General features: G+C 62.0%; 43 protein-coding genes and 6 tRNA genes (2 of these 49 cut by a window edge). 32 read left to right on the top strand and 17 right to left on the bottom strand.

Annotation, left to right across the window (positions count from 1 at the left end; translation table 11 throughout):
• On the top strand, positions 1-474 hold the 3' portion of the coding sequence (locus VVR12_RS03805) for a hypothetical protein (RefSeq protein ID WP_368549821.1). It extends 1,209 nt beyond the left edge of the window; the window shows 474 of its 1,683 coding nt (coding positions 1,210-1,683); its start codon lies off the left edge, out of view; its stop codon occupies positions 472-474.
• A gap of 76 nt (positions 475-550) precedes the next feature.
• Here the strand turns inward: VVR12_RS03805 and VVR12_RS03800 are convergent, their stop codons facing one another.
• The 4 genes from VVR12_RS03800 to VVR12_RS03785 form a co-directional block, all read right to left on the bottom strand.
• A complete protein-coding gene (locus tag VVR12_RS03800) occupies positions 551-964 on the bottom strand; it encodes a hypothetical protein (protein WP_368549820.1) in 414 nt (137 codons plus the stop codon).
• 178 nt (positions 965-1,142) lie between these two features.
• Entirely contained in the window at positions 1,143-2,867 is a 1,725-nt protein-coding gene (gene sucB / locus VVR12_RS03795; RefSeq protein ID WP_368549819.1) for a 2-oxoglutarate dehydrogenase, E2 component, dihydrolipoamide succinyltransferase, read from the bottom strand.
• Between the two features lie 101 nt (positions 2,868-2,968).
• Positions 2,969-4,339, bottom strand: coding sequence for a dihydrolipoyl dehydrogenase (gene lpdA / locus VVR12_RS03790; protein WP_368549818.1), 1,371 nt, complete (start codon positions 4,337-4,339; stop codon positions 2,969-2,971).
• 369 nt (positions 4,340-4,708) lie between these two features.
• Entirely contained in the window at positions 4,709-6,229 is a 1,521-nt protein-coding gene (locus VVR12_RS03785) for a leucyl aminopeptidase (RefSeq protein WP_368549817.1), read from the bottom strand.
• Between the two features lie 192 nt (positions 6,230-6,421).
• Here VVR12_RS03785 and VVR12_RS03780 point away from each other — a divergent pair, with 192 nt between their 5' ends.
• The 7 genes from VVR12_RS03780 to cydC all read left to right on the top strand — a co-directional run bounded on the left by VVR12_RS03780 (position 6,422) and on the right by cydC (position 19,813).
• Positions 6,422-7,360, top strand: coding sequence for a proteasome assembly chaperone family protein (locus VVR12_RS03780; protein ID WP_368549816.1), 939 nt, complete (start codon positions 6,422-6,424; stop codon positions 7,358-7,360).
• Between the two features lie 122 nt (positions 7,361-7,482).
• Positions 7,483-8,958, top strand: coding sequence for a hypothetical protein (locus VVR12_RS03775; protein WP_368549815.1), 1,476 nt, complete (start codon positions 7,483-7,485; stop codon positions 8,956-8,958).
• A 280-nt stretch (positions 8,959-9,238) separates the two neighbouring features.
• Complete coding sequence (locus VVR12_RS03770) at positions 9,239-10,639, top strand: RNA polymerase sigma factor (RefSeq protein ID WP_368549814.1); 1,401 nt, start codon at positions 9,239-9,241, stop codon at positions 10,637-10,639.
• Between the two features lie 205 nt (positions 10,640-10,844).
• Positions 10,845-12,950, top strand: a complete 2,106-nt coding sequence (locus VVR12_RS03765; RefSeq protein ID WP_368549812.1) for a type IIA DNA topoisomerase subunit B — start codon at positions 10,845-10,847, stop codon at positions 12,948-12,950.
• 438 nt (positions 12,951-13,388) lie between these two features.
• Positions 13,389-14,963 (top strand): cytochrome ubiquinol oxidase subunit I, encoded by a 1,575-nt coding sequence (locus VVR12_RS03760; protein ID WP_368549810.1) that lies wholly within the window; start codon positions 13,389-13,391, stop codon positions 14,961-14,963.
• A gap of 19 nt (positions 14,964-14,982) precedes the next feature.
• The gene (cydB, locus tag VVR12_RS03755; RefSeq protein ID WP_368549808.1) at positions 14,983-16,065 is read left to right on the top strand and encodes a cytochrome d ubiquinol oxidase subunit II; all 1,083 of its coding nucleotides are present in this window, start codon (positions 14,983-14,985) and stop codon (positions 16,063-16,065) included.
• A 124-nt stretch (positions 16,066-16,189) separates the two neighbouring features.
• Entirely contained in the window at positions 16,190-19,813 is a 3,624-nt protein-coding gene (gene cydC / locus VVR12_RS03750) for a thiol reductant ABC exporter subunit CydC (RefSeq protein ID WP_368549806.1), read from the top strand.
• Between the two features lie 123 nt (positions 19,814-19,936).
• Here cydC and VVR12_RS03745 read toward each other — a convergent pair whose 3' ends face one another.
• Positions 19,937-22,558 carry a DNA topoisomerase (ATP-hydrolyzing) subunit A gene (locus VVR12_RS03745; RefSeq protein WP_368549804.1) on the bottom strand — a complete coding sequence of 874 codons (2,622 nt, stop codon included), beginning with the start codon at positions 22,556-22,558 and terminating at the stop codon, positions 19,937-19,939.
• Positions 22,559-22,796: 238 nt separating this feature from the next.
• On the opposite strand from VVR12_RS03745, the gene VVR12_RS03740 reads away from it, so the two are divergent.
• The 3 genes from VVR12_RS03740 (at position 22,797) to VVR12_RS03730 (ending at position 27,417) form a co-directional block, all read left to right on the top strand.
• A complete protein-coding gene (locus VVR12_RS03740) occupies positions 22,797-25,514 on the top strand; it encodes a GNAT family N-acetyltransferase (protein ID WP_368549802.1) in 2,718 nt (905 codons plus the stop codon).
• A 78-nt stretch (positions 25,515-25,592) separates the two neighbouring features.
• Entirely contained in the window at positions 25,593-26,180 is a 588-nt protein-coding gene (locus tag VVR12_RS03735) for a DUF5998 family protein (RefSeq protein WP_368549800.1), read from the top strand.
• 4 nt (positions 26,181-26,184) lie between these two features.
• The gene (locus tag VVR12_RS03730; RefSeq protein ID WP_368549798.1) at positions 26,185-27,417 is read left to right on the top strand and encodes an alkaline phosphatase family protein; all 1,233 of its coding nucleotides are present in this window, start codon (positions 26,185-26,187) and stop codon (positions 27,415-27,417) included.
• Between the two features lie 27 nt (positions 27,418-27,444).
• Here VVR12_RS03730 and VVR12_RS03725 read toward each other — a convergent pair whose 3' ends face one another.
• From VVR12_RS03725 to sepH, 3 genes are all read right to left on the bottom strand, one after another.
• A complete protein-coding gene (locus VVR12_RS03725) occupies positions 27,445-28,542 on the bottom strand; it encodes a hypothetical protein (protein WP_368549796.1) in 1,098 nt (365 codons plus the stop codon).
• A gap of 151 nt (positions 28,543-28,693) precedes the next feature.
• Positions 28,694-29,314: a hypothetical protein gene (locus tag VVR12_RS03720; RefSeq protein ID WP_368549794.1), complete on the bottom strand. Its 621-nt coding sequence runs from the start codon at positions 29,312-29,314 to the stop codon at positions 28,694-28,696.
• 90 nt (positions 29,315-29,404) lie between these two features.
• Positions 29,405-30,814, bottom strand: coding sequence for a septation protein SepH (gene sepH, locus VVR12_RS03715; protein ID WP_368549792.1), 1,410 nt, complete (start codon positions 30,812-30,814; stop codon positions 29,405-29,407).
• A gap of 384 nt (positions 30,815-31,198) precedes the next feature.
• Here sepH and VVR12_RS03710 point away from each other — a divergent pair, with 384 nt between their 5' ends.
• Positions 31,199-31,498 carry a DUF4193 domain-containing protein gene (locus VVR12_RS03710; protein WP_368549791.1) on the top strand — a complete coding sequence of 100 codons (300 nt, stop codon included), beginning with the start codon at positions 31,199-31,201 and terminating at the stop codon, positions 31,496-31,498.
• Between the two features lie 73 nt (positions 31,499-31,571).
• On the opposite strand, the gene VVR12_RS03705 is transcribed toward VVR12_RS03710, so the two are convergent.
• Positions 31,572-32,069: a DUF3093 domain-containing protein gene (locus VVR12_RS03705; protein WP_368549789.1), complete on the bottom strand. Its 498-nt coding sequence runs from the start codon at positions 32,067-32,069 to the stop codon at positions 31,572-31,574.
• 133 nt (positions 32,070-32,202) lie between these two features.
• Between VVR12_RS03705 and dut the strand changes: the two genes are divergently transcribed.
• From dut to VVR12_RS03685, 4 genes are read left to right on the top strand one after another with little or no spacing between them, the layout of a single operon-like run.
• Positions 32,203-32,649 (top strand): dUTP diphosphatase, encoded by a 447-nt coding sequence (dut, locus tag VVR12_RS03700; protein WP_368549787.1) that lies wholly within the window; start codon positions 32,203-32,205, stop codon positions 32,647-32,649.
• Positions 32,650-32,686: 37 nt separating this feature from the next.
• Positions 32,687-33,478 carry a DUF3710 domain-containing protein gene (locus tag VVR12_RS03695; protein ID WP_368549785.1) on the top strand — a complete coding sequence of 264 codons (792 nt, stop codon included), beginning with the start codon at positions 32,687-32,689 and terminating at the stop codon, positions 33,476-33,478.
• A 3-nt stretch (positions 33,479-33,481) separates the two neighbouring features.
• Complete coding sequence (locus VVR12_RS03690; RefSeq protein ID WP_368549783.1) at positions 33,482-34,009, top strand: asparaginase; 528 nt, start codon at positions 33,482-33,484, stop codon at positions 34,007-34,009.
• A 60-nt stretch (positions 34,010-34,069) separates the two neighbouring features.
• A complete protein-coding gene (locus VVR12_RS03685) occupies positions 34,070-34,762 on the top strand; it encodes a DUF3159 domain-containing protein (protein WP_368549782.1) in 693 nt (230 codons plus the stop codon).
• Here the strand turns inward: VVR12_RS03685 and VVR12_RS03680 are convergent.
• Both VVR12_RS03680 and VVR12_RS03675 read right to left on the bottom strand, forming a co-directional pair.
• Positions 34,759-35,412, bottom strand: a complete 654-nt coding sequence (locus VVR12_RS03680; protein WP_368549781.1) for a TrkA family potassium uptake protein — start codon at positions 35,410-35,412, stop codon at positions 34,759-34,761. The two genes, VVR12_RS03685 and VVR12_RS03680, sit on opposite strands and share 4 nt — an antisense overlap.
• Before the next feature lie 2 nt (positions 35,413-35,414).
• Entirely contained in the window at positions 35,415-36,095 is a 681-nt protein-coding gene (locus VVR12_RS03675) for a TrkA family potassium uptake protein (protein WP_368549779.1), read from the bottom strand.
• 212 nt (positions 36,096-36,307) lie between these two features.
• Between VVR12_RS03675 and VVR12_RS03670 the strand changes: the two genes are divergently transcribed.
• The 3 genes from VVR12_RS03670 to acnA all read left to right on the top strand — a co-directional run bounded on the left by VVR12_RS03670 (position 36,308) and on the right by acnA (position 42,780).
• Positions 36,308-38,335, top strand: coding sequence for an APC family permease (locus VVR12_RS03670; protein WP_368549778.1), 2,028 nt, complete (start codon positions 36,308-36,310; stop codon positions 38,333-38,335).
• Entirely contained in the window at positions 38,328-39,770 is a 1,443-nt protein-coding gene (locus VVR12_RS03665) for a class I SAM-dependent RNA methyltransferase (protein WP_368549777.1), read from the top strand. Before VVR12_RS03670 ends, VVR12_RS03665 begins: the two co-directional genes overlap by 8 nt.
• A 199-nt stretch (positions 39,771-39,969) precedes the next feature.
• Positions 39,970-42,780 (top strand): aconitate hydratase AcnA, encoded by a 2,811-nt coding sequence (gene acnA / locus VVR12_RS03660; RefSeq protein WP_368549776.1) that lies wholly within the window; start codon positions 39,970-39,972, stop codon positions 42,778-42,780.
• A 69-nt stretch (positions 42,781-42,849) separates the two neighbouring features.
• On the opposite strand, the gene VVR12_RS03655 is transcribed toward acnA, so the two are convergent.
• Together VVR12_RS03655 and VVR12_RS03650 are read right to left on the bottom strand one after the other, a co-directional pair.
• The gene (locus tag VVR12_RS03655; RefSeq protein ID WP_368549775.1) at positions 42,850-44,385 is read right to left on the bottom strand and encodes an alanine/glycine:cation symporter family protein; all 1,536 of its coding nucleotides are present in this window, start codon (positions 44,383-44,385) and stop codon (positions 42,850-42,852) included.
• A gap of 208 nt (positions 44,386-44,593) precedes the next feature.
• The gene (locus VVR12_RS03650) at positions 44,594-45,247 is read right to left on the bottom strand and encodes a mismatch-specific DNA-glycosylase (protein ID WP_368549774.1); all 654 of its coding nucleotides are present in this window, start codon (positions 45,245-45,247) and stop codon (positions 44,594-44,596) included.
• Positions 45,248-45,289: 42 nt separating this feature from the next.
• Here VVR12_RS03650 and VVR12_RS03645 point away from each other — a divergent pair, with 42 nt between their 5' ends.
• Together VVR12_RS03645 and dxs are read left to right on the top strand one after the other, a co-directional pair.
• The gene (locus VVR12_RS03645) at positions 45,290-46,237 is read left to right on the top strand and encodes a site-specific DNA-methyltransferase (protein WP_368549772.1); all 948 of its coding nucleotides are present in this window, start codon (positions 45,290-45,292) and stop codon (positions 46,235-46,237) included.
• Between the two features lie 54 nt (positions 46,238-46,291).
• Positions 46,292-48,268, top strand: coding sequence for a 1-deoxy-D-xylulose-5-phosphate synthase (dxs, locus tag VVR12_RS03640; RefSeq protein ID WP_368549770.1), 1,977 nt, complete (start codon positions 46,292-46,294; stop codon positions 48,266-48,268).
• A 67-nt stretch (positions 48,269-48,335) separates the two neighbouring features.
• Here dxs and VVR12_RS03635 read toward each other — a convergent pair whose 3' ends face one another.
• From VVR12_RS03635 to msrB, 3 genes are all read right to left on the bottom strand, one after another.
• Complete coding sequence (locus tag VVR12_RS03635; protein ID WP_368549769.1) at positions 48,336-48,797, bottom strand: Rieske (2Fe-2S) protein; 462 nt, start codon at positions 48,795-48,797, stop codon at positions 48,336-48,338.
• Between the two features lie 24 nt (positions 48,798-48,821).
• Positions 48,822-50,087, bottom strand: a complete 1,266-nt coding sequence (locus VVR12_RS03630) for a ribonuclease D (RefSeq protein WP_368549768.1) — start codon at positions 50,085-50,087, stop codon at positions 48,822-48,824.
• 83 nt (positions 50,088-50,170) lie between these two features.
• The gene (gene msrB, locus VVR12_RS03625) at positions 50,171-50,596 is read right to left on the bottom strand and encodes a peptide-methionine (R)-S-oxide reductase MsrB (protein WP_368549767.1); all 426 of its coding nucleotides are present in this window, start codon (positions 50,594-50,596) and stop codon (positions 50,171-50,173) included.
• A gap of 82 nt (positions 50,597-50,678) precedes the next feature.
• Between msrB and VVR12_RS03620 the strand changes: the two genes are divergently transcribed.
• Positions 50,679-51,953, top strand: a complete 1,275-nt coding sequence (locus VVR12_RS03620; protein WP_368549764.1) for an alpha/beta hydrolase family protein — start codon at positions 50,679-50,681, stop codon at positions 51,951-51,953.
• Between the two features lie 11 nt (positions 51,954-51,964).
• Here VVR12_RS03620 and ybaK read toward each other — a convergent pair whose 3' ends face one another.
• Positions 51,965-52,465, bottom strand: a complete 501-nt coding sequence (gene ybaK / locus VVR12_RS03615) for a Cys-tRNA(Pro) deacylase (protein ID WP_368549762.1) — start codon at positions 52,463-52,465, stop codon at positions 51,965-51,967.
• A 136-nt stretch (positions 52,466-52,601) separates the two neighbouring features.
• Between ybaK and zapE the strand changes: the two genes are divergently transcribed.
• The 10 genes from zapE to def form a co-directional block, all read left to right on the top strand.
• A complete protein-coding gene (gene zapE / locus VVR12_RS03610; protein WP_368549760.1) occupies positions 52,602-53,672 on the top strand; it encodes a cell division protein ZapE in 1,071 nt (356 codons plus the stop codon).
• Positions 53,673-53,860: 188 nt separating this feature from the next.
• A tRNA-Gly gene (locus VVR12_RS03605) sits at positions 53,861-53,933 on the top strand.
• Between the two features lie 54 nt (positions 53,934-53,987).
• A tRNA-Cys gene (locus tag VVR12_RS03600) sits at positions 53,988-54,058 on the top strand.
• 25 nt (positions 54,059-54,083) lie between these two features.
• A tRNA-Val gene (locus VVR12_RS03595) sits at positions 54,084-54,155 on the top strand.
• Between the two features lie 131 nt (positions 54,156-54,286).
• A tRNA-Gly gene (locus VVR12_RS03590) sits at positions 54,287-54,362 on the top strand.
• Between the two features lie 207 nt (positions 54,363-54,569).
• On the top strand, positions 54,570-56,234 hold the full coding sequence (locus VVR12_RS03585; RefSeq protein WP_368549758.1) for an ABC-F family ATP-binding cassette domain-containing protein: 1,665 nt from the start codon (positions 54,570-54,572) through the stop codon (positions 56,232-56,234).
• A 49-nt stretch (positions 56,235-56,283) separates the two neighbouring features.
• Positions 56,284-56,356: transfer RNA gene (locus tag VVR12_RS03580), tRNA-Gly, on the top strand.
• Between the two features lies 1 nt (position 56,357).
• Positions 56,358-56,429, top strand: a tRNA-Val gene (locus tag VVR12_RS03575).
• 147 nt (positions 56,430-56,576) lie between these two features.
• Entirely contained in the window at positions 56,577-57,422 is an 846-nt protein-coding gene (locus tag VVR12_RS03570) for a cytochrome (protein ID WP_368549757.1), read from the top strand.
• A 114-nt stretch (positions 57,423-57,536) separates the two neighbouring features.
• A protein-coding gene (gene def / locus VVR12_RS03565) for a peptide deformylase (protein WP_368549756.1) crosses the window boundary here: on the top strand, positions 57,537-57,671 show its beginning. 504 nt of this gene lie beyond the right edge of the window; the window shows 135 of its 639 coding nt (coding positions 1-135); it begins with the start codon at positions 57,537-57,539; its stop codon lies beyond the right edge, outside the window.

Here is a 57,671-nt window from a genome sequence, read left to right as displayed (position 1 = left end):
CCGGCCGCGCAACAACCGGCGTCCTTGCCGAGCGCCACCGCGGCCCATCAACCTGCCGCTTCCGACAACCTCACCGCCGATGAGGCTCAACGGCAGCTCAACGAGCTGATGCAACACCGGGCGCACACTCTACGCACGCACGATGCAGGGCTGATTGGCCGATACGCCGACGAGGGATCGGCTCTGGCCCGCGTCGATGCGGCGATGGTATCGCAAGGTGCGGGTGAGGGGATGCGCGAGTTACAACTGCGCGTCGAGAACGTGCGGGTCGTCTCGAGTGCCGCGCAGCAGGCCACGGTGGTGGCCGACCTGAAAGCCACGGGTTATCAACCCCGGCCTGACGAACTCGCCCAGCACCCCGGGATGAGTCTCAGCAGTGATGGAGCCGTGCAACGAGTCTCGTTCACCCTGGTCAAATTTAGGGGGCAGGACTGGCGAGTGCGCGAGGCGGTTCCGCAACAAGCCAACGGGTAGGAGCGGACAAAAAAGCGGCGGTGTGTTACCGAATCGGGAACACACCGCCGCGAGAGCAAGTGATGTGAAATTTTTATTAGAGTCCGAAAACCGCGATCGCGATATTGACCAGGCCCAGGCCACCAACGGTGTGTGCCAGGGCCACGTTGCGTCCGGCATGATCGTCGTGGCCGCGAGCCTCGACGCCGTCGCGACGGTCAAACACGTGAGCACGCTTGTACTTCTTCTGGCCCAGGTATGCGGCAACGGCGATGATCAGAGCCAGCAACATCTTGATTCCGATGAACATGTGGAAGCGGGTTGCCGATTCTTCGGGTAGGTGAGACATCATCATGAAGTACAACGCGAAGCCGGTGATCAGCTGCAGCAGGGCCGCATGGAACTGACCGGGGACGGTGATGCCCTTCTTGAAATTAGCGATCCAGATACCGACGACCATGACCGCACCGAGAATGTGCAAGAAAACGAGGATATTAGTTGCGATAACCATGGGTGTAAGTCTACGCAACGCGCCCTGTTGGACTAGAGAGGCCGGCGAGTATTTCGTTGTGTGAACAGACACGTCAGAACACACAAAGGTGCCGGCCGTCTGATTTCTCAGACAACCGGCACCTCGTCACGGTGGGCGGTTATCCCAGGCGGGATAGACCACTACTGTTAGGAATCTCTTAGAGACCCAGTTCAGCCTCGAATGCTGCTTCTTCCAGGCGCTGCTTGAGGAAGTTCAAGAAGCGGCCTGCGTCTGCACCGTCAACCACGCGGTGATCGTAGGTCAGCGAGAAGTACGCCAGGCTACGGATCGCGATGACATCGTTACCCTCGGCATCCTGGATGATGGCAGGACGCTTGTTGGTCGAGCCGATGCCCAGGATGGCAACGTTGGGCTGGTTGATGATCGGGGTGAAGAACACACCACCGGTCTGGCCGGTGCTGGAGATGGTGAAGGTCGAACCTGCCAGCTCCTCGGGGCCGATCTGACCCGAACGTGCGCGGGAAGCGACGTCACCGATGCGCTTGGCGAGACCGGCGATGTTCAGGTCGCCTGCGTCCTTGACCACGGGAACCAGCAGACCCTTGGGGGTGTCCACTGCCAGGCCGATGTTCTCGGAACCGTGGTAGGTGATCTCTTTGTAGTCGTCGGACATCGAGGAGTTGAACTGCGGGAACTGCTGCAGAGCCTCGGTCACTGCCTTGGTGAAGAAGGGCAGGAAGGTCAGCTTGGCGCCCTCGCGAGCTGCGAAGCCGTCCTTGGCCTTGTTGCGCAGAGCAACCAGACGGGTCAGGTCGATCTCCTGAACGGTGGTCAACTGAGCGGAGGTGGCCAGCGACTCCACCATGCGCTTTGCAACGGTCTGGCGGATACGCGGAGCCTTCTCGGTGGTACCGCGCTTGGAGGAAACCTCAACCTTGGGGGCTTCCTTCTTGGCAGCGGCAGCCGGAGTCTGCGACACGGCGGGAGCCAGCGACTTGTCCTCGGCGGGAGCGGAGGACTTCTTTGCCTCAGCAGCAGCCTGAACGTCCTGCTTGCGGATGCGGCCACCCACGCCGGTGCCCTTGATGGTGGAGAGGTCGATGCCTTCCTGCTTAGCCAGCTTGCGGACCAAGGGGGTCACGTAGACCTCACCGTTGGACTCGGAAGCCTCGGAAGACTCAGCGGCGGGAGCGGATTCTTCCTTCTTCTCTTCCGCCTTGGGAGCCTCTTCCTTCTTCTCCTCGGTCTTTTCTTCAGTCTGGGGAGCGTCGTCCTCATCGGAGGAGTCGGAGCTCTCGGAAGCTGCAGAACCGTCACCAACGATAGCCAGAACCTGGCCAACCTCGGCGTCTTCGTCTTCCTGAACCTTGATTTCCAGCAGGGTGCCGGCAACCGGGGAGGGAACCTCGGTGTCAACCTTGTCGGTGGAGACCTCGAGCAGCGGCTGATCAACCTCTACCTCGTCGCCAACCTCAACGAGCCAGCGAGTAACGGTTCCCTCGGTGACGGACTCGCCCAGAGCAGGCAGGGTCACTTCCTGGCCCTGACCGGAGGAGTTCGAGGACGAAGACTTCTTCTCTTCGGTCTTCTCCTCAGCCTTGGGGGCCTCTTCCTTCTTCTCTTCCTTCGCGGGCTCTTCCTCAGCGGAGGAATCGTCTGCAGAGTCGTCAGATGCGGAGCCGGAGCCGTCGCCGATGATAACGAGCTGGCCGCCGACCTCTACGTCTTCGTCTTCCTCAACGAGGATCTTCTCAACGGTACCTGCAACGGGGGAGGGAACCTCGGTGTCAACCTTGTCGGTCGAAACCTCGAGTAGCGGCTGGTCGACCTCAACGGTGTCGCCAACCTCGACGAGCCAACGGGTAATGGTACCCTCGGTCACCGATTCGCCCAGTGCGGGCAGTTCAACAGTGGTAGACATATCTTCCTGTCTCTCCTTGATAGATGCCTAGATCGTTCAAAGTTGCCGGATGCGCAGGCGACCCCAATTATGAGCCGCCTGCGCGATCCTAAGCCTAGTGATTAGCCGTGTAGCGGTGCGCCAGCCAGAGCCATGGCGGCCTCACCTAGGGCCTCGTTCTGGGTCGGGTGAGCGTGGATGAACTGAGCCACGTCCTCGGGGAATGCTTCCCAAACCACCCACATCTGAGCCTCACCGATCTGCTCGCCCATACGCTTGCCGACCATGTGAACACCCACGATCGGGCCGTCCTTCTCGCGAACAACCTTCACCAGGCCGCCGGTGCCAAGGATCGAGGACTTACCGTTGCCGGCCAGGTTGTACTCGGTGGTCTCGACGTTTTCCTTGCCGAACTTCTCTTCAGCCTTGGGCTGGGTGTAACCGATGGAGGCCACCTCAGGATCACAGTAGGTGACCTTGGGGATGTTGATGTCTTCGACGATCATCGGGTTCAGGCCCGCGATCTCTTCAGCCACGAAACGGCCCTGCTGGTAACCGCGGTGAGCCAGCTGAACACCGGGAACGATATCGCCGATGGCGTAGATGTTGCCCACGCCGGTGTGCAGGCGCTCGTTCGGGGTCACGAAACCGCGATCCATGGGGATGCCCTGCTCCTCGTAACCGAAGCCCTCGGTGTTCGGGCCACGGCCTACAGCCACGAGAACGAGGTCAGCCTCGAACTCCTTGCCGTCTGCAAGAGTGACCTTGGCGCCGTTGTCGTCCTGCTCGACCTTGTCGAAGAAGGTACCGAGGTTGGACTTGATGCCGCGCTTCTTGAACTCGCGTTCAACGACCTTGATGATGGCGGGGTCTTCGTTGGGCACCAGGTGGGGCAGACCCTCGATGATGGTGACCTCAACGCCCATGGAAGACCACAGCGACGCAAACTCACAGCCGATGACGCCGCCGCCGAGCACGATGGCCGACTTCGGCAGGTAGTCCATCTGCAGAGCCTCGGTGGAGGTCAAGACGCGGTCGCGGATTTCCAGACCCATAGTCTTCGACACCGAGCCGGTAGCAAGCACGATGTGCTTACCCTTGTACTCGGTGCCGTCTACGGTAATGGTGTCCTTGCCGGTGAGCTTGCCTTCGCCCTCGATGACGGTGATCTTCTTCATCTTCATCAGACCGGTCAGGCCCTTGAACTTGCCGGCGACGATGCCGTCCTTGTAGTCGCGCACCTTGCCCATGTCCACGGACTCGAAGGTTACGTTGACGCCAAACTTCTCGGACTCTTTAGCCTCAGCCGCGACCTCAGCGGCGTGCAGGTATGCCTTGGTGGGGATGCAGCCGGTGTGCAGGCAAGTGCCGCCCAGCTTACCCTTCTCGATCAGGCCGACGGTGAAACCGAGCTGGATGCCGCGAAGAGCTGCGGAGTAACCAGCGCTACCGCCGCCGAGAACCAGAATGTCGAATTCTTGAGCTGTTGCCAAGGTGATGACGCTCCCTTGCGTAGGTTGGAATTAATCCCTTGTTTCAAGGTGATGTTTCTCAGCCACACGCCCTCGCTGTCGAACGCTACCTCTCGGCGGTGTTGCAACGTGGCCGCGGTGAGGCTGATAACTCATCTTTACCGTACCGCAAAACCCGGGTCTCGGGGCAATGTAAGCGATGATTTACCGAGGTTTTAAAGAACTACCCCGCGCCACCGACCGCGTACGGCCGCGGTGGATATTTGACCGGGAGGCGGAAAACCGTGACCAACGAAACAGTAGTAAACCTTAACCACTGTGCCCCGATGCGTCACACACCGGGGCACAGTACACCGTCCCGAGGGGTTTCCTCGGGTACTCGTCAGGAATTTAGGCGTAGGACTCCACGAACTTGACCAGCGTAGCTACCGACATGCCCGTAGCCTCCTTGGGCGTAAAGCCGAAGGGCGATTCCTCGTTGAACGAGGGGCCAGCAATATCCAGGTGCGCCCAGGGGATGCGCTCACCGTCGTCCTTCTTGCCGACGAATTCCTGCAAGAAGATACCGGCGGTGAGCATTCCACCCCAGCGGCCGTTTCCGATGTTCTTCAGGTCGGCCACCGGCGACTTCAGGCCGCTTCGCAGGTGCTCCGGCAGGGGCATGGGCCAGAAGTCTTCACCCGCGGCCTCTGCCGAATCCACCACCCGGGTGCGGATATCTTCTGCACCAATGACGCCGGCGGTGCGGGTACCCAGGGCGACCATCTGCGCACCGGTCAAGGTGGCAACGTCCAACAGGACGTCGGGGGTCGACTCGGAGGCGTACGCCAGGCCGTCTGCCATGACCAGGCGGCCCTCGGCGTCCGTATTGAGTACCTCAACGGTTTTGCCGCCGCGCATGGTCAAGACGTCTTCGGGGCGGATGGCCGAGCCCGAGGGCATGTTCTCAGCGATGCACAGGTACGCCGTCACGGCCACCGGCAGCTCCAACTCTGCCGCCGCGGCGACCACGTTCAACACGGTGGCCGCGCCGGCCATGTCCGACTTCATATTGAACATGGAATTGGCGGGCTTCAGCGAAATGCCACCGGTGTCGAAGGTAATGCCCTTGCCCACCAGGCCGATGGTGGCCTTCGCGTTCTCCGGTGCGTACTTGACTTCTACCAGGCGCGGGGCGCGGGTCGAACCCTGACCCACGCCCAGGATCCCACCGAATCCGCCGGCACGTAGCTGATCCTCATTGAACGTGAAGATCTCCACGTTCTCCAGGTCTGCCACGCGTTCCTCGGCGCGGGTGGCGAAGGTCTCCGGGTAGAGGTGGCTTGGCGGGGTATTGACCAGGCGGCGCGTGGAATCGACCGCCTCACCGATGATCAGGGCGCGGGAGAGTGCCGGGGCCGCCTGCTTCGCCGAAACTTCGGTCACGATGACCACGGACTCCACGGCTGACTTGACCGAATCCACCGAGTGGGCCTTGAGCTGGGGATCGGAGAACGCTCCGAAAGCCGCGCCCTCGGCGACGGCGGCGACATCCTCCACCGAGGAGGTCTCGAGGTTCAACGCGACCTCAGAGACTCCCGCCAACTGGCGGATCGCTGAACCTGCGCCGTAACGCAGCGCTTGACGACGGCGGGCGTCGTCCTCATGGCGGTCACCCAAGCCGATCAACGCGATGATGTCTGCACCCGCTTCGGAGATGCCGGGCAGGCGCACCAGCTGATCTTCAGACCCGGTCACCCCCAAGTCCTCCAACGAGGCCTCGAGGCTGGCGGCGGTTTCGGCGGGCAACGCGGTGCCGGCGAGTACCGGCCCTTCCTCGCTGCTGTGTACGCCCAGCACCAGCACCTGCGCGTCGAGGCTTTCGAGGTCGGGTGCGGTTACAGAGAACATGAGATCGGCGGATTCGGTCATCGTTATCCTTTTCAAAGTTGAAATGTGCTCGCCGTCATAGCGGGCCGTTCTCTAACAGATTATCCCAGCTGTATAGCAGGTCAATGTTTGGGGTAAAAATCGAGGGAACACACCGTCATCTCAGAGAAATAAATGGGCTTGAGGTTCTGTTGTAAGGTAGTGCCACCGTCACGACGAACCCTGGGGGTAATCATGTTGGATCCCGAAAGCCTGTACCTGGCTCAAGCCGGCGTATTGAACAACGAGAAACTGCGCGGACTGCCCCTGGTTATTTCCCTGAGCCACCCTCAGGACGCCGGTGGTACGGCCGGGCAACTGGCCGAGGTTCTGATCAAGGAACTCAAGAACGTACCGATCGTCGAGTTCGACTCGGATCAACTGCATGACTACCGTGCGCGTAAACCCCGTATTCGCTTTGTCGAAGACCATTACGAAAACCCGGTCATGCCGCAATTGAAGCTGTATGCCGTGGAAGATCGATTGGGCACCCCGTTTTTGCTCTTGGCCGGCACCGAGCCTGACCTGCAGTGGCAACGCTTCGTACAGGCTGTAGTCGATATCGCAGAGCGAGTTGATATCTCCATGGCGCTCATCATTACCGCGTTCCCCATGCCGGTGCCTCACACGCGCCCCCTGCCGGTCTCTGCCCACGGCAATCGCAAGGATCTCACCCGCGGCATCTCGGCCTGGCACCCCGTTGCCGACCTACCCGGAAGCGTTAGTAGCCTTCTAGAGGTCTCGCTGGGCAAGGCGGGGCTGGGTACGGCAGGCTTCGCCATCAACGTGCCGCAGTATCTGGCGGAGGCGGAGCTGCCGCAGGCTTCGCTTCTGGCGATGGAGCATGTACAGATGGCCGCCAAACTGTCGTTGCCCACCGACGAATTGCTCGACGCCTCAGACGCCGCCCAGGTGCAGATTAACGAGCAGGTGGCGCAGAACCCGGAGATTGGCGTGATGATCTCCCGGCTTGAAGAAAATTACGATAACAGCGTGAAGAACCTGGGCCAGAAAATGCTCTCTCTGGCGGAACGCGACGAAGGCAAACTGCCCGATCGCGATGAGCTGGGCGCCACGATCGAGGCGTATCTGGCGCAGCTGGACGATGAAGGCGGTACGGACGCCCGAGGTTAAGTGAGCGACGGTGTCGGCGAGTTCTCCTGTGGAAGGCGCCGACACCGTCCTTTATGCCCGAAGTTATACACAATCGGTGATCTGAGGCTCCACGGGGCGATTTCTCGAACCACGCTAGATGCATGGATTGCATCAAGAACTCTCACCCACAGCCCCTGAACAACCCCGCTCGCAACGCCACCGACGTCCTCGCGGTCACCGTCCACAATCTCGGGTACTGGCCCGAGAACTCGGTCGTCCTCGTCAGTTGCTCCGCCCGGCAGGTCGGCCCAATCGTGCGCGTGGGCACCGACGACGTGCTCGAGGTCGATGTAGCTGACGCCGAAGAGGCATTGACCCGATACTTAGAGCTCCTCCCCGCGCAGATCGCTCCCGGCGAGCCGATCGATCGGATCTTTTGCATCGTCTTCGGCCACGCCGGGGCGCAACGAGCCGCTCAATTGACGGGATGCGGCGATGCCACGCCGACCATGGCGGAGGTCGGAAGCGAGGCCGAGCAAGCCCAACGCGCCCGGGTATGGATTGAGGTGGTGCGGAGGGCAGTAGATCGAACAGGGCTTGCCTTGGCCGACCTCTACTTCGTTAGCCAGACCTGCCGGTGGACAGCAATTGAGGAGACGTGTGCTTATCTCTTCGACGGTTTTGTCGAAGATGTATTGAAGAGCCCGGTCTATCTGGAGCTGCTCATGAACGGTTCCGTGGTAGCCGGTGGGGAAGAAGAGGGGCGCACCTTGCACGCCTTCAACCCTCAGGCGACAGCAGACGAAGAACATACCCAGGCGTGGGGTGAGGAAGCCCGCATGTGGTTCGAGCATTACGATCAAACCCTAGCCACAGACGGTGCCGCCTACGCCGAGGATTACCTGGGGCAAAAATTTGCCGAAACCACGCTGTGGTCCACCGCGCTGGAAGTGATTGAAGAGTCGCTCCTGCGTCTGCCGGAGTCTGAGACTCGCGAACTATCCCACGCCCAATACGCCGACGCCGTCCGCCAGGCGATACCGGCCCCGGTGGCCGGGTTTATGGCGGCAACCCTGACCTCGGCCGGGTCAAGCCAGTTCGTCATGTTTGCCGCCGCGGCCTCTCTGGAAGACGCCCAACACCTCATGGCCAACGTCCACCGTGAATCGGGGCTGCCGCGCACCGAGGGGGCGGGGCTCATGTTGCCGTTATCCACGGCCGAATCCGGTCAACTGGCAGATTGCGTGCGCCGGCTTCACGGCGAAGAAATTTCCTTCGATGAGATTTCTCCTGACAAAGCGGAAGCGGCCTCAGAGCTCTTCGGCACGTTGTTGACGGGGCGGACGACTCGGGCCCCGGAATGGAACCGGGTCTCGCTGCTGGATTACACGGCGGCTGTGTTGGCTAGTATGTGCCATGGGTTGCCCGCGCAGCGGTTAATGCTCATGCGCGCCTGGATTGGTTGGCTGAAGGGGAGTAGTTCGGACGCCTCCGCTCAGCTCGAGGCGTGTGAGGAGCTACTGCGCGTGGAACCGTCTCCACTTCAGCTGATCCTAGAGTCTGCGGCGTTGCCCCGGTGGGTGGGGGAGCCGGCGCAACATGGGCGACATCGGTCGTGGAAGCTCGAAGGTCGCTAAGTTCGAGAGTATCTGAAACCCTTCTCACGGCGACTCGCGGAGGGTCGTGGTCTCCAAACCACCTCAGGCTCTGCCATACTTGAATACTGACCCCGTAGGTCTGCACCCGGAGAAAATCGGTGACACGCGGAATATTGCGCCTGTGTCAGCTGTTGACAGTGATGGACTCCCTTTCAAGTCGGCATCCCCGCTTCAAAGAGCAGACTTGACAGGGTCTTAGGTGTTTTGACCGGATGTCACCGCGGTGAGCCGGTCTGTTGAAAACGATGAAAGGTACTCTGTGTCACCTGCTGCACGTAAGAAGGCATCGGATAGCGAAGCTACCGAGACTAAAACTACTACGGCAAAGAAGAAGCCTTCCGCACGCACCAAGGCCGCGACGAAGACTGCCAAGGCCAGCGAAGAAACCACCGAGGCCAAGAAGAAGACCGGAACCACGGCTAAGTCTCGCACCACCAAAAAGTCGGCGACCGCTACCAAGACGGCGTCTAAGACCAAGCCCTCTACGCGCAAGAAGGCCACCAAGGCCGAGGAGAAGCTGGAGAACGAGCTCGAGGAAGAAGACGTCGACGCTGTTAATGACCACGAAGACGTTCTCGATACCGACGCCGAGCTAGAAGAGGTCGAAGAGCTCGACGAGGATAACGAGGAAGAGACTGCCAAAAAGGAAGAGAAGAAGCAGTCTGAGGAAGTAGCCGCCAAGCGTAACGGCTTCGTGCTGACCTCTAACGACGACGACGATGCGCCGGCCATCCGCGTGGTGACCCCCGGTGCTACCGCGGACCCCGTCAAGGACTACCTCAAGCAGATCGGTAAGGTCTCGCTGCTGAATGCAGAGCAGGAGGTCGACCTCGCCATGCGTATCGAGGCCGGTCTCTACGCCGAGCACAAGCTCAAGGAAAACCCCGACATGGACCGCGAGTTGAAGAAGGAACTGCGCTGGGTGATCCACGACGGCCGCCGCGCGAAGAACCACCTGCTCGAGGCTAACCTGCGTCTGGTGGTCTCGCTGGCCAAGCGTTACACCGGCCGCGGCATGCTCTTCTTGGACCTTATCCAGGAAGGTAACCTCGGCCTGATCCGCGCCGTTGAGAAGTTCGACTACTCCAAGGGCTTCAAGTTCTCGACCTACGCTACCTGGTGGATTCGTCAGGCCATCACCCGCGCTATGGCCGACCAGGCCCGCACCATCCGCATCCCGGTTCACATGGTGGAGGTCATCAACAAGCTGGCCCGTGTGCAGCGCCAGATGTTGCAGGACCTCGGCCGTGAACCTACCCCGGAGGAGCTGGCCAAGGAACTCGACATGACCCCGGAGAAGGTCATTGAGGTGCAAAAGTACGGTCGTGAACCGATCTCCCTGCACACCCCGCTGGGCGAAGACGGTGACTCTGAATTCGGCGACCTGATTGAAGACTCCGAGGCGGTCGTTCCCGCCGACGCGGTCTCCTTCACCTTGTTGCAGGAACAGCTGCACTCGGTATTAGATACCCTCTCTGAGCGTGAAGCTGGCGTGGTGGCCATGCGCTTCGGCATGACCGACGGTCAGCCGAAGACCCTCGACGAGATCGGCAAGGTCTACGGTGTGACGCGCGAGCGCATCCGCCAGATCGAGTCCAAGACCATGTCGAAGCTGCGCCATCCCTCTCGTTCGCAGGTCTTGCGCGACTACCTCGACTAAACGCAGATAATCCGGCCGCTGCGAGCGCCGGGTGATCCTTGAGCCGACGTTCCTCTTTGACACCTGGGGGAGCGTCGGTTCTGCCGTTGCACCTGCTCTCGGTGCTGTCTCGCCAACGCTTCGCGGGTCAATGTTTTCCCGCCAGAGCCCGATATGCCCTTAAAATAGTGGGGCATACCCATCTCGAATCCCAGGGAGTAGCCCCGTGCCAGCTTCAAACTACACCGCTCGTAACCTCTCAGTGCTGGAGGGGCTAGAAGCCGTTCGCAAGCGTCCGGGTATGTACATCGGCTCCACCGACTCGCGCGGGCTCATGCATTGCTTGTGGGAAATCATCGACAACTCGGTGGACGAGGCTTTGGCCGGATACGGGCAGTCCATCGAGATCGTTCTGCACAAGGACGGCTCGGTGGAGGTGCGCGACGACGGCCGCGGCGTGCCGACCGATATCGAACCGCGCACCGGCCTGTCTGGTATCGAGGTGGTCTACACGAAGCTGCACGCCGGCGGTAAGTTCGGCGGCGGCTCCTACTCCGCCTCGGGCGGTCTACACGGCGTCGGCGCGTCCGTGGTCAACGCGCTCTCTTCGCGTCTCGATGTGCAAGTAGACCGGGGCGGCAAGACCTATCAGATGAGCTTCCGCCACGGCATCCCCGGCATCTTCGAGGACGGCAGAACGCCCAAGCCAGACGCGCCCTTTAGCGAGTCCAAGAAACCTAATGATGCCCTGGTGATCGCTGGCAAGGCCAAGCGCGGGGTGACCGGTACCCGGGTGCGGTACTGGGCCGACCCGCAGATCTTTACACCCGATGCCACTTTCAGTTATGAGAACCTGGCGCAGCGGGCTCGACAGACCTCCTTCCTCATCCCGGGGTTGCGCATCGCGATTCGAGACGAGCGTCGCAAGCCTGGCACTCCCGGTGAGTTCGAGACCCACGAGGAGGTCTTCCACCACGATGGCGGTATCTCCGAGTTCGTCGAGTACCTGGCGCACGATTCTTCGGTGACCGACATCTGGCGTTTCCAGGGCCGAGAGACTTTCACCGAGACCGTTCCCGTTCTCGACGAGAAAGGGCACTCGCAGCTGAAAGAGGTTGAGCGCGAGTGCGAGGTGGACATTGCGTTGCGCTGGGGTATTGGGTACGAAACCAGCGTGCGCTCCTTCGTGAACATCATTGCCACACCCAAGGGCGGAACCCACGTGTCTGGGTTCGAACATGGTCTGCTCAAGAGCTTCCGTAAACACATCACCGCCAACGCGCGCAAACTGAAGGTTCGCGATAACGAAAAGATCGAGAAGGACGACGTGCTGGCGGGTCTCACCGCCGTGCTGACAGTTCGCCTGGCGGAGCCGCAATTCGAGGGGCAGACCAAGGAGATTCTCGGTACCCCCGCGGTGCGGCAAATCGTGTCGAAGGTTGTCTCGCAACAGCTGGAGAAGAAGCTCAAGGCCACGGCTCGGGCTGATAAACAGCAGGCTGCCTCGCTGAGTGAGAAGGTCGTCGCCGAGATGAAGTCGCGCATCTCGGCCCGCGTCCACAAAGAAACGCAACGCCGTAAGACCGCCCTGGAAACCAGCTCGATGCCGGCCAAGCTGGTGGACTGCCGCTCCGATAATGTGGAGCGTTCGGAGCTGTTTATCGTCGAGGGTGATTCAGCCCTGGGCACCGCCCGCTTGGCGCGTTCCTCCACGTACCAGGCGCTGTTGCCGATTCGCGGCAAGATCCTCAACGTGCAGAAGGCCTCACTGACCGACATGCTGGCCAACGCGGAGTGCGCGGCCATCATCCAGGTGATCGGGGCGGGGTCGGGGCGCACCTTTGACCTGGCGGCCCTGCGCTACTCCAAGATCATCATGATGACTGACGCGGATGTGGACGGCGCGCACATTCGCACGCTGTTGCTGACGCTCTTCTACCGATATATGCGGCCCATGGTGGAGGCCGGGCACGTCTATGCGGCGGTGCCGCCGCTGCATCGCGTGGAGGTTGTACATCGGGGACGCGAGAACGAGATGGTCTACACCTACTCGGAGCGTGAACTGGCAGAGCTGCTGGGTCGGTTGGAAGCCGAAGGCAAGAACTACAAGGAACCCATCCAGCGCTATAAGGGCCTGGGCGAAATGGACGCCGATCAGCTGGCCGAGACCACGATGGACCCTGCCCATCGCGTACTGCGGCGAGTCCGCATTGAGGACGCCGAAGCGGCCGAACGTGCGTTTTCACTGTTGATGGGTTCGGAGGTGGCCCCTCGCAAGGAGTTCATCATCAACGGTGCGCACCAGGTCACCGAGGCTCAGATCGACGTCTAAACCGACTCGACGCAGAGCACGCCCGAAGTGTTAATAATCATATTCGCGGCGCGCTCTGCTCCTCTGTTCCAGGGCTTGACTGCGGCGTAGCTCACGGCCGCCGGGAGGCGTCCGAAGGTATCTGCAAGCCCCCTGGGTTGAGGCGTGAAGATCCGCGAGAAGGCCCGAAAACCGTCTGAGAAAACCCTCCATGAGGTCACTAGGGAAAACGGCAAAACGGCGCGCTTTCGTGTGCAGAAACCCCCGTGGGTACCCGCCGAGATAGTGTGAAAGACACCTTTTTAGCCTTGTCAATAGACAAAAACGCGCGGTGTGACGGGGTCAGCAAGACATTAACTCTGCTCTCATTTTCAGCGGTTAATCTAACTCTGACCTCGCACCCGTGGAGGGCATCGCAGCGAGGTGCACGACTTTCTCGCAACCCTGATTGGATCAGCCGTGGACCCGTTAACTCTTGCTCGGTGGCAGTTTGGCATCACCACCGTGTACCACTTCTTCATGGTGCCTCTCACCCTCGGTTTGGGCCCGCTCGTCGCGTATTTCCACTGGAAATACGCCCGTACCGGGCAGGAGCGCTATAAACGTCTCACCAAGTTCTGGGGGAAGCTCTACCTCATCAACTTTGCCATGGGCGTGGCGACCGGAATCGTGCAGGAATTCCAGTTCGGCATGGCCTGGAGCGAATACTCGCGATTCGTGGGGGACGTGTTCGGCGCACCTCTGGCCATGGAGGGGCTTTTCGCCTTCTTCTTCGAATCGACCTTCATCGGTCTATGGATCTTCGGCTGGGGTAAGCTCAAGCCAAAGATCCACGCCCTGACCATCACCATCGCCGTGGCCGGCTCGTGGATCTCCGCGTACTTCATCTTGGTCGCCAACTCCTGGATGCAGCACCCCGTGGGGGTAGAGATGGTCGACGGGCGCCCGCGCATGACCGACATCGTGGCGGTGTTGACCAACATCACCGCTCTCATCACCGTCCCGCACGTGCTTACCGGAGCACTGCTGGTGGGCGGCGCCTTTCTCGTGGGTATTTCGTGGTGGCACCTCTGGAAGCGCCGCCACGACGGCATCGACACCGTGGAGAACGGACGCGTGGTGGTCGGCGAGCGCGCCGAGGGAGTTCGCGACGCCGAAGACTTTCATGCCTGGCGCTACTCACTGCGATTCGGCGCGGTCATCGCCCTGATCGGATTCATCGGCACCGCCTTCACCGGCCACGCCCAGGCCCAGCTGATGATCGAACAGCAGCCGATGAAAATGGCGGCCGCCGAGGCCGCCTGCGAGGACGGCACGTCCTTCTCGCTGTTTTCGCTCTCCACCGCGCCCGCCTCACAGAGCTGCGACCACCTCAACACCGTGATCGAGGTGCCCGGGCTGCTCTCGTTCTTGGCCTATGAGAACTTCACCCAACCGGTGCCCGGTGTAGAAACGCTGTTGAAGCAGTATCAGGACCAGTTTGGCACCCACTACCCGAACGATGCGTCCCGTTTCGGCGAGCTGGCAGGGCAGGAGATCGACTACACCCCGATCTTCGAGGTCACCTACTACGGCTTCCGCGGGATGTTCACCTTCGGCGGCCTCTCGGCGCTGGCCGCGGTGCACGCGCTCTGGGTGACTCGGAAGAAGGGTGTGGGGACGGTGCCGGCACCGGCTTGGCAGAAGAACCTCCATGTGGCTGCGTTGTCTTTCCCCTTCATCGGCAACGCCGCCGGGTGGATCTTCACCGAGCTGGGCCGTCAACCCTTCGTGGTGGCCCCCAATTTTCAGGGTGATACCTCGGTTTTGCTCTTTACCGCCGCGGGCGTCTCACCCGAGGTATCGGCCGGCACCTACCTGTTCTCGTTGACCACCTTCACGGTGCTCTACGGAGTTTTGGCGGTCGTGGAAGTGCACCTGTTGAGTAAGTATGTGCGGTCTGGAATTGTTGCCGCCATGCCCGAACTCGTGGAGGAGACTACCCCCGATTCCCACTCCGACAACGACCGCGACGTTCTCGCGTTCGCATACTAAAGGCAGGGGAGAGAAGACCATGAACATCTTTGCTGAGCAACCGCTTTTGCCCACCGTTTGGTTCGTTTTTATCGGAATTTTCTGGATCGGTTACCTGATCCTGGACGGTTTCGATCTGGGCGTAGGCATGATGATGTCCCGCATCTTCAGCCGCGACGAGAAGGAGCGGAGGCTACTACTGAATACGATCGGTCCGGTCTGGGACGGCAACGAAGTATGGCTGATCACCGCCGGTGCCGCCACCTTCGCCGCTTTTCCGCTCTGGTACGCTTCTCTGTTCTCTGCGCTCTACATCCCGCTCACCCTGATCTTGGTGGCGTTGATCGTGCGCGTGGTGGCCATCGACTACCGCGGGAAGAAGGCTGACCCGGGGTGGATCCGGTTATGGAATCGCGGCATCGCCGCATCGTCTTTCGGCATTGCCTTCTTGATCGGCGCGCTGCTGGGTGTGACCTCCACCGGCATGCCTATCAATGCGGCGGGCAATGTCGAGTCTGCGTTCGCCTGGGCCGCCAACCCCTTCACCTACATCGGCGGGGCGGCGATCGCGTTGTTCTCCTATATCCAGGGCTTGGCCTTCGTGGCATTGAAGACCGAGGGTGAAGTGCGCCGACGGGCCCGCCGGCGACTGGTGGCGCACCTGCCGTGGGCCGTGTTGCCCTGTGTGGTCTGGGTGATCGCGATGCAGTTCAAGGGGGTTTCGGCCGGAGTGCTGAGCGTTGTATTGATGGTGGCTGCCGTGCTTGCCATCGTGACCGCGTTCTTCGCCGCCCGCCGGGAACGTGAGGGGATCGCCTTCGCCGGCACCAGCCTCTTTGTGGCGTTCGGGGCGCTGTCGATCTTCACCGCGCTGTTCCCCAACGTGTTCCCCTCCACCCTGGACGCGGCGAACAGCTTGACGGTCGCCCATTCAGCGAGTTCCCCGTACACACTGAAGATCATGACGTGGATGACCGTGATCATGTTGCCGCTGATCATTGGGTACCAGGCCTGGAGCTATAAACAGTTCGCTCGCAGGCTGTCGGTGGACCATCTACCCGAGGCACACGACCCCGCCGAGCTGGCGCGGGCCTCGAGAGGTGGTTCTCACCGTAGCAACTAACCCCGCAGGGTCTCGGGTGCGGTGGCTGGGGTGGGTGTTCATGTTTTCATAGAATCTTGAGGTTTTCTCAGTAGAATTCATGAGACACTCCCCAGCACCGCACCCGAAAGAGACCCCACTGACTATGGCTCAACGTCCACCGCTAGGCCCGAACGCCGCCAGGAACCTCGCGATCTTCGCGATCTTGACCGTGATCAAAACGCTGGCGCTCATCGTTTTCTCCTCCGTTCTCGCCACCGCGTTGACGTTCCTCGCCCGCCTGACCTTTCAGGCCCTGCACGCCCGGCAGGTTTTCGATTCCGCCCGCGCCGAACAACTGGCGATCTTCGCCGGGAACGCGCAGGCCAAGGTCGATGGCCTGTGGGCAGCGACGCTGGGCATGCACCCGGGGGTAAAGACTCTGCTGATGGTCGGCTTGATTGCAATCGTTGTTCGCGCTGGGGCCGAGTGGGCCTTGAACTATTTCGCTCAGCGAGCAGCCAGCGGTGCCAAATCCAGCATTCGTGCCCGGGTCGTCGACCGCGTGTTGGCGACCGGCGGAATCGACACCCCCGAGGGCACGGGCGCGACGGCCGTGTTGATCGCGCGCGGCCTGGACGCGCTGGATGATTATTACACCAAAACCCTCACCTCTATCGTTTCATCTGCTGTGGTCCCGGTGATGCTCGTGGTCTATGTGGGGTTGCACGACTGGGTTAGCGCGCTGGTGCTCGTGCTCACCTTGCCGTTGATTCCCCTGTTCATGGTCCTCATCGGCAAAACCACGCGCGAAGACACCGCGGCGGCGCATCGCGAACTCTTGCGCCTGGCCGACCACATCGTCGAGCTGGTCAAGGGGCTTCCCGTTCTGATCGGCCTGGGACGGGCCCGGGCGCAGTCCCAGGCGCTGGGGCAGCTGGGGGAGCGTTATCGTGCCACCACCATGAAGACGCTCCGCTCCGCTTTTCTGTCTTCCTTCTGGCTAGAGCTCATCACCACCATCTCCATCGCGGTGATCGCGGTGCTGATTGGCGTGCGTTTAGTCAATGGACAGATGGGGCTGGACGTCGCGCTCCTGGCATTGCTCTTGGCCCCCGAATGTTATCAGCCGCTCCGCGACGTCGGGGCTGCCTATCACCAGTCCGAAGACGGCGTGGCCTCCCTGCACGAGGCCCAGCGCATCATCGACACCCCCGAGCCGGCGTCGCTAGTAGAACCCGAGGGTGATGCCCTGCGCGTTACCGACCTGACCGTCAGCTATCCCGGACGCGGCACCGTGTTAGACCGCCTCAGCTTCTCGGTGCCCGCCGGGTCGACCACGGCCATCATGGGCCCCTCCGGTTGTGGCAAATCCACCCTGCTGAGCGCGCTCTCCGGGGCAGTGGCCGACTCCGTGGTGCCCACCGGATACCGCGAACCGATGCGGGTCTCCGGTTCCATCAGCGGCACTGGGGAGACCGTGTGGGTCAGCCAGTCACCCACGTTCCTCGCCTCCTCCGTGCTCAATGAGGTAGCTCTCTACGGCTTCCCCGCGCAGGTCAACCATGAGAAAGATCTTGACGCCGCCCTGAACCTCATGAGCCAGACTGGCCCCATGTCGCTCTCGCAGCGCGGCCGCGAAAAGTACCTGGGTTATTTGCGGATCGTGGGCCTGGAGAACTTCGCCGACCTGGCACCGGAATCCCTCTCGGCGGGTCAGATGCGCCGACTGGGTATTGCGCGCACCCTGGCCCGGGTGGATGCCCTCGAGAAGGTAGGTCAGCGGGTCACCGTTCTCGTGGACGAGCCCACTGCACACCTGGACGCCGCGGCCGCCACACGCGTCCACGCCTCGTTGGCGACGCTGGCCGCCACCGGTGCCACCCTGTTGATCGTCACTCACGATCCCGCCCTGGCTGAACGTACCGATTATGTTCTCACCGCCGAGACCGACACCCAGGGTAAGGCCACCTCCTGGTCCCAGACCACCGGCGGGGCGACCGGCTGGGACCTCAACCGGCTCAAGGAAGAGGTCATGGAGAAACCTCTCGACGAGCAATTGCTCGAGACGCCCCGGGCGGCTTCCAACCCTCAACCGGTGCGCTACTCGGTGCCGCAGACCCTGCGTTACCTCGGGAAACTCACCGGGCTGAAACCGCGTCACGCAGTGCTACCGGTGCTCTGTTCAATCTTGGCGGCAACGTTCGCCATCGCGCTGACCGCACTCTCCGGATGGTTGATCGTGCGCGCCGCCGAGCAACCGGCCATGATGTACCTGTTGGTGGCCGTCACCGGCGTCCGCTTCTTCGGCCTGGGTCGGGCCGCGTTGCGTTACCTGGAACGGCTGCGCACCCACGATGCCGTGCTACGAGCTACCAATAACCTGCGGCTCAACGCCTGGAACTCCGCCGGGCGTACCGTGCTCTCCATCCGCTCGCTGTTGCGCGGTGACAAGATCCTCGACCGGCTCGTCGGAGACATCGACGAGTTGCGCGACCGGCTCCCGCGGGTGATCCTGCCCGTAGCCTCACACGTGGTGGTGATGATCCTCGCGCTGGTCGTGACCGCCTTCGCCGCGCCGCGGGCGCTCATTACCGTGACAGCCGGTGTTCTGCTTAGTACCTTCGTGATCCCTGCGCTGGTGCGCTACACCGACCACCGCGCCGACGCGATCGCGCGCGAATCGACCTCCGAGATGCTGCGCTTGGGCGTGGGTTCGCTGGACGCCGCCCGCGACCTCCACGCCAACGGCCTGGCAGACCTGACCGCCACCGCCTTCGCCCATCACGACGAACGCAATGTCGAGTCGCAACTGGCCGGTGCCCGCGCCATCGGATTCGGAAACGCCCTGACCACCGTGACCTGGTGGGCCGTCGCCCTGGCGACCATCGCCCTGAACTGGACGGCCGTGCGCCACGGGGAGCTCACCGCGCCGTCCGTGGCCGTGGTGGTGCTCATGTGCACCGCGCTGTTTGAGACCAGCGCCGCCCATATCCAGGCCGTCCGCGGCTGGCCCGCCCTGGCAGAGCTGGTTGCCCGCATGGCGCCGCTCGTGCGCACCTCCGAACAGGCACGCGAAGAAACCCCCGAGCGCGCCGCACTGCACCGTGCTGAACTTGCCCCGCCGATTACTCTGCGTATCGAGGACGTTGCGACCCGTTGGCCCGGCATGAAGGAACCGGTTTTCACCGGACTCAACGCCTCGGTCTCCTCCGGCACCTGGCTGGGTATCACCGGCCCCTCCGGTTCGGGCAAGACCACGGTGCTGGCCACCCTCCTGGGATTCCTACCTGCGGAGCAGGGCCACATTTCCGTCAACGGCCATCGGCTCAGTGCCGAAGAACTGCGCGGTTACGCGGCCTGGTGCCCGCAATCCTCGTATATCTTCGAATCCTCCATCGCTAACAACCTGGCCATCGCCGCCGACGCCGAGCACCGGCCCTCGGCGGAGCAGATGATGCACGTTCTAGACCGCGTGGGCCTGGGCGACTTCGTGCGCTCGCTACCGCGCGGTCTGGATACGCCGGTGGGCGCAGGTGGTTCGTTCGTTTCGGGCGGGCAACGTCAACGCATCGCAATCGCGCGAACCTTACTCACCGAGTCCACCCTCTTGCTCATGGACGAACCCACGGCCCATCTCGATGCTCAGGCCGCGCGGGATCTGATCGCGGAGGTGGCTCGCGGAACGAAGTCGACCCACGGCGACGGCGAACAGCGCCCTGCGGTCGTGTTGGTCTCGCACCGCCCCGAAGACATCGCCGCCTGCGACGACGTCGTGCGTCTGGGGTAGTACCCAGCAACCCACGTTTCCGAGACGCGCTTGGTGTCCGAGACGCACCAGGTATTCGAGAAACATCAGGCCCCGCCGTCCATCTCCCGCAATGCGGGGAAGGGAGGCGGGGCCTGAGGTGTTTTAGAAGAGGGCGTCGGGTAGCGACTCCGACTCTGCAGACTTCTGGCGGTCAGCGGCCTGAGGCTCCTCTGCTTCCTGATGATCTACCGCCTGCTGATCGGTTGCCGCAGATTCCGCAGTGTTGCGCGGTTCGGTGACTGAGTATGCGGGGCCGATCGCCGCGATCGCCTGGTTCACCGGAACCCCCGAATCGTCGCGGGCGGCAAACTCGGTGGGCAAAGAGCGCGCCACGCCTGCCGGGGACGCCGCCTTGGCGGGGCCCTCGCCCACGAAAGCGAGCGTCAGATGCGTCTGACCGGAGAGGAACCGGTGTGCGCGCACGCCGGCGGTGGCGCGTCCCTTCGGCGGGAAGACGCTCAGCGGGGAGACCTTGACCGAAGCGGCATCCTCAGCACCGGCGTCCGTCACGGTCACCACGACCGCCTCGGATCCAGCGGCGGTGGCACCGAAACCGATCACGCGATCACCCTCGGCCAATTTGATACCGGCCACGCCGCCACCGGTACGACCCTGCGGGCGCACCTTCGCCGCATCGAAGGTCAACAGCTTGCCGGACGCGGTCACGAAGCTCAGCGCGAAATCGTTGGTGGGGCAGGCGGCAACCGCCACAACGCGGTCCTTACCCTTGAGCTTGATGACCTCCCAGTCTTCGGCGTTGAGCGGGTAATCGGGGTTCACTCGTTTGACCACACCGGCTTCGGTCGCCAACGCGATCACCTCGTTGATGGGGGCCAGGCCCACGAGGGTCTCGTTACGGTTTAGTGAGATGACCTCGCTGGCCTTCACACCGGATCCCAGCTGCGGGGTGCCCTTGACGTCGTCGAGCACCGCCAGATCCATCACGTTTAGGCGGACCATGCGGCCGGCGGAGGTCACCGCTCCGATCTCCCCGCGCGCGGTGGCTGCAACGATGGAGGTCAGGGCGTCGTGCTTGATGCGTTTGCCGGGGTCGACCAACGGGGTGCGCGAACCGGGGGAGCCGACTGTGCGGCCAACCAGCCCCGAGGTGCTCAACAACACCCAGCAGGGATCGTCGGCGATTTCCAGCGCCAGACCCAGCCCCTTGGAGGACTTCTTGTCGGTTGCGGCCACGGCGAGCGCGGCGTCCTTGAGGTCGTCTTTGTTCGTCAGCTTGGTGCGACGATCGGTGCCGTAGCGATCGGCGACCGCCTGGAGCTCTTCGGAGACCAGCGCATTGAGTTTCGCTTCGTCGGCGAGGATGGCCTGTAGCTCGGCGATCTCCGCCTCAAGCTCTGCCTGTTCGCGTTCCAGCTCGATCCGCGAGTACTTGGTCAACTGGCGCAGGCGCAATTCGAGAATGTGGTTGGCCTGCACCTCGGTCAGGTCGAAGACCGCCATGAGGCGTTCCCGGGCCTGCGCGGTTTCGTCGGAGGAGCGGATGATCTGGATGACCTCGTCGATATCAACGATCGCGATCAGCAGACCCTCGACCAGGTGCAAACGGTCGCTGCGCTTGCCCAAACGGAACTCGGTGCGCCGGCGCACCACGTCGATGCGATGCGCCAGGTAAACCCGCAACAGATCGAGCAACCCTAGCGTCTGCGGCTGTCCGTCGACGAGAGCCACGTTGTTGATGCCGTAGGAGTCTTCCAGCGGGGTGTACTTGTACAGGGAGGCCAACACCGCCTGCGGGTTGAACCCGTTCTTGACCTCGACCACCAGACGCAGGCCGTTCTTGCGGTCGGTGAGATCTTGCACGTCGGAGATGCCGACGAGCTTTTTCTTGGTCACGCCGTCCTTGATCTTCTCGATGACTTTCTCGGGGCCGACCATATACGGGAGCTCAGTGAAGACGATGCCCTGTTTGCGGGCAGACACCTGCTCGATCGAGGCCTTGGCGCGGGTCTTGAAGATCCCTCGGCCGTTGGCGTAGGCGTCTTTGATGCCCGATAGGCCCACGATCGTGCCCCCGGAGGGCAGGTCGGGGCCGGGGATGAACCCCATGATGTCTTTGAGCGAGGCATCGGGGTGGTCAATCAGGTGGCGGGCGCCGGCGATGACCTCGCGCAGGTTGTGCGGGGGCATATTGGTGGCCATGCCCACCGCGATGCCCGAGGAGCCGTTGACGAGCAAGTTGGGGAAGGCCGCCGGAAGTACGGCCGGCTGGGTGAACTGGTTGTCGTAGTTCGGGACGAAGTCCACGACGTCTTCGTCGAGATCGGCGGTCAGTGCGGTGGCCGCGGCGTCCATACGCGCCTCGGTGTAGCGGGAGGCGGCAGGGCCGTCGTCCAGAGACCCGAAGTTGCCGTGGCCGTCGACCAGAGGCATGCGCATGGCGAAAGGCTGGGCCAGGCGCACCATGGCGTCGTAGATCGCGGAGTCGCCATGCGGGTGCAGCTTACCCATCACTTCACCGACCACGCGTGCTGACTTCACGTGGCCTTTATCGGGGCGCAACCCCATCTGTTGCATCATGTAGAGGATGCGACGCTGCACGGGCTTGAGGCCGTCGCGTGCGTCGGGCAGGGCGCGGGAGTAGATGACCGAGTAGGAGTATTCGAGGAAGCTGGTCTCCATCTCGTGGGAGACGTCGATATCGACGATATTTTCGACGACGTCGGTGGGGTAGTCGTCGTGCAGAGACTTTGACTTTCGGGCCATGGTTACCTCGGGGAATTAGCTAGCGGCAAGGGAGCCGGCGGATGCTGGTTTGCGAAACGAACGGTGGATACGGACGCGCGACGGCACCTGAACATTCTACCCGCCCCGCCCTCACACGGCCGAGTTTCACGGGGACGATGCCCGCCGGGTGGGGTGGAGGGACCCCGAGCGATGTAATCTACGCCATACTCGGGTAATCTGGTATGAAACCAACACCGCAGAGCACCTGGGGGAAACTATGCCGAAGACATCCGAACCAGCCGACCGTCTCAGAACGGGTGAGATCGCCCTGGCCTACCCCGCCCACTGGGAGGCGGACGTCGTGCTGCGAGACGGCGCGACCGCCCACCTGCGTCCGGTCATCCCCACCGACGCCGCGGCCTTGAACACCATGTATGCCGGGCAGTCAGAGCGCTCCATTTACCTGCGATTCTTCGCCCCCAAACCGACGCTCAGCGAAAAAGAACTCAAACACTTCACGACCGTGGACCACGCCAACCGCGTGGCGCTGGTGCTCTTCCTCGGCGACGAGATGATCGGCATCGGCCGATACGACAGGGTGCCCCAATCCACCGTGGCCGAGGTCGCCTTTCTGATCTCCGACCACCACCAGGGTCGCGGTATCGGCTCGATCCTATTGGAACACCTCGCGGCGGCTGCCCTGGAACGTGGTATCGAACGGTTCTCCGCCGAGGTGCTGCCCGCTAACCGCGGGATGCTCAACGTCTTCGCCGATGCCGGTTACGAGATCTCCCGCGATTTCGAGGACGGCTTCGTGCAAGTGGATTTCGACATCGACCCCACCGACCGTTCGCGCGAGGTGATGGAGACCCGCGAACACCGCGCCGAGTCGAAGTCGATCGCCGAGCTGTTGAGCCCCGAGCGGGTCGCCGTGATCGGCAGCCCCGCCACGTGGTCGCGGCACGGCGCACCCGCCCTGGCCAACATCGTGGAGGGCGGTTACCGCGGTGAGCTCTTCGGCGTCTGCCCCGAAACCGATCACGCTGAAACCGCCACCATCGTGGACTCGATCACCGACGTTCCCGGGCCGGTGGACTTGGCCGTCATCACCGTGGCCGTCGACGAAGTCGCCTCCGCCGTCGACGCCTGCGGCCGCGCCGGCGTGCGCGGGGCGCTGATCCTCACCGACGGATACGCCGAAGACGGTGTCCGTGGTCGCGCTCGCCAACGCGCCCTGGTCCGCGCCGCACGCGGATTCGGCATGCGCATTATCGGCCCGGCCTCCTTCGGGGTGCTCAACAATGATCCCGAGGTCAATCTCGACATCACCCTGACCGACCGCGACCCCCGGCCAGGCACCCTCGGTCTGTTCAGCCAGTCCGCGGCCATCGGAGAGATCTTCTCGCACAGCGCCACCCGGCGAAACCTCGGAGTGTCTTCGCTGGTCTCGGCGGGCAACCGTGCAGATGTCTCGGGCAACGACCTCATGCAGTACTGGGAAGACGACGAGAATACCCACGTCTGCGCTCTGTTCCTGGAATCTATCGGCAACCCCCGCAAGTTCAGCCGCATCGCCCGCCGACTCTCCCGCACGAAACCGGTGATCGTCACCCGCAACACCTTCACCGGACTCCAGTTGCCACCCGGGCACGCCGGACGCACCTCCATTGCACCCACCGAGGCCCTCGACGCTATGTTCACCCAGTGCGGCGTGATCAGCGCAGTCAACTCCGACCAGGTGCTCGATATCGCGCAGCTGCTCCAGGCGATGCCGTTGCCCACCGGCCGTCGCGTGGCCGTCATTTCCAACGCGGCAGCCCTGGCCCAGATGGTCTCCGACCGTGCCGTCACCAATGGGCTGGAGATCAAGTTCAAAGACACCCTCGAGACCACCGGTGACGATGCCCTCCACCTGCTACGCGAAGTCTTCACGGCTACCGTCGAATCCTCCGACATCGACGTGCTCATCGGTATCTTCTTGACCGAGGGCGGGGCCGACCCTCACCAGATCGCCGCAGACCTTCTGGCCGCCGCGCAAACCTCCGATAAACCCGTTCTGGCGATCTTCCCCGGCATCATCGACAAGGCGGCCGCCATGGACGGCCTGTTCACCGCCGAAGACGGAGAATTGCCGTGCTATCACTCACCGGCCGCCGCCGTGGACGCGCTCGCCAAGGTTATTGAGTATGTGCAGTGGCGGAAAGCGGAACAGACCGAATTCGTGCGCCCCTCCGCGGTGGCCCCGAAGGAGGTCGCCGCCCTCTTGTCCGACCGCCTGCACGAGGTGCAGGGTGAAGACCTGCTGACCCTCAGCGTCGAAGACACCCATGCGATCCTGGCCCACTACGGAATCGACATTTTGCCCTCCCGCGTGGTCACCGATGTCTCCCAGGCTCGCGAGGTCGCCGAGGAACTCGGGGGATACCCTGTAGTGCTCAAATCCACCGACGAGTTCTTAGCCCGCCGCCTGGACCTGGGTGGAACCCGCCTGAACGTCGAGACGCCCGAGCAACTCGACCAAGAGTTTGCCTCGTTGATGAAGACCGTTCGGGATTTCGGTGGTGAACGCATCGCCGTGCAGAAACAGGCCCCGGCAGGTCAGGCCGCGATCTTGCGCGGCATCGAAGACCCGTTGCTGGGGCCGGTGATTTCCTTCGGCATGAGCGGCGATGCCACCGCTCTGCTGGGTGACTGGGCCCACCGCATTCCGCCGCTGACCCAACACGACGTTGACCACCTCATCAAGGCGCCCAAGGCCGCACAGCGTCTGTGGGGTGAAAACGAACAACTGGGAGAGGTGCGCGTGGATCTGCTCAAAGACCTCACCCAGCGCCTGTCGCTGTTGAAGGACAACCACCCCGAGATCTCCTCGGTGCAGCTGGCGCCGATCATCATCTCCCCACAGCAACTCACCGTGGCCAACGCCCGCATCGCTATCGGCAACCCGCAACAACGCACCGATTCAGCGCGCCGCACCATGAGCACCGCCTCCTAGTACCTGGGGTACGCTGCCCGGCACTACAATGGACATTTGACCAAGATTTTCCAATCTGTATTGAAAAGGGTGTGTTCGATGAGCGGTGACACGGGTGCGGTGCTGGCCGAAGCGATCGACCGGCTGGGTTTCTACCCCGAGCTAGTCAAGGACGCCGTCCACGACGGGTTGGTGGGGTTGACCCCTTCGGCGCACCTGGTGCAACTAGAGACGCATTTCGACAACGGTGAGATTCACCGCCACATCACCGTGTTGGCGCTGGCCGAAAAGTTCCTGCTCGTGGCTCACCTCGACGACAGCCAATTGGACGAAGCCGGGGAAGCGGTCGTCGCCCACGTGAACGTGGAGACCCTCCCCGTCTCGGCGATCACCTCGATGCAGCTGAATTACTCCTACCCGCAACCGCAGGACTACACGCCGGATTCCACCCCGTCCGAGATCTCCCTGGTGATTTCGTGGACGGGCGGTTTACGACTCGACTTGCAACCGGCAGACTGCCCCGACCCCACGTGTTCGGCCGATCACGGGTACACCGGGGTGGCACCCCGCGAGGACGTCGTGTTGCGCATCAGCTCGACCGCCGACGGCGCCGACCTAGTGCAGGAGGCCCGGGCCTTCGCCCGTGCGCTGCGTGCCGTGCAACTGGGTTTGCACTCGGGGGAGTAAGTCGATGAGCGAGGTATTCGATTATGCCGGTCACCCCCTGCCCGCCGCGCCGGGGTACGGCAAGAATAACGTGGCGGATCTGTTCGAATCGGCGGCCACCCTGGTGGCTCAGGGGTCGCTGACCCCGGAACCCCACCCGGTGTGGGGCCCTGGCCGTCACGACCGACTGGAGATCGCCCAACTCGTGCGGGCAGCCGGTCACGATCCCGCCACCTATCGCAGCGTTTGCGTCGTGATGGTGGACGGCCTGGGCGAAGAGCTCCTGCGCCGCTACGGCTCCTATGCGCCCTACCTCAAGAATGCCCCCTCGCTGGGCCCCCTGCACTCGGCGGTTCCCTCGACCACCGCGGCCTCGCTGACCTCCTTTGGTACGGCCATGGCCCCGGGCACCCACGGTGTGGCCGGGTACGAGGTGCGCAATCCCGAGAACAACACGGTGATGAATCAGCTCTCGGGGTGGCCGGCGGATGTTGACCCCAGGCAGTGGCAACCCCGCCGCACGGTGTTTGAACGCTGGGAGGGGCAGTGCGACGTCGCGACGGTCTCGCTGAGCAAATATCAAGGCACGGGTTTGAGCGAGGCGGGTCTGCGCGGTGGCCGTTTCATTCATGCGCAGTCTCCTGCGGCTCGCGTGACGCTGGCCGCCAGCATCCTCTCCGCCCGTAAACCCTCGCTGGTTTATCTGTACTGGGGTGAGATCGATCAGGCGGGGCATCGCTACGGGGTCGACTCCCAGCGCTGGCTCGAGCAACTCGAAGAACTGAACATGGCGATGAAGCGGCTGGCCGATCGTCTGCCGCCGCACGTGTTGATCCTGTTGACCGCGGATCACGGGATGGTCGACATCCCCCGTGAGAACCGGTTTGATTACTCGAACGATGAGACGTTGCTGGGCAATGTGGAGCTCACCGCGGGGGAGCCGCGCATGGTTCAGCTTTACCTCAAGGACTCCTCGGCGGCCGGCAAGCGCGCGACTTTAGAGGCGTGGTCGCAGGCTTGGGGCGATCGCGCCTGGGTCATCGACTCCGAGGATCTCTACGAGTATGGATACTTCGGCTCGACGGTCACCGACGAGGCGCGTTGCCGCATCGGGGACGTCATCGTGGCCTGCCGCGAAGACATCGCCCTCTACGATATGCGCCATTTCAAACCGCACGCGATGAATATGGTGGGGCAGCACGGCTCGCTGACCAGTGCGGAAACTACCGTACCCTTGCTGTTGCTTCCCACCGGCTAAAGGGGGGCCTCGCCGAGAAGGGGTGCGCTACTGCGCCGCGCCCGAGGCTGCCGGTGCGGAGGCCGCACCGGCTCCGCTCTGGGCCGCAGGAGTTTTTTGGGTTGCCGCTGCGGGAGCGGTGACCTGCTGTGCGGCCGGAGCCGATGAGGCCGGTGCCTGCTTAGGCTGGACGGGCGCCTGGGTCTGTACAGGCCCCTGAGTCTTAACCGGGGCCGGTGCCTGAGTCCGAGCAGGCGCCACCGTCTGCGCCGGGGCGGGAGCCTGAGTCTTCGCGGGAGCAGGTGCCTGGGTACTCGGAGCGGTGCTGGGAGCGGCGGCCGGTTTCTTCGCGGTAGCGGCGGTAGGGGGCTTGGGGCTGGCCGCGGCAGGCGACGCACTGTCCTGGGTGGACCGTGCAACGCTAGGAGCGGCGGAGCGCGGCTGAGATGCCTGTTGCGCCGGCGTTGACGGAGCCGCAGCCTGGGGAGCCGCCTGAACCGGTGCCTGAGCCTGCGGAGCAGCGGCGGCAGCTTCGGGGGCGGTCGCCTCCGGGGCGTACTGCACGGTGCCGGGAGCGACAGCGCGCTGCGAGGATTCCACGATGTTGACCTCGGGCGCCTTCGAGTTGAAGGACGGGCGCGGCGCGGCTTTCTCGGACGCCGCGGAACTGTGCGCGGCGGAACTCGAGCTAGCGGCCACTGGAGCCTGAGCCTGCGGGGTGGTGGTATTCATCGCCATCAGCAGGCTGGAGCCACCAACGAGGGTGAGCGCGGCCGCGGTAGCTCCGACGAGCAAGGGGGTGCGGCGGCGTCGTGAACCGGTTGCAACGGAAGCCGGTTCCCCGGCGGCGATGCGAGCTCGCTCGGCACGCATGGCGGCGATACCTTCGGCAATCTCGGCTTCTCGGCGCTGTTGCTTGTCCAGTGCGCGATAGTACTGGCGATCTTCAATAACGTGTTTCAGGGAGCGCTTCTCGACCTCACTGCCGTGGGCAAAAAGCTGGCTAGTCAGCGAATCATCCTCGGTGGCCGCGGTGTGAACATCGGTGTCTGAGACGTACTCATAGCCTTCGTCCAGATCTACCTGCTCATGGGTATGGTGCTCGTAGGCATCGGTACCGGCACCCATATGCTCGTTCTTCGCCATTCGTGTTTCCCTATCTCCCCTGCGGGTCTACGGTCGCCCTGCGTCGGCGTCCTTCCCAAAGCTATCCGCACCTCGACCCTATGCGAGTGAAAGTGGTGAGGTGGAGTGTAACGAATAATTGTACTCCGAAATTGAACAATCGTCAGCTGGTTTATTGTACCGGCACGGTGGGGGCCACGGGTTGAGCGGGTACGCCGCCAAGCTGTTCACCGGGTTGCCCGGCAGGTGCCTGCTGGAGGGGAACCTCACCAGCCGGTGCTTGCTCACCCGGCACCTGCTGAACCTGGCCGGGAATCTGCTGTTCGGGGGCCGGCTGAACCGGTACCTGCTGATTCGGATCGGGTTGCACCGGTACCTGCTGTTCTGGGGCGGGAGCTACCGGGGCAGGCGCGGTCTCGGCGGGTAGCTGTTCGGTCGGGGCCTGTTCTGCCGGAACCTCAGCGGCGGGAGGTTGCTCCACCGGGGAAGGATCCTCTGTCGTAGGTGCCTCCGCGGGTTCAGCAGAGGTTGAGCTCGGCGAAGGCTTCGGAGAGGACGAGACGGCGGGGCTCGGCGTGTGCGAGGAAGAATTCTCGGGGGAAGGCGCAGGGGAATCCATCGGGTCTTGAGGATGCCCGATCAAACTGACTAACCACCAACCGGTGAGGGCGATGACCGCCAAACAGAGGGTAGCCAGCAGAATCTTGAGAAGGGGTGAACGCCCGGGCACTTCTTCGGTGACCGGGCCGATAGGTAGGCCATTCTCGTTAATCTCTTGGGATGGCTCGTTCATTGAGGGCTACCGCCAAATCATGATGTTTCAGGGGGGGGAAAAGAGGAAGGGGGCCCGACGCTCGGGGGAAGACGTCGGGCCGTACCCTAATTATCGGCGATTGCCGAAAATGATGTCATCCCAGCTGGGCACCGAGGTGCGTTTCGTCCGGTTGATGCTCGGGCGTGACGCCGGGGTCTCAGGCTTGGGCTGGGACTGCTCGGTCTGCTCGGAAGGCTCGTCCGTAGTTTCCGACGGCGACTCGGCATCGTCGTCCTGCGAGTCCTTGTCCTCCAGCGCGTTCTGGGTGAAGGGGGAGACGGGGTGAGCGTCAGAATCGTTCTCCTGCTGGGCACCCTCTGGGTTCTCGGGGGAGTCTTGCTCGTTCTCCTGGGTGGTCCCGGAGCTCATCGGTGCGCTCTCTGAACGGTCTGGAGCGGTTTGCTCGCCGCCTGAAGCGGTCTCACCCGATCCCTGTTGCTGGGATTCTGCCTGTTCTGAAGAGCTCGTGCTCTCGGTGCCCTGATCGGCATCCGATGAAGAATCCGTGGACTGAGGCTCCGTGGTGGAATTCTCCGATGCGGAATTGTCTTGAGCGCTCTGTGCCTCATCGGGTGACTCAGAGGTAAACGAGGCAGAGGACTTCTCGGAAACCTCGTTCACCACCGGCACGCCGTAACTTTTGGTCTCGGAGGTGCGACGTGCGCGTTCCAACAGGTCGGCGAGCTTGCGTTCGCGGGCCGAGTTGTAGTCGCGGGCACCGGCGCGATTGCCCACCTCGGGACGCTGCGGCTGGGCACTCGACGAGGCGGGCTGATCCTCACGGGTCGGCTCGGTGGATTCTTGGCGCTCCGGCTCAGCGGAAACATTGGTGTGTGATCCGATGCCGGGTAACGGGGCGTCTTCACTATGATCGCGACCCATCAAGAAGTACGCTGCCTCGTTGGAGGCGTAGAGAGACTGGTTCGCCGGGTTGTACGACCAGCGAGCAGGGAATTCGATGGAACGGGGCAACGCCTCGCGTGCCTCGTCGCTCAGGTCAAAGTCCACGCTCAAGGTCCATTGGCCAGATTCCTGTTGAAAGGTGTTCCAGTCGGCCTCGGCGTCGGTGAAACCGTATTTCTCTCGTACCTGGGCGATGTACTGGTCGAGGCTTTTCGCACCGGGGTCGCTGCGGCGTCCGGTTGCGGCCGGGGAGATCACGACGCGACGGGCCACGGTAATGATGTTGGCGCGTTCCGCGACGATGGGCCATTCGTAACGGCGTACGCGTTCGGCGTCCCAGCCGGATTCGGCGGCGATCTCTTCGACGGTGGCACCTTGACGGAAGCGCGCCTGGATGTCGCGGGGGCCGAAGCTGCCGTTACCGCTACGGCCGCGCGCCGGTTGGATGCGTCGCGCCTTGGCGATGCTGCTGCGCAGGTTTTGGTCGATGGGCAAGCTGAATTGAGTGCCGTCCGACGACTCAAGGACAAGGTGCTCACCGTCATCGTGAATACCCGTCAGGCGCAGGTCATTCATGCTGACTCCTGATGATGAAGATATGGGGGTAATTTCAGTTCACTGAAAGCCTATCGCTAAAGTTCAACCTGGGGTACAACCGAGCCGTTACAACCTGCAAAAACGCCGCAGATGCAACGATTTCAGTTCAACTAAAAGTAGAGGTTGAACTCTGCAGGGTGGGGGCCACCACAACCACAGCGACGCATTCTGTTTCCGAAAAATTGCGTTGATTTTTCTTGCGCTTGCAACTTGGGGGGTTTTAGTGAAAAATGCTACGCGTTACCGTCACGGAAATTGTCATGCGCACCGAGGTGCACGGTAGCAAATCAACCCACTAGCTTGAGAGCTGGGCACCCTCAACGACGGCCCGGTTCGCGTAATACATTCGGAGCGTGAGCGCACATGGCAACAGATTACGATGCACCGCGTAAGCAAGAAGATGACAACAACGAAGAATCCATCGAGGAGCTCAACGCGCACCGCTCTGAGATGCAGTCCGGTGCCGTCGACGAAGACGAAAATGCGGCTGCCGAAAGCTTCGAACTGCCCGGCGCTGACCTCTCCAACGAAGAGCTCAACGTGGTAGTTCTCCCCGCTCAGGATGACGAGTTCACCTGCGCCTCATGCTTCCTCGTGCGTCACCGCTCGCAGGTAGCTCGTCAGGACGGCAACCTGCTGTACTGCATCGAGTGTGAGGGCTAAGGCTACCCTTCCTTTACGTACCTGAGGCTCAGAACTACTGTTCTGAGCCTCAGTCGTATCTGCAGGGTCGTGACTACTCGCCGAGATGGCGGGATGCGGGAGCGGCGTCCTGCTCGGTGTTGAGAATGGCGGCGACGCGCTCGGGGTGCCGGGACGACGCGATCCAGTAGGGCGTGGGATCGGCCGGGTCCGTGATCTGAACGCGGAACTTCGGCTGGATCCAGCCCCTGAAGCACATGAATGCTCGACCATCGAGTGCCGGCCCGGCCGCGACGCGGGCCTCCTCACCGCGGAAGGCTTCGGCGTGACCGAGATACTTCCGTTCGATCTGGGCACGCCCGACGCGCAGGACGTCCTCGGTCACCTCGATGATGGGGGAGGTGGCGAACAAAACAACACCCACGATGAGCGCGGCCGCCACGCCCACCACGTAACCGGCGGGGATGCTAATCGGTGCGGCCACGAAGAAACACGCCACGCCCGACCCCAGAGCTATCAACCAGGTGCTGAACCCGGGGGAGAGGCGTTCGCGGTAGGTCTGCGCATGGGCACGCTGGCATTGATCGGCCATCTCATCTTCCTCAAGGTACATCAAACCACTGGGGTTTCCAGGGCGCTAAGAACGGTCAAGAATACGGTGATTACCATCTTAGTGCTCCGTGACCCACGAAAGATAACCGGGGCACTCTAGTAGAGTATGAACCGTGACAGAAGCTATTACCGTTCAACTGAAGATGCTGGATCCCGAGATGCCGGTGCCTGCCTACGCTCAAGAAGGGGACGCCGGAGCCGACCTGCGCTCGACCGTCGACCTCCAGCTAGCCCCGGGTGAGCGCGCGCTCGTACCCACCGGCGTCGCCCTCGCGTTGCCCGCCGGATACGTGGGGCTCGTCCATCCCCGGTCGGGGCTTGCGGCGCGCCACGGAATCACCGTGGTCAATGCCCCCGGCACCGTCGATTCCGGATACCGCGGTGAGATTAAGGTATGTCTGCTCAATACCGATACCGAGACTCCCTTTAACATTTCTCGTGGGGACCGCATTGCGCAGCTGGTGATCCAGCGCTATGCCACCGCCGACTTTGTACTCACCGATGAACTCAGCGAATCGACCCGCGGAGCCGGCGGATTCGGTTCTACGGGCACCGCCTGATACTCAGTCCCCTCCCTCAGCCCTAGGAAGCAAAGACATGTTTGGCAGAAGTAAAAAGAAGAAGCACACAGCCGCCGAAGCGGAGCAGATCACCGAACAGCAGGAATCCGCGACCACAGTAGACGATTCCCGCGAATCTTCAGAAGCCGACTCTGCGGGCGCAACCGAATCCGCTCAACAGGTGCAGGTCGTCGAATTCGACCGTTCGAACGGTCCCTGGGATGAAGAGGAACAAGACACCTCCGAGGGGTACATGGACTTCGGTTCGATGCGCGTGAAGATGGTCGACGGTCTGAGCATGCGCCTGGACGTCGAACAGAAATCCCAGCAACTGGTATCCGTTACCCTGACCAAGGGCAATAACGCCCTGCAGGTGCAGGCATTCGCGGCTCCGCGTACCACCGGCATCTGGGACGACATCCGGTTGGAGATCTCCGAGTCCGTTCGCCGCCAGGGCGGCCAGGTCTCCGTGCGCGATGGCAACCTAGGCCGGGAAATGATCTCACGTATGCCCGCCACCACTCCCGACGGTCGCCAGGGTTTTCGCGTTGCACGCTTTGTCGGCGTGGACGGCCCCCGATGGTTCCTGCGCGGTGTTTACACCGGAGACGCTGCCCTGCGCCCGGACGACGCCGCCGAGATGGAAGAGATCTTCCGCTCGATCGTCGTGGTCCGTGGGGAGGACCCTCGTCCGCCGCGCGACCTGCTCCCCATGATCGTGCCCGAGTCGATTCAACAGGCCGCCGAGCAAGAGAACGGCCCTGCGCAGACCGAGCACCATCGCCCGCAGATGCCGCAGCGCGGACCTGAGATAGCGGAGATCCGCTAGTCGATGGCGCCCAGCGTGGTAGAGCAGGAGCAACGCGTACGCCTGGAGAAATACCCCGATCGGTTTCGGGTGCGCCTGGCCGGGCGAGTAATGCAGATCCGGATGCCGGCCTCCGACGAGCCGCCTCATTTCGAGGCCCTGATTGAGGTGGAAAAATCGCGCCCCCTGCCTCCGGTCAGCGTACATGCGCTGTCGGGAATCCCGATGGTCGAAGTGATCGGCGATGACCTCGACGAAGATCAAGAGGTCACCGCCGATGATGAAGAGTTCGACCAAGATGCCGCCGAGGATTTAGAGACCGAGGAACAGAGCTTTCCCCAGTATCGGGTGTTCCGGCACGAGAGCAAGCCCGCACCGTTGTACCCGGATTACCCGCCGATGGCCTCCGGCACTCGGGTATTGATGGTCTGGCACGGGCAGCATTCGGTGCCCGGAATCATCGCCGGTACCTCCCTCCGGGCGGCCGGCATGCTCACGCAGCGCCATGGCCAGCACACGATCTATAACCCGCGATACGAAATCGTCCCCTAACCCAGGATCGACACCTGGATTGAGACTACAATTCATGCCAGCGAGGGCATAAGGAGAACAGTGAACAGAGACAACCGGCGCGATACCACCGGATCGCAGGAGGCAGGCGAGTCGGTTTCCGCCGCCTTCGCCCAGGCGGGGTCTCGACTGCGGCGTCGCGACAACGGTGAGGTTGACGTCTTGCACGCGGTCGGCGGCGTCCGCGGTATTGTCGAGGCCTTGCTGCCCGGCTTTCTGTTCCTCACGGTGTACCTGATCAGCCACAACCTGGTGTTGTCCCTGATCTTGGCGGGAGCCGTTACCGCGGTCTTCGCGCTGACCCGTCTGTTCCAGCGGGGTTCACTCATGCAGGCGCTGTCTGGCATGGCAGGCCTGGCGATCTGCGCCATCGTTGCCTTGCGTAGCGGAAACGCCGCGGACTACTACGTACCGGGGCTGTGGATCAACGCCGCCTACGCGCTGGGGATCACCGCCTCGATCCTCGTTCATTACCCCCTGTTGGGTTTCTTCTACGGGTTCGTCAGAGACGAGTTGAACACATGGCGAACCGATCCGGCACGGTACCGGGCCTATCGACGGGCGACCTGGGTATTGGTGGCCATGTTCGTGGTGCGCCTGGCGGTTCAGGTGCCGCTGTATCTGGCCGACAACGTGGCGGGACTGGGTGTGGCTCGCCTGATCATGGGCGTTCCGCTCTACGCGGCGGTGTTGTGGCTGACGTGGATGATGACCCGCAAGGCCGCTAATGTCTAACTGAACAGCGCTTTAATGTCTGCCTCGCCTTCGGCGGTCGTGATGAAGAACAGCTCGTCTTCACCCTCGATGGATTCGTCGCCGCTGGGGGTGATGGGCTGACCGTCGCGCAGAATTGCGGTCAGGGTGGTTTCTTCCGGCCATTGGACGTTGTCCACGGTGTGCCCGATGATCGGGTGATCTGCCGGGACGGTGTACTCCACCAGCATCGCCCCGCCGGCTTGCAACTGGAGTAGCCGGACGACGTCGCCGACCTCGACCGCCTCCTCGACCAGCGAGGTCATCAGGCGCGGAGTCGAAACGGCGACGTCCACGCCCCAGGACTCGTCGAAGAGCCACTCGTTCTTCGGGTTGTTGACCCGTGCCACGGTCCGGGGCACGCCAAACTCTGAGCGGGCCAGCAACGAGACGACGAGGTTCGACTTATCGTCGCCGGTGGCCGCCACGATTACGTCACAGGTCTCCGGCTTGGCCCGCCGAAAAACGGAGAGCTCGCAACTATCACCGATAATCCACTGCGCGCCTGTCAGATCAGATCGACCGATCGCCTCTGGTTTTTCGTCGATAATCGTCACGCTGTGCCCGTGTGCCATGAGTTCGCGTGCCGACGATGAACCCACCGAACCGGCGCCCACAATCAATACCTTCATGCTTAGCCCTCTTCATCCTCGGTTTTCGGGGCGGTGGCCAGGATGCGAGAAATCTCGGCCATGTCTTCGGTGCGCATCATTGCATGCACCACGTCTCCGCGCTGATAGCTGGCGTCCGCCGAGGGCAACATGCCCTCCCCGAACCGGGTGATGTAGGCGATCCGCACCTTGGCCGCCTGTTCAATCTCGGTCAAGGCATGCCCGGCCCACCCGTCGTTGAGGGGGATCTCGGCCAGCATCAGGCGACCCGAAGCCTCCCGATAGTCACCGGTCATGGCCTGTTCGGGCAAGATGCGCCGCAACACCTGATCGGTGGACCAGCGCACCGCGGCGACGGTTGGGATGCCCAAACGCTGGAAGAACTCTGCGCGGTTGGGGTCGTTGATGCGGGCCACCACATGCGGAACCTTAAAGGTTTCCCTGGCCACGCGCGAGGAGATGATGTTGGAGTTATCTCCGGAGGAAACCGCGGCAAAGGCGTAGGCCTCTGAGATCCCAGCCCGCTTGAGGGTGTCTCGATCGAACCCCACGCCGGTGACCTTTTTACCGGAGAAATCCTTACGCAGGCGGCGGAAGGCGCGCTCGTCCTGATCGATGACCGCCACCGAATGCCCGGAATCCTCCAACGTGTGCGCGAGCATGACGCCCACGCGTCCGGCGCCCATGATCACAAAATGAGGCACTGAAACCCATCCCCTCGCCGACCTACTGAGTCTGTTCACCGCTTTCCGATCGCAACCGAACGCGGCACCTACCAGCCTATGCTGTTTGCCGCCTGGATGCATTCCCGACGTCGGCCCTTTCCGTAGGTGTATCAGCGGCACCACGCTGGGTCAGGAGACAGGCTCCCCAGTGGCGCGCTAACTGTTGTTTTTGACTATGACCGACTACGGTAATGGCTGTGAAGAAACTTTGGGCAAGGATCGAGGCGGCGCTCACCGGGTCCCCGCAACACCGGGCTAACCTGACGTCGCTCGCCCTGCCCAAAAGACGCGCCCTGCCGCTCTTCGGCGCCGACAGCATCTCTTCGGTCGCTTACGCCCCCGACGAGATTGTGATGATGCTCGTGCTGGCCGGCACGGCAGGCCTCGTTTTTGCCCCCTGGGTAGCCCTCGGCATCGCGGTGATGCTCATGATCGTGGTGGGAACCTACCGCTACAACATCTTTCAAATTGCCGAACAGGGCGACTACGCGCTGGTCCATAACCGGCTGGGAGCTATCCCTGCGATGACGCTGGGTGCGGCGTCCATGGTGGACTTCCTGCTGACCGTGGCGGTCTCGGCCTCCTCCGGGGCCAGCTTCGTCATCGCGATCTGGCCACGGTTCATGGAACACGACCGGCTCGTGGCCATGGCGCTCGTGGTGGCGATGACCCTCTTCTGCCTGCGGGGACTGCGCACCATGGGGCGGTTCGCTGTGGTACCCACCTACGCGTTTCTCGTCCTGCTTGCGATCACGATCGTCACCGGCGTGATCGCCGATCAGTTCGGTTGGCTGGCCCGCGCCGAGAGCTCGCACTTTTACGTGATCCCTCGCACCGGCCAACAAGACCTCGTCACCGGGTTCGGCCTCTTTCTCCTCCTCGCCCGCGCGTTTTCCTCGGGAGCCGTAGCCACCTCCGGCATCTCCTCGCTGAGCAATTCCGTGAGGTTCTTCGCGGCCCCCACCAAACACAACGCCGCCCGCACTCTGATGATGATGGGCTCCATCTCCGGACTCTTCTTGATCGGCACCATCTATCTGGTGCACGCCACCGGGGCCGTGATCGTGCAAGACCCGCAGCACTTCTTGATGATCAACGGCGCGCTTGCCTCCGAAGACTTCGTGCAGAAACCCCTGCTCTATCAGGTCACCGACGCGGTCTTCCACGGGGGAGCGATGCCGATCCTGCTCACCCTGGCCACCATTGGGATTCTCATGGTGGCCACCGCCACCGCCTTCACCGGGTTCCCCATCCTCGCCAGCCGCATCGCCGAACAGCGCTATCTACCCATGCAGCTGGCCGCCCGCAGCTCGTCCCGCCTCTACGCCAACTCGGTGCTCTTGCTCGGTCTCGGGGCGTTGGGGCTCTTGGCGATTTTCGGTGCAGACGTCAACTCACTGATCCAGCTCTACGTCGTGGGCGTGCTCACCTCGATGACCCTGACCCAGACGGCGGTCATCCGCCACAAAGCCCGCCAGCTTCGCCTGACCCTCGACCGCTTCAAACGTCGCTCGCTCATCCGCGACTACGTGGTCACTGCGCTGGGACTCAGCGCCACCGCGCTCTCCCTGCTCGTGGTCCTCTTGACCAAGCTGGGGCAGGGCGCCTGGATCACCGTACTGCTTATCTTGACCATCGTTGGACTCATGATCATGACCAAAACCCACTACAACCGCATTGATACCGAACTCGAGCTGGATATGTCGGAGGAAGGCCTGGCGCATGCCCGGCGGTTGCCCTCCCGGCTCGTCGCCGTCGTCTATGTACCGCGAGTACGTAAACCCGTCGCCCGTGCGCTCGCCTACGCCCGCGCCTCCCGCCCCTCCCGCCTCGAGGCGGTCACGATCAACATGACCGAGGACGCTACCCGACGCGTGGTGACCGATTGGGACAAACTCCAGGTGCCGGCGCCGTTGACCGTCCTCGACTCGCCCTACCGCGACCCCGTGAAACCCATGCTCGGTTTCGTCCGGGACCTGAAGAACGCGGCCCCGCGCACCGCGGTGGTGGTCTACCTGCCCGAATACGTGGTCAAACACTGGTGGGAGCGGATCATTCACCGCCGCACCGTCCATAAATTGGCCGCTCACCTGCGCCGAGAACCCGGGGTCATTGTCGCCTCCGTGCCCTGGAACCTCGGGCGCGAAGAAGACATCCTCGCCGGAGTAGATACCCCTCGCCCCATCGACGAAGAACGAAGAGAAGACCAGCGTGGCTAAAGCAGAAATCCCAGCGCAACTGAAGACCGGTTCACTCGTGCAGCTCACCCCCACCGCCGTGGCCCACGGCGGCGCACTCGTGGCCCGCGTCCACAACCGGGTCGTGTTCGTTCGCCACGCAGTACTTGGTGAAACCTGCACCGCCCGCATCACCGGAGCCGGGCCCAAACAGCGATTCTTTTTCGCCGAGGCCGTCGCGGTGACAGAACCCAGCCCCGATCGCGTGCCCCATCCCTGGCCGGCGGCCGACGCTCTCGCCGCCAGCCAGGACTCTCCGGCGGTGGGTGGAATGGAGTTCGGCCACCTCAGCGACGCCACGCAGCTGGAATACAAGACATCCGTGGTCATCGAACAACTCCATCATCTGGGCGGCTACCCCTCTGACCACTCGGTACTGGTCCAGCCCACGCGGATCTCGGTAGAACCGCGCTCGCACTGGCGAACCCGCATGCACTTCGCCATCGATGATCAGGGCCGCATCGCCATGCACCCGCACGCCAGCAACGCGCTCATCCCTGTGGCAGAAACCCCCTTGGCGGATCAGCGTATCAACGATCTCTGCCTGTGGCGGATCGACTTCACCGGGGTGTTGCGCGTGGACGTCGCCGTTGACTCCGAAGATACGGTCCTGCTGATGTGCACCGTCCCCGGAGACCCGGAAGAGACGCTCGCGCGGTTAAAGCCACAACTGCAGGCCGCCTTTGGTACCAAGTTGGGGCGGAGCGTCGTCGTGCACTGCACCGCGCAACGTCAACCTGGGCGCGCTCGTGGTACCCGACCGCAGGACGCTTCGCTGGGAACCTGCGCCTCGGTCCAGCACCTGCACCTCGACGGCCACGTTCTGCGCTGGACGGTCGGGCCGGGTGGCTTTTGGCAGATTCATCGCGGTGCCCCCGAGGTGCTGGCTGCGGTCGTGCGTGACTACGCCGCGGTGCAGGCGGGGGAGACCGCCTTTGATCTTTACGGAGGGGCGGGGTTCTTTGCGGGTATCCTCGCCCACGATGCCGGTGCCGGCGGAGAAGTGATTACGGTGGAGGGATCGCAGGTGACCTCGGCCAACGCACGTGAGAACCTGGCTCGGCGTGGTTCGGCGCGCACTGCGTCCTCGCAACAGACCGACATCCGCACTGTGCGTTCAGACGTGGAAAAGTTCCTCGCCCGTCAACCCGAGGCGGGGCCGAACCGCACCCCGGACGTCGTCGTGCTGGACCCTTCGCGGGAAGGCGCCGGACGCGCCGTGATGGAGCATCTCGTGCGTTTGGCTCCCCGCCGCATCGTCTACGTGGCCTGCGACCCGGCTTCGCTGGGCAGAGACACAGGGTACCTGCGTGAAGCGGGATGGGATCTGCAGGCGGTGACTGTCGTCGACATGTACCCCGGCACTCATCACGTGGAAGCGGTCGCGTTGTTGGAGCCTCCCCAGCCGCGGCCATAATGCTCGGTCTGCGGTAAAAACGTCTCAAAATGCGACATCCGGGGGAGTAAGAGTGTTCTGCACCTGAACATATGTCCGAATGTTTCAACCACTAATTATGGTAATAATGCCGCCCACGTCACACGGTGTACTATGACAATTAGTTAATCTATGTCACCACTTAGATTGCACGGACCATCTGTGACGAGAGGAGTTCCACATGAGCACTGTGGACAGCTTCGGAGCTAAGGGCGCGCTAGACGTCAACGGCACCGAGTACGAAATTTACCGCCTGAATGCGGTCAAGGGATCTGAGAAGCTCCCTTACTCGCTGAAGGTCTTGCTGGAAAACCTGTTGCGCACCGAAGATGGCGCCAACATCACCAGCGACCACATCAAGGCGTTGGCTAACTGGGATCCAAAGGCGGAGCCCAACACCGAAATTCAGTTCACCCCCGCCCGTGTGATCATGCAGGACTTCACCGGTGTTCCCTGCGTGGTTGACCTGGCGACCATGCGCGAGGCAGTGAAGGACCTCGGCGGTGATCCCTCGAAGATCAACCCGCTGGCACCGGCCGAACTGGTGATTGACCACTCCGTGCAGATCGACACCTTCGGCACCGCAGACGCCATCACCCGCAACATGGACATCGAGTACCAGCGCAACGGTGAACGCTACAAGTTCCTGCGCTGGGGCCAGGGCGCTTTCGACGATTTCAAGGTCGTCCCCCCGGGAATGGGTATCGTGCACCAGGTGAACATCGAGTACCTGGCTCGCACCGTGATGGCCCGTGAGGTTGAGGGTAAGCTGCGCGCCTACCCCGACACCGTGGTCGGAACCGACTCGCACACCACGATGGTCAACGGTCTGGGCGTGCTCGGCTGGGGCGTTGGCGGCATCGAGGCCGAGGCTGCCATGTTGGGTCAGCCGGTCTCCATGCTTATCCCGCGCGTGGTTGGTTTCAAGCTGACCGGTTCGATTCCCTCCGGTGCCACCGCAACCGACGTGGTGCTCACCATTACCGAGATGCTGCGCGAGCTGGGCGTCGTCGGCAAGTTCGTCGAATTCTACGGTGAAGGCGTCTCGCAGGTTCCGCTGGCTAACCGCGCGACCATCGGTAACATGAGCCCCGAGTTCGGCTCGACCGCCGCGATCTTCCCGATTGACGAGAACACCCTGGACTACCTGCGCCTGACCGGTCGCTCCGAGGAGCAGGTCGCGCTTGTAGAGGCCTACACCAAGGAACAGGGCCTCTGGCACGACCCTTCGAAGGAAGTCGAGTACTCCGAATACCTCGAGCTGGATCTCTCCACCGTGGTTCCCTCGATCGCCGGCCCCAAGCGTCCGCAGGACCGCATTCAGCTGGATCGCGCCAAGGATCAGTTCCGCGCCGACCTGCCGAACTACGTCAATGAGACTAACGTCGACGCCGAGCTGCAGGAATCCTTCCCGGCTTCGGACGCCACTGCCGTCCCCGGTCAGGAATCCGGCGAGCAGAAGGTGAGCGAGTTCGACGATCACGCACCCGCCAAGGTCTCCGGACGTGCCTCGAACCCGGTGTCGGTGAAGATGGAGGACGGCCGCGAGTTCCAGCTGGATCACGGTGCCGTCTCGATCGCGTCCATCACCTCCTGCACCAACACCTCGAACCCCTCGGTGATGCTGGCCGCGGGTGTGCTGGCACGCAACGCAGCAGCCAAGGGCCTCACCGCCAAGCCGTGGGTCAAGACCTCGATCGCTCCGGGCTCGAAGGTCGTCACCGACTACTACGAGAAGGCCGGTCTGTTGCCGGAACTCGAAGCTCTGGGCTTCTATGTGGTGGGTTACGGTTGCGCGACCTGCATCGGTAACTCTGGTCCGCTGGAGCCCGAGATCTCTGAGGCGATCAACGAGAACGATCTCTCGGTCACCGCGGTGCTCTCCGGTAACCGTAACTTCGAGGGCCGTATCTCGCCCGACGTCAAGATGAACTACCTGGCTTCGCCGCCGCTGGTCATCGCCTACGCCCTGGCCGGTTCCATGGACTTCGACTTCGAGAAGGACGCACTGGGCCAGGACAAGGACGGCAAAGACGTCTACCTCAAGGACATCTGGCCGGACCCGGCAGAGGTGGAACAGATCATCTCCTCCGCCGTGGATACCGAGATGTACAACAAGGAATACGGAACCATCTTCGATGGCGACGAGCGTTGGCAGTCTCTGGACACCCCCACCGGCGACACCTTCGCCTGGGATCCCGAGTCCACCTATGTGCGTAAGCCCCCGTACTTCGAGGGCATGACCATGGAGATCGACCCGGTCGAGGACATCACCGGTGCTCGTGTGCTGTTGAAGCTCGGCGATTCGGTGACCACCGACCACATTTCTCCGGCAGGTTCCTTCAAGTCGGACACCCCGGCCGGTAAGTACCTGATCGAGAACGGTGTGGAGCGTAAGGACTTCAACTCCTACGGTTCCCGTCGTGGTAACCACGAGGTGATGATCCGCGGTACCTTCGCCAACATCCGCATCAAGAACCAGTTGCTGGACGGCGTGGAGGGCGGTTACACTCGCGACTTCACCCGTAACGGTGAGCAGTCCTCGGTCTACGATGCCGCGATGAACTACCAGCAGGCGGGAATTCCGCTGGTGGTTCTCGGTGGTAAGGAATACGGCACCGGTTCCTCCCGTGACTGGGCGGCTAAGGGTACCACCTTGCTGGGTGTCAAGGCCGTGATCGCTGAGTCCTTCGAGCGTATTCACCGCTCGAACCTCATCGGCATGGGCGTGGTGCCCCTGCAGTTCCCCGAGGGCCAGTCGCACGAGTCCCTGGGCCTGACCGGTACCGAGACTTTCTCGATCATGGGTCTGACCGAGCTGAACAACGGCACCACCCCCAAGACGGTCAAGGTCATTGCCGAGGGTGAAGACGGTCAGAAGACCGAATTCGACGCTGTGGTCCGTATCGACACCCCGGGTGAAGCCGATTACTACCGTAACGGCGGCATCCTGCAGTACGTGCTCCGTAACCTGGTTCGCGGTTCCAAGTAATCCCTGAACTAGACGGTAAAAGGCCCCCGCGAGGAGAAATCCTCGCGGGGGCCTTTCGTTGCTCTGAGCTTAGTGTTTTTGAGCCGGAGGTACCTGCTGCAACGTTGCGGTGTCGTAGCGTACCTGCCAGTAGTCGGCATTGCGGATGCCCAGTTCCTCGGGGTTGAAGACCGGATCGATGCCCTGCTTCTGCTGCCGCTCGTAATCCTTCAAGGCCTTGAGCGCGGGCTTCTGCAGGATGAGAATACCAACGATGTTTAACCAGGCCATCAGACCCACGCCGATGTCACCGAGCGCCCATGCCGAACCGGCCGAGTTCACACAACCGATCACGGTAGCCACCAGGATCAACAACTGCAGAGCCAACTGGGAGCCGCGCAGGATGGTGCGGTTGCGCACATTGCGGGTCAGGTAGCGCAGGTTGGTCTCTGCCATGTAGTAGTAGGCCACGATCGTGGTGAAGGCAAAGAAACACAGCGAAATCGCGATGAAGGCCGGGCCGAAACCTGAGAACACGGTGTCGAAACCGCTCTGGGTGTAGGCGGGGCCGACGGTGGCGTTCGGGTCAAGATGGCCGGGACCCTCAGCAAGCACCGGGCTGGTTTCGCTACCACCCGAGTACACGCGGTACATGCCGGTGGAGAGAATCAAGAATGCGGTAGCCGAGCAAACGAACAGGGTGTCGATGTAGACGGCCATGGCCTGCACGAAACCCTGCGATGCGGGGTGCTTGACCTCAGCCGCAGCCGCAGCGTGAGGACCAGTACCCTGGCCAGCCTCGTTGGAGTAGATACCGCGCTTGACGCCCCATTCGACGGCGGAGCCGACGATAGCGCCGAAGGTGGCGTCCATGCCGAAGGCCGAGGAGACGATCAGGCTGATGACCGGGAGGAGCTGGTCGATGTTTACGAATGCAACGATGATCGCACCGAGAATATAAATGAGGGCCATGACCGGTACGACCACGGATGCGAAGTTAGCGATGCGCTTGACGCCGCCCACTACGATGAAAGCCAACAGAATGGTCACGCCCACAGCGGTGGCCCAGGGATGCACGGACGGCCATGCTCCCTGTAGGCCGGTGGCGATACCGTTGGCCTGAACGCCGGGCATGAAGAAGCCACAGGCTGCCACAGTCGCGAAGGCAAAGATGCTCGCGTACACCTTGAAAAGGCCGCGGTACTTGGTGTGCTGCAGGGCCTTCTCGAAGTAATAGGCCGGTCCACCGCGGTACTCGCCGGTGACCTTGTCGCGTTCCTTGTAAATCTGACCCAGCGTACATTCGATGAAGGAGGTGGATGAGCCGAGGAACGCGACGGTCCACATCCAAAAGACGGCACCCGGTCCACCGAAGGCGATGGCGGTGGCTACGCCAGCGATGTTACCGGTTCCCACGCGGCCGGCCAGCGACATCGCCAGCGACTGGAAGGGGTGAACGCCGTCAGCCGACTTTTCGCCTCGGAAGGTCGAAGAGATCATGGCGGGGATCTGGCGGATTTGGAGTAATCGGGTGCGGATCGTGAAGTAGACACCCACGGCAAGGCAGAGGTACACCAGAACCGGTGACCAGATGATGCCATTGACCCACTCAATAAGTGCAGACATTGGTTTTCCTCGTGTGTGAAATGAGCCCGTGCTAAATGACGAAATTCGACGATATGTTATGTGGAACACATCGACAGTGTGATATAGCTTACGGGAGAGTGGGGGTTATGTCGATCAGAAAATCCCGCAATTTTCCCGCGCTCCGTGCCAACTTTGCAGGGAGCGCGGCATCTTCTGCACTCAACCTTTGTCGCCGGGTGAAAACTACCTAGTCAGCGGGGTTACCCTCAGCAGTTTCCCCGCCGTCGACGTCCTGCCAAACTTTTCTCCATTTTTCTGCCAGCGTGTCGATATTCTCGTGGGCGTTCAACCCCGAGGGCTGCGGAACCACCCACAGTGGCACGCCGGCGGGCCAGCCCTCGATGAGGGCGGCGTCCTGCACACCGAGGCGCGCGCGAGGTTGGGCGAAGGCGGTGCGGAAAGCGGTGATGCCCACGATGGCCACCGCGCGAGGTTGTAGATCGTTCACCAGTGCGATCAAGCGGGGGACGGACGCCCGCAGCTCCCCGCGGGATAGTTCGTCGGCGCGAGCGGTGGCGCGGGGGACCAGGTTCGTGATCGCGATCCCCGCATCGATGAGACGTTGTTCGTCCGCGTCGGACATGCCCGCGGTGGCGTCGATCTGCGGGGTGACGATCCCGGCGCGGTCGAGAGAGGGCCAAAAGCGATTGCCCGGATGGGAAAACGGTGCGTTGACCGCGGCGGTCCACAGTCCCGGATTGATTCCCACGATCAATAACCGCACCGGATAACGCGTGGTGTCATTCGGAAGTCGGTCGGTGATCTGCGCGTCGGCGAAGTCGGCCAGTTCGTCGCGGTGGGGGCGTCGGCCACCCAGCGGGGAGGGATGCAAGGTACTCATGTATCTATCATGGCCCCAAAGAACTTTGTTAAGATAGTTCCCATGCCCCAACGACCCCTCTGGAACCCCGATTCGCCGCACTTGGTGGTACAGGGGGATAACCTCACCGCGCTCTCCCGCTTACCCGATGAATCATTCCAACTGATTTACATCGACCCTCCGTTCAATACCGGAAAGGTGCAGCGCCGGCAGTCGTTGAAGACCGTTCGCTCGGCCGACGGGAACCGAGTCGGGTACAAGGGGCAAACCTACGAGACCGTCAAGGGGCAGGTCACCAGCTACAGCGACTCTTTCGAAGATTTTTGGGAGTTCCTCGAACCCCGCCTTGTACACGCGTGGCGGTTACTGAAACCCACCGGAACCCTCTACCTGCACCTGGACTACCGCGAGGTGCACTACGCGAAAGTTTTGCTCGACGGTCTTTTCGGCAGGGAATGTTTTCTCAATGAGATCATCTGGGCCTATGATTACGGGGCCCGGTCGAAAAAGCGGTGGCCAACCAAGCACGACAATATTCTGGTATATGTCAAAGACCCGAAGAACTACTACTTCAACACCGTCGAGGTCGATCGCGAACCCTACATGGCCCCCGGGTTGGTCACGCCGGAGAAGGTTGCCCGTGGCAAATTACCCACCGACGTGTGGTGGCACACCATCGTCAGCCCCTCGGGTAAGGAGAAGACCGGGTACCCCACCCAGAAACCGCTGGGCATCCTGCGCCGCATCGTGCAGGCCAGTTCGGCGGAGGGGGACTGGGTGCTCGACTTTTTCGGTGGCAGCGGCACCACCGGTCATGCCGCCCTCGAGTTGCGCCGTAAGTTCGTCTTAATCGACAAAAACAAACCGGCCATCGAGACCATGAAACGGCGATTTGCCGGGTTGGCGCACACCCATCCCGAGGCCGCGGACGTGCGTTTCACCACGGTACGGCGGGGTTCACGTCGTGCCGCGGGGGTGCAGAACGGGAATTCGACGGAGCCCAACGGGTAAAGTTGAAGAGAACTTTTGAAATTTTGAGAGACGTCAGAGAAAGAGGAGTAGACCGTGGGAATTCTGGAGACTATCTCCCAGCCACAAGACCTGCGCCAGCTCACCGATGAGCAGATGGAGCAGCTCGGCCAGGAGATCCGTGAATTCCTGGTTGCCCACGTATCGCAGACCGGCGGGCACCTGGGGCCCAACCTGGGAGTCGTCGAACTCACCCTGGGCATCCACCGCGTATTCGACTCACCGCGTGACTCCATCGTCTTCGACACCGGCCACCAGTCCTACGTGCATAAGCTGGTCACCGGCCGTCAGGATTTCTCGACCCTTCGTCAGAAGGGCGGTCTCGCCGGATACCCCGAACGCGCCGAATCTGAACACGACATCGTGCAGTCTTCACACGCGTCCTCGTCCCTGAGCTGGGCCGACGGCATCTCGCGCGCCCATCGGCTCGCCGGTGATGACGATCGCTACACCGTGGCACTTATCGGCGACGGCGCGCTGACCGGTGGCATGGCCTGGGAGGCCGTGAACAACATCGCCGCCGACAAAGACCGCCGCGTGGTCATCGTGGTCAACGATAACGGACGCTCCTACGCGCCGACCGTCGGTGGTTTCGCCAACCACATGGCCGAACTCCAGCTGACCATGCAAAACCACCTCGACGAGGTGCGTCTCGACCGCCGTTACGATCGCGCCCTCGACCGCCTCCGCCGGAGCCTGCAGGGTTCAGGTGCCCTGGGTAAAACCATCTATCGCGGTCTGCACGGCATGAAGGCCGGCATCAAAGACATCGTGGTGCCCAACGGACTCTTCGAAGACCTGGGCATGAAGTATGTTGGCCCGATCGACGGCCACGATCAACAAGCCGTAGAGAAAGCGCTGCGTGCGGCCAAGAAATTCGCCGGCCCCGTGATCGTTCACGCCATCACCGAAAAGGGTCGCGGTTACGCCCCGGCGCGAGCCAACATCGCCGACCAGTTCCACGCCGTGGGCAAGATCGACCCCGTAACCGGCGAAGCCCTCGACGCCAAGAGCGGCCAGGCCTGGACCGGCGTCTTCGCCGACGAAATCAAGAAGATCGCCGACGAACGATCTGACATCGTCGGCATCACCGGTGCCATGCTGATCCCGGTGGGGCTCCACAAGATGCAGGAGGCCCACCCTGACCGCGTGATCGACGTCGGTATTGCCGAGCAACACGCCCTCGCCATGAGCGCCGGCTTGGCCTATGGCGGGCAGCACCCGGTCATCGGACTCTACGCGACCTTCCTCAACCGTGGTTTCGATCAGTTGCTCATGGACGTCGCCCTCCACCAGGCCGGGGTAACCATCGTGCTCGACCGCGCCGGAATCACCGGCCCCGACGGCCCCAGCCACCACGGCATGTGGGATCTCGCGCTGCTACAGTTCATCCCCGGCCTGCACCTGGCCGCGCCCCGCGATGAGGCGACGCTCCGCGAAGAGCTCCGCGAGGCCGTTGCCGTGGACGATGCACCGACCGTGATTCGTTACCCCAAGGGCAACGTCGGCCCCGATATCCCCGCGATCGAACGACTGGACGACGGCACCGACCTGCTCGCGCGCACCGGAGACTGGGACCACACCACCGGTCAGCGCGACGTGCTGCTCGTGACCGTCGGAGCGATGGCTACCCTGGCGCTCGACGTCGCCGACCAGCTCTCCGCCCACGGCGTCAGCGCCACCGTCGCTGACCCCCGCTGGGTGATGCCCGTTCCCGGATCGATCGTGGACCTAGCGCGGGAGCACCGCATCGTGGTCGTGCTCGAAGACGGTGTTCGCGCCGGGGGAGTCGGCTCACGCATCCGCCAAGAGATGAGAGCGGCCGGGGTCGATACGGCTCTCAACGAAGTGGGACTGCCGGCCGAGTTCATCGCCCACGCTTCCCGCAACGAAATCTTTGAAGAGGTCGGACTGACGGCAGAGAAGATCCGCTCCAACATCCTCGCCCAGCTCGCCGGAGACATGGTGCCCTACGCACGCGGCAAGGGCGAGAAGCCCAAGCACTCTCGCTAGGCGATCAGCGCAATAAGATGCCCGGTGGCTTGAGCCACCGGGCATCTTGAGTTTTCAGGTGTGACCGTTAGGAGACGATCAGGCGCTCGCCCTGTTTCTGAACCTTGAATTCCGGCAGGGCCTTCGGCGCGGGGCCCGCGGTCACCGAACCGTCCTTCGGCGAGTACTTGGCACCGTGACAGGGGCAGACCATCACCGAATCCTGCACGTTGACGATGCAACCCTGGTGGGTGCACACCGCGGAAAACGCCTTGAAGTTGCCCTTTTCGGGCTGGGTCACCATCACCGTGGTGTTACCCGCAGTCGCCTTATAGACACCGCCGACGGGGACGTCCGAGGCGGCGGCGACATCGGTGGGTTCCTGCGGCGCGCGGGGGTCGATATCGGACGAGCTGGAGCCGCCAGAGTTGGATTGTTCGGAAGTGGAACCACAACCGGCCAACGTGATGGCTGCGGCACCCAGTCCCGCGCCGCCCAGGGCAGCGCGGCGATTGAAGAGACGGGCCAGCTGCTCGGAATTCTCAGACATAGTCGACTCCTTGAGAGTAAAAATTTATACCTTCAGGGTACCCGTGAAGGTTGGGAGAATTGTGGGAACTACCAGGTCAATTTGCCAGGAGCGCGCCCCCAATTGCGCTAACCGGTCGGCGATGTTGTGAGAATTCGCCGGTTCAGGTGGCTCCCAGCATAATCGACGCAGGGTATCGGGGGTCAACAAGTTTTCCTGGGGGATGCTCATCTGCTCTGCCAGGGTGTGTACCGCGGTTTTGGCCTCTTGGAAGAGTTCGTACGAACGCGGACGCTTGGTCTGCCAGGCCTTCATCGGCGGGGGACCTTCGGCCGGGGTGGTATAGGGCACTGGATTATCATCGGCCAGCGCCTCGTTGACGGCGCGTACCCAGCGCGTGGCCTCGCGTTTGAGAGCCCTGGTCTGGAACCCAGGTACGGCGAGAATGCCCGGAACCGAGCGCGGCATCTGTCGCGCGGCCTGGATGAGAGCGGCGTCCGGCAGGAGGCGCTTGGGGGCGACGTCTTTTTTCTCGGCCAGGCTCTCACGCTCGTACCAGAGGTTGCGCAGGGCGGTCAGTTGCCGCCGGTTGCGAATACCGTGGATGCCTTTGGTCTTGCGCCAGGGGTCGCGCGGGGCAGGGCGATCCGGTGCGGCGGCCAGGTAGGCGAACTCCTCAGCCGCGAAGGCTAACTTGTCTTGAGCGCGTAATTCCTCCTCGAGGGCGTCGCGTAGATCGATGAGCACCTCGACGTCCAGCGCTGCATAGACCAACCAATCCTCGGGGATCGGGCGTTTCGACCAATCTTCGGCGGAGTGTTGCTTGGCCAGCTTGAAGCCCAGCAGGCGCTCCACCATGGCTCCCAACCCCACCCGGTCGAACCCGGCGATGCGGGCTGCCAGCTCGGTATCAAAGAGAAAATCGGGGTTGAGCCCCAGCTCCCGCAGACAGGGCAGATCCTGGGTGGCTGCATGGATCACCCATTCGGTACCGGCGAGCGCATCGTTGAGTTCGGTAAGGTCCTCGAAAGCCTCGGGGTCGATCAGGATAATGCCCGAATCTCCGCGCTTGAGCTGCACGAGGAAGGCCCGTTGTCCGTAGCGGATGCCCGATGCTCGTTCAGTGTCTACGGCGACCGGCCCGCCGGCCTCGCTTAACCGGGCGATCGCGTTGCGTAAACCGCGCGGGGTGCTGATGACGCTGGGGATACCGTCGGCAGGTTCGTTGAGCGGGACGACCTCGGGAATGTCGAGACCCGCCAGCCCAAACTGCTCACCGGTGAGCTGGCCATGCTGGTGGGTCTGGTTCATGATGGTCGTGCCGTTTCCTGATCGCTGTACAGAACGTTCACCATTGTAGGCGTTGCCTGAGCATCGGGGCATCTGAGACCCGCTTAATCCTGATCTACGGCCCGTTCCTCCAGGCGGAGGCTGATCGAATTGATGCAATAGCGCAGGTCGGTGGGGGTCTCGTAGCCTTCTCCCTCGAAGACGTGGCCCAAGTGGGAATCGCAGGCGGCGCAGCGCACCTCGACGCGCTTCATGCCGAGCGAGTCGTCCTCCAGATACCGCACGCGGTCCTCGGCCAGCGGCTGGAAGAACGAGGGCCAGCCGCAGTGCGAGGAAAATTTTTCGCTAGAACGGAATAGTTCGGTGCCGCAGGCGCGGCAGGCATAGACGCCCTCGGTGGTGGTATCCCAGTATTCACCGGTGAAGGGACGTTCGGTGCCGGCGTTGCGCAATACCTCGTATTCGGCGGGGTTGAGAACCGACTTCCAGTCTTTGGCGATCTTGCCCACGCCCGGTACGTTCTCGCTCATGATGGTCCTTTCGCTGTGTGCTCTTTCGCTGTTGTTAACACCTTATAGACTGGTGGTATTCCGTGCAGAAGGCGAGGTAGCTATGCGATTGTTCCGTGAACTTGTCACCGCTGAGAATCTGAAGAAGACGCTACCGTCTGCGGCGGTGGGCGCCGGCGTGGGGGCCGCGGTGACCGGTACCGCCGTGGCCGGTGGCGCGGGCGTTGCCGCTTACTTTGCCCGTCAGGTGGTGGTGCCGCCGAAGCGACCGGTGGAGAACGTCAAGATCTTGGCGGTCGGGTATGACTCCTACGCCGAACAGCTGACGGGCCAGCCAACCTCTGTTCGACTACCGGCTAGCCTGGTCACCGTAGCGCCGGGGGAGTACGGACTGTATTTCAACGGTGGACAATCCTTTGCGGTCTTGGGCGAGGTGCTGGCCTACCATCCGGATGACAATTCGGTGGTGCGTCGCGTCAACGTCGTGCGGTCTGGGGATCTTGCCGTGGCCGCCCGCGCGCGGATCTCCGGGTCGGTGTATCGAACCCCCGAGGAGGCCGGTTACGTAGCCGATGACGTCTCGCTAGAACTTGAGGTGGGCAGCGCACCGGCGTGGGTCGTTCACCCCCAGGCGGCACTCGAGGGGCAGCGTCCTTCGTCTTCGGCAACGCCCGACGACAGCGCGACGTGGGCGATTATGGTGCACGGCATGGGCTCGACGCGGGCCGAAACCCTACGAGCGCTCGAAGCCACCCAGAGACTAGGCATGACCTCGCTACATATCTCGTACCGCACCGACCGTGAGGCCCCCTCCGCCGAGGACGGACGCTACGGTTTGGGTTTCACCGAATGGGAAGACGTCGATACCGCGATCGCCTATGCCCTGGACCACGGGGCTCGCGATGTGGTGCTCTTCGGTTGGTCGATGGGCGCGGCCATCTGCCTGCAGGCCATGGATCGCGGCCGGTATCGTGACCGCATCCGCGCCATGGTCTTGGACGGACCGGCCGTGGACTGGCTGAACCTGATTCAGTATCACGGTCAGCTCAATAAGATTCCGCTCCGTATCGGTCAGCTGGGGGTTTCGATGATTTCAACCCCGGCGCTGAACTTCTTCACCGGTCTGAAGCGACCGATCGATCTCGGCAAACTCTCCTGGACCCGCCGACCCGAGGATATTTCGGTACCTACGCTGATCATCCATTCGCTCGACGATACTTTTGTGCCTCCGTCCAGCAGTCAGGAGCTGGCCGAGAAATCTCCGTTGGTTGACTTCGTCGCCTTCCACGGGGCCAGCCACACCCGGGAGTGGAACGTCGACCCGAAGCGATGGCGGGACACTGTAGTCGAGTGGCTATCGCCTCGCCTGAGCTCGTGATCTCGGGTAGCTTAGGCCGGCATCTGCAGGTCGGCGTAGCGTCCGGAGACCACGGCCAACAGGTCGCCGGGGGAGAGCTCGACGTCTACACCGCGCTTTCCTCCGGAGACCAGGATCGTCGAAAACTCGGTGGCGCTGTGGTCCAGCAGAGTGTCGTGTGCGGTCTTCTGGCCGATGGGTGAAATCCCACCCACCACGTATCCGGAACGACGCTCGGCGACCTTGGGGTCTGCCATCGTCGCCGATTTCCATCCCAGCGCCGCGGCTGCTTTCTTCAGGTTGAGCTTGCCGGCCACCGGCACGATGCATATAGCAAAGTTGTTCTCGTGGTGGATCATCAGGGTCTTGAAGACCTGCGCCTCATCTCGACCGAGGGAGGCGGCGGCCTCCTTGCCGAAGGCCTGTTCACCGTCACGATGTTCGTACTGGCGGATCTCGAACTCCACGCCGGACTGGCGCAGTGTCACCACGGCAGCGGTAGATGCTGAGTCTGAACCTTTTTTCTTGCCCACGGAATACCTGCCTTCTCTCGGGGTTTCTTTCGTGAAAAGTTTATCCTCGAAGCCGGGGCAGGTCATTGGCGATGCACTAGACTACAGTCTGAGAAGAACGCCCCTGTTTCACCGCCGATTCAGGGTACACCGCAGCATGAAAGTTGATCCTTTGGCTACCTTTGAGCATCTCGTCGACCGTCACCCTCACGTTTCTGCGGAGGAACTTCTGCAGGGCTTCCGACCGTCGGAGCGGTTTGGTGAGGTCTCTTTCGATACCTATCATCCCGATCCCGCTCAGCCCTCGCAGGCGGAGGCCGTTCGGGAGCTCCAGGCTTTTGCGCAGACGGTGGGCAAGTCGTCCTCCTCTGGCGGGGGTTTCTTTTCTCGACTTTTTGGGGGCGGGGCGCAGGCGCCGTCCGGCCTCAACGGTATTTACCTTGACGGTGGATTCGGCGTGGGTAAGACGCACCTGCTGGCCTCGCTATGGCACGCGGTTGAGGGTCCGAAGGCGTTTGGCACGTTCGTCGAATACACGAACCTGGTAGGTGCCCTGACCTTCAGCAAGACGGTTCAGGCACTGAGCCAGTACAAGCTGGTGTGCATCGATGAGTTTGAGCTGGACGATCCGGGCGACACCGTGTTGATGTCGCGCCTCATGCGTGAACTTTCGGACGCCGGGGTAAAGATCGCCGCGACCTCCAACACCCTGCCTGGCGCGTTGGGTGAGGGACGTTTCGCGGCCGCCGACTTCAAGCGAGAGATCCAGGTGCTTGCCGATCAGTTCAAGGTGCTACGGGTGGACGGCGAGGACTACCGACATCGCGGACTACCCGAGGCGCCGCGGCCGGTGGCGGTGGGTGAGGAACAGGCTACCGTGGAGCGGCTCTTCGCCCCGGACACCCGGGTGGCGCTGGATGATTTCCCGGCGCTGGTAGAGCATCTCTCGCGGGTGCACCCTTCCCGCTACCGTCAGCTCATCGACAACCTGGAGGGGATCTGCTGGACCAACGTCGAGCCGATTACCCAGCAGGCGGTGGCGTTGCGTTTCGTGGTGCTTGCAGACCGCCTCTACGACAAGGACCTGCCAATCGTATCTTCGGGAGTTCCCTTTGATCAGGTCTTCACCGAAGAAATGCTGGCCGGTGGCTACCAAAAGAAGTATTACCGCGCGATTTCTCGTCTGACTGCACTGGCGCGCGAGGGTGCGGAATCCTCGCGAGTGTGAAGCAAAACATAAAAAATTCCTCAGACTCGCGTGGTTGAAACGGGGTATTCTTGCCCCGTTTCACCCTGAGTTTCCGGGGATTTTAGGTGAGTGTCGACTCGATTTGGCACGCGCACCAAATGTGTGTAAAGTATTTACCTGTCAGCCGGTCGGAACGGAGAAATCCGCGAAGATCATAGAGTTGATATGCGGTTGTAGCTCAGTTGGTAGAGCACCACCTTGCCAAGGTGGATGTCGCGAGTTCAAGTCTCGTCAACCGCTCGCATGATATTTCATCACTGATGAAATACACGCCCTAGCTTACATGCAAGGCTCGGTGAGGTGGTCGAGTGGTTAGGCAGCGGCCTGCAAAGCCGTGTACGCGGGTTCAAATCCCGTCCTCACCTCGCAAACAATAAAATATTGTTTTTAGCGCGATTAGCGCAGCGGTAGCGCGTTTCCCTGACACGGAAGAGGTCACTGGTTCGATCCCAGTATCGCGCACAGATAACCCCGTCTCGAAAGAGGCGGGGTTTTGTGTTTAAACATTCTTAGATATTGATGTGATGTATTCCACGAAGACCGCCGATAAATTGCATCAGGTTAATTCTGGGTGTTTAGCATTTCTTCGCTGCGCGGTTGTAGCTCAGTTGGTAGAGCACCACCTTGCCAAGGTGGATGTCGCGAGTTCAAGTCTCGTCAACCGCTCCACGTAAGCCCCGGTTCACCGAACCGGGGCTTTTGCGTCGCTATCTACCACTTGATAGAGTGTTCACCATGTATTTCGCAGTAGCTATCGCTAAGCCCTGGATCCGCCGCTAAAGGCGGCTTACACCTAGGGTTCAATCTCTTCAGCCGCCGTTCCATCACCCCAGATGAACGGGTACATAGTCGTACCCTCAACGGACTAGAGAGAATATGCGAAACAACAAACGTCACCCCGTAGAACCTCAAACATTAGGCTTCGTTACTCACCAGAGCGGAACATCCGCCACCGCACACATCAAGGCAGAAAATATCTCCGCCACTAGAGGCGGAAAAATACTCTTCTCAGATTTAAACCTGACAATATCGGAACATACCAAGATGGCGGTCGTTGGAGAGAACGGTACAGGGAAAAGCACCCTGTTCAAAATACTGTCAGGCCTAGAAAACCCTGACCTGGGTGAAGTGGCATCTCAGGGGACAATCGCTTTTGTTGGGCAGGATATGGCATTGATCGACCATCAAACTGTAGGCGATCTCATCAAACTATCCACTCAGCATGCACACACGGCACTTGCAGACCTCGACAGAGCGTCAGAATTACTCGCGCTTGGACATGAGGGGGCAGAGGTTGCCTACGCTCAAGCGCTAGAAAAAGTTAGTGCACTGGAAGCATGGGATATTGACAGAAAAATCGATCAAGCGCTCCACGGACTAAAAGCGTGTACAGACCGATCCCGAAACCTTAGCACCCTGTCGGTGGGCCAAAGGTACAGGGTTAGGCTTGCTGTGCTTCTCGGCGCAGGAGCAGATGTACTTCTACTTGATGAGCCAACCAATCATTTAGATAGAGAGTCGATTGAATTCCTGACTCAGTCCCTGCAGGAGCTAAAGAGCGGATTTGCGGTAGTCAGCCATGACCGGCAACTCCTGGTTGACGTTGCGCAGACTTTCTGCGATCTTGACCCGTCATTACAAGGGGTGCCCCAGGTCTACTCTGGTGGCTACAAAGGGTGGCAGAAGGGAAAACGAAAAGACCGTGTTGCGTGGGAGAAAACCTATCAAGACCACATCAACCGCACAGAAGAACTGAGACAGGCGGTTGAAGAGGCAGGGGCTAGGTTGCACACAGGGTGGCGGCCGCCCAAGGGGACAGGAAAGCATCAGCGAGCTACGCGAGCTGCTAGCCATGTCAAAGCGTTCAAGCAACGTCTTAACGAGCTGGAAAGCTATGACATTGAAGTTCCTGAGCCCCCGAGTATTCTGCAGTACCCAGAGGTGCGAATTGAGAAAGAAAAGCTATTGCTTGAAGCTAGCGATATCGCATATCTGGGGCGCAGTGCCCATGATGTTAGCTTATCGCTAAGGACCGGGCAAAAAATCGTGGTGACCGGTGGAAACGGGACCGGTAAATCAACCTTGATTTCCATGCTGGCAGGGGAGCTGGCCCCCACAAACGGCAGTGTGACAGTAGCTCCTGAGGTGAAGATAGCCCTGTTGTCGCAAGAGGTGCCCCAGTGGAACCCAGAGCTAACCCCAGAAGATGTGTATCGGCAGAGCCTCATTCAAACAGGTACCTACGCGGAGTATTCGGACACGCCGACTCTAGAAAGCCTGGGTTTACTGGCCACCGAAGCGCGTACCACCCGTGTTGGGCAGCTTTCCGCTGGCCAGCAAAGGAGACTCCACCTGGCAGTCACTATAGCTCAACGTCCTCACGTCCTGCTGCTCGATGAACCGACCAACCACCTATCAATGACCCTGCTCGACCAACTTATACCCCATCTCAGGGGAACCCAGTCGAGTGTTGTTGTTGCAACTCATGATCGGTACCTTCTTTCCAAGGTATGTGACTGGCAAGAAGTGCACCTGCAATAGTCTCGCCAGGTTGAAAGACCACCTACCATTGTGTATAGTTATTCGAGTTGCGGTTGTAGCTCAGTTGGTAGAGCACCACCTTGCCAAGGTGGATGTCGCGAGTTCAAGTCTCGTCAACCGCTCGCGCGATTAGCGCAGTGGTAGCGCGCTTCGTTCACACCGAAGAGGTCACTGGTTCGAACCCAGTATCGCGCACGATATGAACGCTCGTATCAGCGCACGAACCCCGTCAGTTGTTCATCTTCTGACGGGGTTTTTTCGTGGCCCTGAGAGCGCACGCCGGAACGTCAGCCCCGCCAGGCCAGACGAGTCGCAAAAATTTGGGGGAGAGAGGGTGCAGAGATGACGTCGCCGCGATTGGCCACCAGCACGGAATTCGGCCGCATGTATGCCCGCCACACCGGAGGAGATCTGCTGGTTCCCTCGATCACCACCGTCATCGGGCAACAAGCATCGGATCTGAGCGGATGGCACGGATACATGGCCGCTAAGGCCGCGTTGGAAGATCATCGTGCCTATCGCGCCTCATCGTCGGGCGGATTGAAATTCGCCATCATCCGGGACGCCGCGAGCGCCTCGGAGCGCTACCGTGATCAAGCCGCCGCCCGCGGAGACCGCGTGCACAATTACGCGGAGAACGTGGCGTTGCACGCCATGGGCCTACCGCATGAAGTTGAGCAGGCGCGAGAGGCTCTGACAGTCAACGGTGAGATGGCCTTCGCGGACCGTTTTGACGAGTGGTGGGAGTTATATCGCCCGACCCCGTTGGCCACCGAGGTCACGATCTGGAACGATACCGTGGGGTACGCGGGCACGCTGGATTTGGTGGCGCAGATCGCCGGACGTACCTGCATCATCGACTACAAGACGAAGGGCACCGACCGCAGAGGGCGCGTCAAGGCCCTCGACGCCAAAGTGGTGATGCAACTGGTAGCTGGCGTGAAGGCCGAGGAGGCTCTGGTGGACGCCGAAAAGGGCGAGTGGGAGCCCTGGCAACACGGCGATGCACCGATTCTCATGGGTGTGGCGCTGGGGGAGACCGAGGTGGTGCCGCAACAGGCAAACCCGCAGGTGTTGGAACATAACTGGTATAAGTTTTGCGCTCTGAAGAGGGTGTGGGACTATAACCGGGCGCTGGGGCAGCACGACTGCGACGTCTTGATGCCTGTGGTGCCGCCGCCGCTCTGATCATTCTGCCTATCCTGCATCTTCACAGATCTGCCACACCCGGTAGGCATGGCGTGGCGGGTGCAGGAATTCCTTAGACTTAATCGATAGACGCCCCGACTGAAGGAAGCAACGATGAGCATTTTGACGGTTCGCACCGTGGGAGACCCGGTTTTGCGCACTGCCTGTGAAGACATCACCGTCTTCGACGACGAGCTGAAGAAACTGGTTTCGGACATGTTAGAGACCATGTACGAGGTCAACGGTGTG

The organism is Rothia sp. LK2588, from assembly GCF_040946465.1.
GTDB lineage: Bacteria > Actinomycetota > Actinomycetes > Actinomycetales > Micrococcaceae > Rothia.
The sequence above is the reverse complement of the archived record's forward strand: the minus strand, read 5'-3'. Positions and strand labels throughout refer to the sequence as shown.

Coding starts and splice junctions, on each gene's coding strand:
- VVR12_RS03800 (WP_368549820.1), bottom strand. CDS start 964: ATGGTTATCGCAACTAATATCCTCGTTTTCTTGCACATTCTCGGTGCG.
- sucB (WP_368549819.1), bottom strand. CDS start 2,867: ATGTCTACCACTGTTGAACTGCCCGCACTGGGCGAATCGGTGACCGAG.
- VVR12_RS03785 (WP_368549817.1), bottom strand. CDS start 6,229: ATGACCGAATCCGCCGATCTCATGTTCTCTGTAACCGCACCCGACCTC.
- VVR12_RS03780 (WP_368549816.1), top strand. CDS start 6,422: ATGTTGGATCCCGAAAGCCTGTACCTGGCTCAAGCCGGCGTATTGAAC.
- VVR12_RS03775 (WP_368549815.1), top strand. CDS start 7,483: ATGGATTGCATCAAGAACTCTCACCCACAGCCCCTGAACAACCCCGCT.
- cydB (WP_368549808.1), top strand. CDS start 14,983: ATGAACATCTTTGCTGAGCAACCGCTTTTGCCCACCGTTTGGTTCGTT.
- cydC (WP_368549806.1), top strand. CDS start 16,190: ATGGCTCAACGTCCACCGCTAGGCCCGAACGCCGCCAGGAACCTCGCG.
- VVR12_RS03745 (WP_368549804.1), bottom strand. CDS start 22,558: ATGGCCCGAAAGTCAAAGTCTCTGCACGACGACTACCCCACCGACGTC.
- VVR12_RS03740 (WP_368549802.1), top strand. CDS start 22,797: ATGCCGAAGACATCCGAACCAGCCGACCGTCTCAGAACGGGTGAGATC.
- VVR12_RS03735 (WP_368549800.1), top strand. CDS start 25,593: ATGAGCGGTGACACGGGTGCGGTGCTGGCCGAAGCGATCGACCGGCTG.
- VVR12_RS03730 (WP_368549798.1), top strand. CDS start 26,185: ATGAGCGAGGTATTCGATTATGCCGGTCACCCCCTGCCCGCCGCGCCG.
- VVR12_RS03725 (WP_368549796.1), bottom strand. CDS start 28,542: ATGGCGAAGAACGAGCATATGGGTGCCGGTACCGATGCCTACGAGCAC.
- VVR12_RS03720 (WP_368549794.1), bottom strand. CDS start 29,314: ATGAACGAGCCATCCCAAGAGATTAACGAGAATGGCCTACCTATCGGC.
- sepH (WP_368549792.1), bottom strand. CDS start 30,814: ATGAATGACCTGCGCCTGACGGGTATTCACGATGACGGTGAGCACCTT.
- VVR12_RS03710 (WP_368549791.1), top strand. CDS start 31,199: ATGGCAACAGATTACGATGCACCGCGTAAGCAAGAAGATGACAACAAC.
- VVR12_RS03705 (WP_368549789.1), bottom strand. CDS start 32,069: ATGGCCGATCAATGCCAGCGTGCCCATGCGCAGACCTACCGCGAACGC.
- VVR12_RS03695 (WP_368549785.1), top strand. CDS start 32,687: ATGTTTGGCAGAAGTAAAAAGAAGAAGCACACAGCCGCCGAAGCGGAG.
- VVR12_RS03690 (WP_368549783.1), top strand. CDS start 33,482: ATGGCGCCCAGCGTGGTAGAGCAGGAGCAACGCGTACGCCTGGAGAAA.
- VVR12_RS03680 (WP_368549781.1), bottom strand. CDS start 35,412: ATGAAGGTATTGATTGTGGGCGCCGGTTCGGTGGGTTCATCGTCGGCA.
- VVR12_RS03670 (WP_368549778.1), top strand. CDS start 36,308: ATGGCTGTGAAGAAACTTTGGGCAAGGATCGAGGCGGCGCTCACCGGG.
- acnA (WP_368549776.1), top strand. CDS start 39,970: ATGAGCACTGTGGACAGCTTCGGAGCTAAGGGCGCGCTAGACGTCAAC.
- VVR12_RS03655 (WP_368549775.1), bottom strand. CDS start 44,385: ATGTCTGCACTTATTGAGTGGGTCAATGGCATCATCTGGTCACCGGTT.
- VVR12_RS03650 (WP_368549774.1), bottom strand. CDS start 45,247: ATGAGTACCTTGCATCCCTCCCCGCTGGGTGGCCGACGCCCCCACCGC.
- VVR12_RS03645 (WP_368549772.1), top strand. CDS start 45,290: ATGCCCCAACGACCCCTCTGGAACCCCGATTCGCCGCACTTGGTGGTA.
- VVR12_RS03635 (WP_368549769.1), bottom strand. CDS start 48,797: ATGTCTGAGAATTCCGAGCAGCTGGCCCGTCTCTTCAATCGCCGCGCT.
- VVR12_RS03630 (WP_368549768.1), bottom strand. CDS start 50,087: ATGAACCAGACCCACCAGCATGGCCAGCTCACCGGTGAGCAGTTTGGG.
- msrB (WP_368549767.1), bottom strand. CDS start 50,596: ATGAGCGAGAACGTACCGGGCGTGGGCAAGATCGCCAAAGACTGGAAG.
- VVR12_RS03620 (WP_368549764.1), top strand. CDS start 50,679: ATGCGATTGTTCCGTGAACTTGTCACCGCTGAGAATCTGAAGAAGACG.
- zapE (WP_368549760.1), top strand. CDS start 52,602: ATGAAAGTTGATCCTTTGGCTACCTTTGAGCATCTCGTCGACCGTCAC.
- VVR12_RS03585 (WP_368549758.1), top strand. CDS start 54,570: ATGCGAAACAACAAACGTCACCCCGTAGAACCTCAAACATTAGGCTTC.
- VVR12_RS03570 (WP_368549757.1), top strand. CDS start 56,577: ATGACGTCGCCGCGATTGGCCACCAGCACGGAATTCGGCCGCATGTAT.